47 protein-coding genes and 1 riboswitch (2 of these 48 only partly in view) are annotated in these 57,671 nt (G+C 62.4%); of the genes, 33 read left to right on the top strand and 14 right to left on the bottom strand.

Going from position 1 to position 57,671, the window contains the following annotated elements; genetic code table 11:
- Positions 1–538, bottom strand: partial view of a TetR/AcrR family transcriptional regulator gene (locus tag HBA99_RS23955; protein WP_070952392.1) — the 5' portion only. 95 nt of this gene lie to the left of the window's left edge; only the first 538 of its 633 coding nucleotides appear in the window; the start codon lies at positions 536–538; its stop codon lies beyond the left edge, outside the window.
- Between the two features lie 117 nt (positions 539–655).
- On the opposite strand from HBA99_RS23955, the gene HBA99_RS23950 reads away from it, so the two are divergent.
- Positions 656–1,951, top strand: a complete 1,296-nt coding sequence (locus HBA99_RS23950; RefSeq protein WP_070951822.1) for a flavin monoamine oxidase family protein — start codon at positions 656–658, stop codon at positions 1,949–1,951.
- Here the strand turns inward: HBA99_RS23950 and HBA99_RS23945 are convergent.
- Positions 1,948–3,210, bottom strand: coding sequence for a PucR family transcriptional regulator (locus HBA99_RS23945; protein WP_070952393.1), 1,263 nt, complete (start codon positions 3,208–3,210; stop codon positions 1,948–1,950). The genes HBA99_RS23950 and HBA99_RS23945 overlap by 4 nt on opposite strands.
- Positions 3,211–3,299: 89 nt before the next feature.
- Here HBA99_RS23945 and HBA99_RS23940 point away from each other — a divergent pair, with 89 nt between their 5' ends.
- Genes HBA99_RS23940 through HBA99_RS23920 form a run of 5 tightly spaced genes read left to right on the top strand, consistent with a single transcriptional unit; the run spans position 3,300 to position 9,073 of the window.
- The gene (locus tag HBA99_RS23940; protein ID WP_070951823.1) at positions 3,300–4,607 is read left to right on the top strand and encodes a saccharopine dehydrogenase family protein; all 1,308 of its coding nucleotides are present in this window, start codon (positions 3,300–3,302) and stop codon (positions 4,605–4,607) included.
- 16 nt (positions 4,608–4,623) lie between these two features.
- Positions 4,624–5,361 (top strand): transporter, encoded by a 738-nt coding sequence (locus HBA99_RS23935; RefSeq protein ID WP_070951824.1) that lies wholly within the window; start codon positions 4,624–4,626, stop codon positions 5,359–5,361.
- An 18-nt stretch (positions 5,362–5,379) separates the two neighbouring features.
- A complete protein-coding gene (locus HBA99_RS23930; protein WP_109494211.1) occupies positions 5,380–6,690 on the top strand; it encodes an NAD(P)/FAD-dependent oxidoreductase in 1,311 nt (436 codons plus the stop codon).
- Positions 6,690–7,946 (top strand): saccharopine dehydrogenase family protein, encoded by a 1,257-nt coding sequence (locus HBA99_RS23925; RefSeq protein ID WP_070951826.1) that lies wholly within the window; start codon positions 6,690–6,692, stop codon positions 7,944–7,946. Before HBA99_RS23930 ends, HBA99_RS23925 begins: the two co-directional genes overlap by 1 nt.
- Before the next feature lie 20 nt (positions 7,947–7,966).
- The gene (locus HBA99_RS23920; protein ID WP_070951827.1) at positions 7,967–9,073 is read left to right on the top strand and encodes an NDMA-dependent alcohol dehydrogenase; all 1,107 of its coding nucleotides are present in this window, start codon (positions 7,967–7,969) and stop codon (positions 9,071–9,073) included.
- A 25-nt stretch (positions 9,074–9,098) separates the two neighbouring features.
- On the opposite strand, the gene HBA99_RS23915 is transcribed toward HBA99_RS23920, so the two are convergent.
- A complete protein-coding gene (locus tag HBA99_RS23915) occupies positions 9,099–9,953 on the bottom strand; it encodes a LysR family transcriptional regulator (protein WP_057964622.1) in 855 nt (284 codons plus the stop codon).
- Positions 9,954–10,024: 71 nt separating this feature from the next.
- On the opposite strand from HBA99_RS23915, the gene HBA99_RS23910 reads away from it, so the two are divergent.
- The 3 genes from HBA99_RS23910 (at position 10,025) to HBA99_RS23900 (ending at position 12,637) form a co-directional block, all read left to right on the top strand.
- The gene (locus HBA99_RS23910) at positions 10,025–11,032 is read left to right on the top strand and encodes a bile acid:sodium symporter family protein (RefSeq protein WP_070951828.1); all 1,008 of its coding nucleotides are present in this window, start codon (positions 10,025–10,027) and stop codon (positions 11,030–11,032) included.
- Positions 11,033–11,111: 79 nt separating this feature from the next.
- Positions 11,112–11,876 carry an endonuclease VIII Nei2 gene (gene nei2 / locus HBA99_RS23905; protein WP_070951829.1) on the top strand — a complete coding sequence of 255 codons (765 nt, stop codon included), beginning with the start codon at positions 11,112–11,114 and terminating at the stop codon, positions 11,874–11,876.
- Positions 11,877–11,941: 65 nt separating this feature from the next.
- Positions 11,942–12,637: a restriction endonuclease gene (locus HBA99_RS23900; RefSeq protein ID WP_081347664.1), complete on the top strand. Its 696-nt coding sequence runs from the start codon at positions 11,942–11,944 to the stop codon at positions 12,635–12,637.
- Here the strand turns inward: HBA99_RS23900 and HBA99_RS23895 are convergent.
- From HBA99_RS23895 to HBA99_RS23885, 3 genes are read right to left on the bottom strand one after another with little or no spacing between them, the layout of a single operon-like run.
- The gene (locus tag HBA99_RS23895; RefSeq protein ID WP_070951831.1) at positions 12,558–13,223 is read right to left on the bottom strand and encodes a DUF3159 domain-containing protein; all 666 of its coding nucleotides are present in this window, start codon (positions 13,221–13,223) and stop codon (positions 12,558–12,560) included. The genes HBA99_RS23900 and HBA99_RS23895 overlap by 80 nt on opposite strands.
- A complete protein-coding gene (locus tag HBA99_RS23890; protein ID WP_070951832.1) occupies positions 13,220–15,094 on the bottom strand; it encodes a S9 family peptidase in 1,875 nt (624 codons plus the stop codon). Before HBA99_RS23890 ends, HBA99_RS23895 begins: the two co-directional genes overlap by 4 nt.
- Before the next feature lie 51 nt (positions 15,095–15,145).
- Positions 15,146–16,399: a sodium:proton exchanger gene (locus tag HBA99_RS23885; protein ID WP_070951833.1), complete on the bottom strand. Its 1,254-nt coding sequence runs from the start codon at positions 16,397–16,399 to the stop codon at positions 15,146–15,148.
- Between the two features lie 226 nt (positions 16,400–16,625).
- Here HBA99_RS23885 and HBA99_RS23880 point away from each other — a divergent pair, with 226 nt between their 5' ends.
- On the top strand, positions 16,626–17,384 hold the full coding sequence (locus HBA99_RS23880) for a helix-turn-helix domain-containing protein (protein ID WP_057964626.1): 759 nt from the start codon (positions 16,626–16,628) through the stop codon (positions 17,382–17,384).
- A 5-nt stretch (positions 17,385–17,389) separates the two neighbouring features.
- Here HBA99_RS23880 and HBA99_RS23875 read toward each other — a convergent pair whose 3' ends face one another.
- The 3 genes from HBA99_RS23875 to HBA99_RS23865 form a co-directional block, all read right to left on the bottom strand.
- A complete protein-coding gene (locus HBA99_RS23875; protein WP_030097550.1) occupies positions 17,390–17,590 on the bottom strand; it encodes a hypothetical protein in 201 nt (66 codons plus the stop codon).
- 20 nt (positions 17,591–17,610) lie between these two features.
- Complete coding sequence (locus HBA99_RS23870) at positions 17,611–17,766, bottom strand: DUF6131 family protein (RefSeq protein WP_044105428.1); 156 nt, start codon at positions 17,764–17,766, stop codon at positions 17,611–17,613.
- Positions 17,767–17,840: 74 nt separating this feature from the next.
- Positions 17,841–19,256: a phytoene desaturase family protein gene (locus HBA99_RS23865; protein ID WP_070951834.1), complete on the bottom strand. Its 1,416-nt coding sequence runs from the start codon at positions 19,254–19,256 to the stop codon at positions 17,841–17,843.
- Between the two features lie 239 nt (positions 19,257–19,495).
- Between HBA99_RS23865 and HBA99_RS23860 the strand changes: the two genes are divergently transcribed.
- On the top strand, positions 19,496–19,657 hold the full coding sequence (locus HBA99_RS23860) for a three-helix bundle dimerization domain-containing protein (protein ID WP_044105564.1): 162 nt from the start codon (positions 19,496–19,498) through the stop codon (positions 19,655–19,657).
- A gap of 4 nt (positions 19,658–19,661) precedes the next feature.
- Here the strand turns inward: HBA99_RS23860 and HBA99_RS23855 are convergent, their stop codons facing one another.
- Entirely contained in the window at positions 19,662–20,339 is a 678-nt protein-coding gene (locus HBA99_RS23855; RefSeq protein WP_070932459.1) for a potassium channel family protein, read from the bottom strand.
- Between the two features lie 60 nt (positions 20,340–20,399).
- Between HBA99_RS23855 and HBA99_RS23850 the strand changes: the two genes are divergently transcribed.
- The 15 genes from HBA99_RS23850 to HBA99_RS23780 all read left to right on the top strand — a co-directional run bounded on the left by HBA99_RS23850 (position 20,400) and on the right by HBA99_RS23780 (position 42,265).
- The gene (locus HBA99_RS23850) at positions 20,400–21,896 is read left to right on the top strand and encodes a potassium/proton antiporter (RefSeq protein WP_070932050.1); all 1,497 of its coding nucleotides are present in this window, start codon (positions 20,400–20,402) and stop codon (positions 21,894–21,896) included.
- An 83-nt stretch (positions 21,897–21,979) separates the two neighbouring features.
- Positions 21,980–22,149: riboswitch (M-box (ykoK) riboswitch) on the top strand.
- Between the two features lie 301 nt (positions 22,150–22,450).
- Entirely contained in the window at positions 22,451–24,187 is a 1,737-nt protein-coding gene (locus HBA99_RS23845; RefSeq protein WP_070932052.1) for an NRAMP family divalent metal transporter, read from the top strand.
- Positions 24,188–24,225: 38 nt separating this feature from the next.
- On the top strand, positions 24,226–24,465 hold the full coding sequence (locus tag HBA99_RS23840; protein ID WP_232785744.1) for a WhiB family transcriptional regulator: 240 nt from the start codon (positions 24,226–24,228) through the stop codon (positions 24,463–24,465).
- Between the two features lie 303 nt (positions 24,466–24,768).
- Complete coding sequence (locus HBA99_RS23835) at positions 24,769–25,164, top strand: pyridoxamine 5'-phosphate oxidase family protein (RefSeq protein WP_064409988.1); 396 nt, start codon at positions 24,769–24,771, stop codon at positions 25,162–25,164.
- 9 nt (positions 25,165–25,173) lie between these two features.
- Positions 25,174–25,455 (top strand): glutaredoxin domain-containing protein, encoded by a 282-nt coding sequence (locus HBA99_RS23830; protein WP_057967585.1) that lies wholly within the window; start codon positions 25,174–25,176, stop codon positions 25,453–25,455.
- A 180-nt stretch (positions 25,456–25,635) separates the two neighbouring features.
- Entirely contained in the window at positions 25,636–29,193 is a 3,558-nt protein-coding gene (gene car, locus HBA99_RS23825) for a carboxylic acid reductase (RefSeq protein WP_070932056.1), read from the top strand.
- Positions 29,194–29,210: 17 nt separating this feature from the next.
- Positions 29,211–29,651 (top strand): helix-turn-helix transcriptional regulator, encoded by a 441-nt coding sequence (locus HBA99_RS23820; RefSeq protein ID WP_030097541.1) that lies wholly within the window; start codon positions 29,211–29,213, stop codon positions 29,649–29,651.
- A 10-nt stretch (positions 29,652–29,661) separates the two neighbouring features.
- Positions 29,662–30,072: a VOC family protein gene (locus HBA99_RS23815; RefSeq protein ID WP_030097540.1), complete on the top strand. Its 411-nt coding sequence runs from the start codon at positions 29,662–29,664 to the stop codon at positions 30,070–30,072.
- On the top strand, positions 30,073–32,451 hold the full coding sequence (locus HBA99_RS23810; RefSeq protein WP_070951835.1) for an ATP-binding cassette domain-containing protein: 2,379 nt from the start codon (positions 30,073–30,075) through the stop codon (positions 32,449–32,451).
- A gap of 111 nt (positions 32,452–32,562) precedes the next feature.
- Positions 32,563–33,831, top strand: coding sequence for a lipase family protein (locus tag HBA99_RS23805; protein ID WP_070932059.1), 1,269 nt, complete (start codon positions 32,563–32,565; stop codon positions 33,829–33,831).
- 75 nt (positions 33,832–33,906) lie between these two features.
- Positions 33,907–35,244, top strand: a complete 1,338-nt coding sequence (locus HBA99_RS23800) for a hypothetical protein (protein ID WP_070951836.1) — start codon at positions 33,907–33,909, stop codon at positions 35,242–35,244.
- 427 nt (positions 35,245–35,671) lie between these two features.
- The gene (locus tag HBA99_RS23795) at positions 35,672–36,082 is read left to right on the top strand and encodes an MmpS family transport accessory protein (protein ID WP_030097537.1); all 411 of its coding nucleotides are present in this window, start codon (positions 35,672–35,674) and stop codon (positions 36,080–36,082) included.
- Positions 36,079–38,982 (top strand): MMPL/RND family transporter, encoded by a 2,904-nt coding sequence (locus HBA99_RS23790; protein WP_199252989.1) that lies wholly within the window; start codon positions 36,079–36,081, stop codon positions 38,980–38,982. The genes HBA99_RS23795 and HBA99_RS23790 overlap by 4 nt, the downstream gene beginning before the upstream one ends.
- Positions 38,983–39,022: 40 nt before the next feature.
- Positions 39,023–41,884 carry an MMPL/RND family transporter gene (locus tag HBA99_RS23785; protein ID WP_070952394.1) on the top strand — a complete coding sequence of 954 codons (2,862 nt, stop codon included), beginning with the start codon at positions 39,023–39,025 and terminating at the stop codon, positions 41,882–41,884.
- Between the two features lie 42 nt (positions 41,885–41,926).
- A complete protein-coding gene (locus HBA99_RS23780; RefSeq protein WP_057967565.1) occupies positions 41,927–42,265 on the top strand; it encodes a hemophore-related protein in 339 nt (112 codons plus the stop codon).
- 49 nt (positions 42,266–42,314) lie between these two features.
- Here the strand turns inward: HBA99_RS23780 and HBA99_RS23775 are convergent, their stop codons facing one another.
- Positions 42,315–43,730 (bottom strand): hypothetical protein, encoded by a 1,416-nt coding sequence (locus HBA99_RS23775; protein WP_070951838.1) that lies wholly within the window; start codon positions 43,728–43,730, stop codon positions 42,315–42,317.
- A gap of 332 nt (positions 43,731–44,062) precedes the next feature.
- Between HBA99_RS23775 and HBA99_RS23770 the strand changes: the two genes are divergently transcribed.
- Both HBA99_RS23770 and HBA99_RS23765 read left to right on the top strand, forming a co-directional pair.
- Positions 44,063–44,842: a methyltransferase domain-containing protein gene (locus tag HBA99_RS23770; RefSeq protein ID WP_057967634.1), complete on the top strand. Its 780-nt coding sequence runs from the start codon at positions 44,063–44,065 to the stop codon at positions 44,840–44,842.
- A 25-nt stretch (positions 44,843–44,867) separates the two neighbouring features.
- Positions 44,868–45,863 carry a sulfotransferase family protein gene (locus tag HBA99_RS23765; RefSeq protein WP_234798068.1) on the top strand — a complete coding sequence of 332 codons (996 nt, stop codon included), beginning with the start codon at positions 44,868–44,870 and terminating at the stop codon, positions 45,861–45,863.
- Between the two features lie 30 nt (positions 45,864–45,893).
- On the opposite strand, the gene HBA99_RS23760 is transcribed toward HBA99_RS23765, so the two are convergent.
- Together HBA99_RS23760 and HBA99_RS23755 are read right to left on the bottom strand one after the other, a co-directional pair.
- Complete coding sequence (locus HBA99_RS23760) at positions 45,894–46,679, bottom strand: GAP family protein (RefSeq protein WP_070950945.1); 786 nt, start codon at positions 46,677–46,679, stop codon at positions 45,894–45,896.
- 134 nt (positions 46,680–46,813) lie between these two features.
- The gene (locus HBA99_RS23755; protein WP_070932065.1) at positions 46,814–47,608 is read right to left on the bottom strand and encodes a GAP family protein; all 795 of its coding nucleotides are present in this window, start codon (positions 47,606–47,608) and stop codon (positions 46,814–46,816) included.
- A gap of 129 nt (positions 47,609–47,737) precedes the next feature.
- Here HBA99_RS23755 and HBA99_RS23750 point away from each other — a divergent pair, with 129 nt between their 5' ends.
- The 3 genes from HBA99_RS23750 to HBA99_RS23740 all read left to right on the top strand — a co-directional run bounded on the left by HBA99_RS23750 (position 47,738) and on the right by HBA99_RS23740 (position 51,586).
- Positions 47,738–48,718 (top strand): class I SAM-dependent methyltransferase, encoded by a 981-nt coding sequence (locus HBA99_RS23750; protein WP_057964637.1) that lies wholly within the window; start codon positions 47,738–47,740, stop codon positions 48,716–48,718.
- 314 nt (positions 48,719–49,032) lie between these two features.
- Positions 49,033–50,313, top strand: coding sequence for a glycosyltransferase (locus HBA99_RS23745; RefSeq protein ID WP_070932067.1), 1,281 nt, complete (start codon positions 49,033–49,035; stop codon positions 50,311–50,313).
- 7 nt (positions 50,314–50,320) lie between these two features.
- Positions 50,321–51,586 carry a glycosyltransferase gene (locus HBA99_RS23740; RefSeq protein ID WP_057967570.1) on the top strand — a complete coding sequence of 422 codons (1,266 nt, stop codon included), beginning with the start codon at positions 50,321–50,323 and terminating at the stop codon, positions 51,584–51,586.
- Between the two features lie 25 nt (positions 51,587–51,611).
- Here the strand turns inward: HBA99_RS23740 and HBA99_RS23735 are convergent, their stop codons facing one another.
- Positions 51,612–53,015: a cytochrome P450 gene (locus HBA99_RS23735; protein ID WP_070932071.1), complete on the bottom strand. Its 1,404-nt coding sequence runs from the start codon at positions 53,013–53,015 to the stop codon at positions 51,612–51,614.
- A gap of 540 nt (positions 53,016–53,555) precedes the next feature.
- Here HBA99_RS23735 and HBA99_RS23730 point away from each other — a divergent pair.
- Entirely contained in the window at positions 53,556–53,786 is a 231-nt protein-coding gene (locus HBA99_RS23730; RefSeq protein WP_030097524.1) for an MbtH family protein, read from the top strand.
- 17 nt (positions 53,787–53,803) lie between these two features.
- A protein-coding gene (locus HBA99_RS23725; protein WP_070951839.1) for a non-ribosomal peptide synthetase crosses the window boundary here: on the top strand, positions 53,804–57,671 show its 5' portion. Its footprint extends 20,528 nt past the window's final position; only the first 3,868 of its 24,396 coding nucleotides appear in the window; it begins with the start codon at positions 53,804–53,806; its stop codon lies off the right edge, out of view.

Below are 57,671 nucleotides of genomic sequence, written 5' to 3'. Positions count from 1 at the left end.
GCTGGAAGGCGACATCGAATAACCGGTCGCCGGCCTCAAAAGCCAACTGAAGGACGAGCACGGGTGTTTCTGCCCGGATCAGCTCCGCGTCGAGCAAGAGGCGCCACAGCTGTTCTGCCCATGCCGCATCGGGTGAGGGGGAGAGGCCTCGCGTCGCGTCGCGCCCCACAAACCAGAGTTGAACAAGGCTGGGATGCGCCCGGAAGTAGGCAAGCAACGGGTTGACGCTCGCTTCGACCGCCTCACGCAGGGTGCGCGGCGGGCGATCTTGAATCGCTGACCGGACGCTTTCGTTGAGCGCGGTCAGGTGACGTTCGAGAAGCGCGGCGTCGACCCGGTGTCGGTCCGCGAAGTAGTGATACAGCGATGCGGTGGGGATGCCGGCGCGCTCGCCGATTGCCTTGAGTGTGGCGGCCGAGTAGCCCTGTTCGCTGTGCAGCTCCTCGGCGGCATCCAGGATTGCCTGCACCCGCTCAATCCCGCGGCGTTGTACCGCGGTGGAGCGGGTCGTCGACGGTGCATCCCTGTTGTCGATCACGATTCGAAATCGTACGGGGTGGGTGTGATCCATCGAACTCGAATTCGAATCGAAATCGAGTTAGGGTGGTCTCATGCCGCGTGAGGCGGTCCAACAAAGTCGACGAAGGAGAAGGCGATGGCCAGCAATTACGACGTCGTGGTGATTGGGGCCGGCTTCGCCGGTGCCATCGCCGCGCGGGATCTCGGAACGCGCGGATTTTCGGTATTACTTCTGGAAGGGCGTGACCGCGTCGGCGGGCGTACCTATACGGGCGAGGCCTTTGGCCGGCCCATTGAATTCGGCGGCACGTACCTGCACTGGACCTCGCCGAACGTCTGGCGTGAGCTGCAGCACTACGGTCTCAAACTCGACCTCCCGCACCACATCGATACCGTGCATTGGCTGGCAGACGGGAGCGTGCATCACGGATCCGCCGAGGAGTTCGGACAGGCCGCAGCCTCGGTGATGGCTCGTGTCGCGGCTGATGCACGCGAGTGGTTTCCCGCTCCGTTCGAAGTGAATGCGGTGGATACCTCGCCGATCGAACAGCAGACAATGGCGCAACGGTTCGACTCGTCCGGTCTGTCCAGGTATGAGCGGGATGTGGCCGAAGGTGTGCTTGCCTCACTTTCGCACTCGTACGACGAGCAAGGCGTCGCGCAGCTGCTGCTGCTGGTCGCCGCCTACTGCGGGGACTGGGCGGGGTACTTCGAGAGCATCGGGTCCTGGCCGGTCGAGGGTGGGATCAAGCAACTCTACGACGGCCTCATCCGTGAGTCGGGTGCCGAGGTGCGCCTGAGCACGCCCGTCGCGGCGGTGCAAGACAACGGGACCTCGGTCACCGTGACCACTCGCGCCGGCGAGCGGATCGATGCTCGCATGGTGGTCGTCGCGCTGCCCCTCAACACCTTGGGCGATGTCACCTTCACCCCGGATGTCCCGCCTGCCTCACGCACCATGATCGACCAGAAGAACCCGGTGCTGGCATCGAAGATATGGGTGCGGGCCAAGGGCGAGATCGAGCCGTTCCAGGCCATTGCGCCCATCGGGCAGAACCCGATCAACGTCGCGCGCTTCGATTCCTACCATGATGGCGACACCCTCATCATGTGTCTGTGCTCGGACGCGTCGGCCATCGACGCCAGTGACCACGAGGGCGTGCAGCGCGCGCTGCGGGTCTTCGTCCCCGATATCGAGGTGGTCGACACCGCGAGCCACAGCTGGGGTGCCGATGAGTTCTCCAAGGGAGGCTGGGTCTGGCACCGGCCGGGGAATCTGACCGGCGGCGCCGCGCAGCTGCGGGCGGTGAGTGGTCGAGTTCGCTTCGCCGGCAGCGATATCGCGGGGCTGGGTGCCGGCGGCGTGGAGGGTGCGTTGGAGACCGGAGCAGCGGCCGCTCGGGAGGTCGCCACGGAACTGGCTACCGGTTAATCCGTGCGGGTAAGCACCCGGTGGCCGAGGTGATGGCCGAGTTCAAGGGCCAGCCCCAGCGCCAGCCGTCGGTCGCCGGGTGCGAAACCGAGTAGCTCTGCGGCGCGGGCAACGCGCTGCAGCACGGTGTTTCGGTGTGTGTGCAGCCGAGTCGCGGTGCGCGGCGCGTTGTCGGCCTCTTCCAGAAAGACCCGTAAGGTTTCGCGCAGACGTTCGGCGCCGGGATTGTCCTCCGCCAGCGCCCCGAGTGTCGATTGTACGAATTCTGCTGCGCGACTGATATTTTCCGTCACGAGTGCGGTCACTTCCAGGTCGCGGTAGAGCCCGACGGAGGGTCCGTCCGGGTTTTCGGCGAGCAGCCGCTGCACGGTCAGCGCCTGGTCGTGTGACCGGCGGAACCCGGCGATCCCCCGCAGCGTCGAACCCACGGCCACGCGGATACCCGGTGCGATCTTGTCTGCTGGCTCGCGTAACGCAGCGAGGTCCGGTTCGGCGTCGCTGCCCAGCCAGGCCCAGAGCGCGGACGCTCCGACCGAGAGGGTGAGCGGTGGGCGCGCACCCATCGCGCGCGCCAGCGTGGTGGCGGCTGATTCTAACGCGCCTTGTGCCTCGCTGCCTGGCCCCGACCACAGCACCAGGGCGGTGTGCCGGCGGCCGAGCTGGTATCCGAGCCGCTCGCTGGCTCGGTCACTGTGAATGGGTGCGTCGTCCAGCACGAGTCGGATCGCCTCGGCTCGACGGGCGAGCGCGCCGCCCAGCATGTCCTCGCGTTCACGCTGGGTGGCGGCGATGACCTGGGTGAGCGCGTAGTCGATGTAATCGAACAGCCGCTCCGAGGACACCTGCAGTAGCTCCATCAGCACTGGTCCGGGGGGTGCGATCCGGGTCGCATGCGCCATGAAATGGCGCCAGGCCACGTTCTGCGCGTAGCGATACGACTGGAAGATCACGTCGAGGTCCAGTCCACGGCGCGCAACGGTGTGAGCCACGTCGAGCATCTCGTGCGGGAGTTCGAACGATGCGGTTCGCACAGTCCAGTTGGTATCGCGCCGGGTGAACAGGTTGAGTAGTTGGCGCGCACCGGCGTGGTTGCTGGCCGATGTATCCGTCATCGCCGACGCGTCGACGCCCAGCACCGGAGATAGTTCCACCTCCGCCGCACTCATCTCGGCGACGAGAGCATCGAGTTCGGCGAGCATGAGCTCGGCCACTTCACCCATCAGCTCGATGACCTCGGGCGATGGTGACCGATTGCTCATGCGAAAAGTGTGCCACCGCACATATGTGCCCACAAGTTCTGGGCCGTCGACCATGTCATGGATAGAGGCGCGATTCCTACGCTCGGGCCATGGCTACAGACACCACGCGCATTGTCTTCATCGGGGCAGCAGGCGAAATGTGCCGCGTCGCGATCGAGCGGTTTGCGAGAACAGCCGAGAATTGGAAGCTGGAGCTCTACGACATCCGGCCGGAGCCACTGCGCGCGCTGGTCGCGAAACTGCCCGCGGGTTCGGCGACGATCGGCACGCTGGACCTGTTCGACGTCGAGGCGCTGCACGAGGTGATCGCGGGCGCCGCCCTCGTTCTGCTGGGCGCGGGACCGTATGTCCGCACCGCCGAGCCGGTGATGGCGGCGTGCATCGAGAAGAAGGTGCCGTATCTGGATCTCGACGACGACGAGGCCAGCACGCGGGCGGCGATGGAGCTCGACGGGCAGGCCAGGAAGGCCGGGGTGCCGATCTTCGTGGGATGCGGCGCCTCGCCCGGCCTGACGAATGTCATGGCGGCCGATGCATCGCGCGACATGGACGCCGTCGAGCGAATCGATGTGTGCTGGGTGACCGGGGACGAGGGACCTGTGGCCTTCGGACGCGCGGTGCTCGATCACGCGATCCGGGGTTTCGCCGGGCCGTGCCAGACCTGGGAGCACGGCCGGGCGGTACAGCACCAGACGTTCCTGGAGACCGACGTCTTCGACGTCGGGAACTCCTTCGGTGACCGCTACCGGTTCTACGAGTGCGCGCACCCCGAGGCGGTGACGATGCCGCGGCGCTGGCCGAACGCCGATCGGATTCGCGTGCTGGGCGCGCTCGACCCGCCGCCGGTCAACGGAATCATGCGTGGCATCGCAGTAGCGGTGCAGCAGAACAAGATCGAGATGGATGAGGCAATCGACTTCGTGAACGACGTGATGACGGACAAATCCGGTTCGCTCAACGTCTGGAGGCATGCGCTGGCGGGGCTGTGGGGCACCATTCGGCGCGGCGAGGTCAGCGTGACCGATGTGCTCAAGTACCTGGCGACCGCAGTGGCGAAGAAACATCCCGAATATCGCGGGACCAACTATGTGCGGGTGACGGGCACCCGCGACGGCAAGGAGGTCGTCTCGATTCGCCGATTGTCGGTGAGCGGACCGGGTACGGCCTGGACCAGCATGGCTGCCGGAACCGGTGCAGCGACAGCGGCATTCATGGTGCTGGCGGTCGACGAGATCAGCGGGCTCTCGGGTGTCTTGTCTCCGGAGGACTGGGCCGATCCGGAGCGGTTCTATGTCGCGTTGGCGGCCACGGGTGGCTCAAAACCGCATGAGGTGGTCGAGGCACTGGTCAGCCCGAGTTCAGCGGTGACCGCACGTCGGCTCAGCGACGTTCACTAGCACTCGGGGAGCGGAGATGGACATCAGAGGCGCAATGTTCGCACTTGCCGATCTGTTCATGGTTTTCGCGGGATTCACCTATGGATGGAAGTTCATTCGCGATGACAAAAACTATCTACTCGGCCTGGAATGGATCATCGTCGCCACATCGGGAACCAACTTCCTCATGTACGGTCTGCTCGCTCTGAGCCCGGACAGCACAAGTTTCCACGTCGCGATTTTCTTCGACGCGTTCTCCAGGTCGGGGGGCATCACCGTGATCCTCGTGCTGGGCCTGATGGCTGTCACGCATGGGTACAAGCCCTCGCGCGCAATCGATATCGGCGTCTTCGTGCTGGCCGGACTGGTCGGTCTGGGCCTGACCGAGTATGCGTTGCGGACCATGCATCCCACCACGCATCACGTCGGGCTCGCGGGCGCGCTCTTCCTCGTCGTGATGAACCTTCTCACCACGGTCTTCTTGCTGTACTTCGCCGCACGGCTGTGGAGCATCGATGAGCGGAGCCACGCGGTGCGCGTCGTGATCGTCACCCTCATGGGTTCCGCCGTCGCGGTGACATACGACTTCTACGACATACCCGGTGACGATGCGAACCGGACCCTCTTCTACATCGCGGCCCTCACGACGTGGGGACTGCAGATGATCGTCTATTACTACGCCTACCACGCGCTCCGCAACCACAACCAGCGGACAGGTCCGTTGTCGCCGTTGGCCATTGATCAAACGGTGACCCGAACACATCGCAGTACCTGAGAATGAAAGGAGCCTGAGATGGCTGGCATGGAGTATCTCTTCGACACCGGCTGGGTGCCACGGCCGGAGAACACAGCCCCCGCACTGGAGGGCGAGATCCGTTGTGATGTAGCGGTTATCGGCGGTGGGCTGGGCGGAATGGCAGCTGGGCTGCGGCTGGCCGAGCGGGGCGCCGATGTCATTGTGTTGGAAGCTGGGATCTGTGGATGGGGATCGAGCTCACGGAACGGCGGGCACCTGTCCGACGCTCTCGGCGGCGATCCACGCCTGTTGAAGTTTCTATATCCGCGTCGGCTTCCCAGCATTGTCCGCTTCGGTGAAGGAGCCTTGGAATACGTCGATGGCCTGATCGAGCGTCTGGGCATCGAGTGTGACTACCAGCGCACCGGCAACGTGGCGATGGTCAGTTCATCGGAGCGCGAGGTACGCAGTGCCAAGAAGGCCGCGGAGATCTTGCGGGCCGCTGGTTCGAAAGCCCAATACGTGGACGGCCGCGAATTCGGCCTGCCGCACGGATTCTTGGGAGGTGTGCTGGAACCGGGCGGCGGCCTGGTCAATCCCGGCAAGTACACCCTCGGGGTGCGGCAGGCGCTTTTGAATTCCGGGGCAAGGGTTTTCGAGCACACGCCGGTGCTCTCGGTGCAGTCCAGCGGAAACGGCATCGTAATCGGTGTCCCCCATGGTCGGATTCGCGCCGAGCGGGTGCTGTTGGCGACCAACGCCTATTCCCAGGACCTACCCTTTGCCCCACCCCGACTTGCCACACCCCTGTGGGTATCGGTAGCCGAGACGGAGCCCATCGATCCCGAGCGCATTACGGACACCGGCTGGACCAGCGGTGCCGGATTCACCACCAACAGCAATGTGGTGTCGAACTTCCGGCCAACCCCCCACAACACCATCGTGGTCGGCACGCGACAGGTGCAGCCCGCACAAGGACCTCTGGGAGTGCGCGCACCTGAACCGGTGATCGTGAAGGATCTGCTGCGCGGTTTCCGCGACCGGTTCCCTTCGCTACGCGATATCGCGCCGCGGCGCACCTGGGGAGGGTGGGTTGCAATGACCCCGTCGTTCCTGCCCGTCGCGGGCCAGTCCGAGCCGCGCATTCTGTACGCACTGGGCTGCAACGGTTACGGATTGACGCAGGCGCCTTACCTGGGCTCGCTGCTGGCCGATCGGCTTATCGACGGCAAGTCGCACGAGGATTTGGAAGCGGTCTGGACAAATCGGACCTGGTTTCCCCCGAATCTGCCGTACAGCCCGCTCGCGGTGCGCGCCCTCTGGGCTGTCGACAGAATGTCGGACCAGCTCAGCCGTCGGGGCTACTGATGGCCGGCGGACAACGAGTCGTCTTCATCGGCGCCGCGGGCGAAATGTGCCGTCTGGCCATCGAGCGGTTCGCGGTCGCCGACGGAGGCTGGGAGCTGGCGCTCTACGACATCCGTCCCGAGCTACTCGACGCGCTGGTCGGGAAGCTACCCGCCGGACGTGCCACGGCGGCCCGGCTCGACCTGTATGACGTCGAGGCGCTGCGCGCGGCAGTCGATGGCGCTGCCCTCGTGGTGCTCGGCGCCGGGCCGTACAACCGCACCGCAGAGCCCGTCATGGAGGCCTGTTTGGAGGCCGTTGTGCCGTACCTCGACTTCGACGACGATATCGAGAGCACCTTGCACGCACTGTCTTTGCACGACCGGGCTAGGTCGGCCGGTGTGCCTATGTACGTCGGATGCGGCGCCTCGCCCGGGATCACCAACGTCCTCGCCGCCGACGCCGCAAGCGAGCTGGACAGCGTCGAGAACATCGACGTGTATTGGGTGGTCGGGGACGAACGCGGCTCGATTGGCCGCGCGGTTCTCGACCACATGCTGCGCGTCGCGGCGGGTCCTTGTATGACATGGCAGAACGGCGGACCGGTGATGCGCCAGTCCTGGGAGGAGACCCGCTGGACAGAACTGGGGGGTGGGCTGGGTCTCACCATGGTGCACGAGACCGCGCACCCGGAGCCGGTGACCCTGCCACGAAAGTACCCTGACGCCAAGAATATTCGCTGCTTCGGCGGATTGGACCCGGCACCCTATAACGGCCTGGTCCGCGGTGTGGGGTTGGCCGTGCAAAAGGGCCAGATGTCTGTGACGGAGGCAATCGACTTCCTCGAGGCGCTACTGACCGGCAAGTTGGGCAGCGTGGCGGGATGGCGTCACGCGCTATCGGGAATGTGCGATCTGGTGCGCACCGGGGAGGCCACCCGTTCCGAGCTGATCAAATTCCTTGCCCTCTCGGCGGCCGGCCATGTGTTCCCTTACAAGTCCGGCCTCAAGGTCGAGGTGACGGGCCTGCGAAACGGGATACCCACGGTGGCTAGCCGCCGCACCTCGGTGGCCGGTACGGGCGCCTATCTGTTCACCGATATGGCCGCAGCCACCGGAACTGCCTGCGCGGCGTTCATGGTCGTGGCCCTCGACGGTGGATCGGACACTCGTGCAGGAGTTTTCGCACCAGAGGAGTGGGCCGAGCCGCGGGCGTTCTACAAGGCGCTCGAACGCGTCGGGGTGCCGAGCCAAGAATTGCCCGCCGCAGTGCATTAGCCGAGTCAAAGGAGACATTTGTGAAGACAACCGCCGCAGTGCTTTTGGAAGCCGGAAAGCCCTTCGAGCTTATGGAACTCGAGCTCGACGGCCCCGGTGAAGGTGAGGTGCTTATCAACTACACCGTCGCGGGACTGTGCCATTCAGATCTACACCTCACCGATGGCGACCTGCCACCCCGTTATCCGATCATCGGCGGACACGAGGGCGCGGGCATCATCGAGGAAGTCGGGCACGGGGTCACCAAGGTTAAAGCCGGTGATCACGTGGTCTGCAGTTTCATCCCCAGCTGCGGGCATTGCCGCTACTGTTCGACGGGGCGGCAGAGCCTGTGCGATATGGGAGCGACGATCCTAGAGGGCTGCATGCCCGATGGCACCTTTCGATTCCACGGCGCGGGAATCGATTTCGGACAGATGTGTATGTTGGGCACCTTCGCGCAGAGGGCCACGATCTCGCAATACTCAGTGGTGAAGATCGACGACTGGATTCCGTTGGAGACGGCGGTGCTGGTTGGGTGCGGTGTCCCTACCGGATGGGGCAGTGCGACCTATGCTGGTGACGTGCGACCCGGAGACATCACAGTGGTGTACGGAATCGGCGGGATCGGTATCAACGCAGTGCAAGGCGCGGCGCAGTCCGGTGCCAAGTACATCGTGGCCGTCGACCCGGTTCCGTTCAAACGGGACATGGCCTCCAAATTCGGTGCTACGCATGTCTTTGCCACCGCAGCAGAAGCCGCCGAGAAGCTCAATGAGCTCTCCTGGGGGCAGGGTGCGGACCAGGCGATCATCACCGTCGGGGTGGTGAACGAGGAGGTTGTCACGGCCGCATTTAGTGCCGTCGGTAAGGGTGGCACGGTCGTGGTGACGGGGCTGGCGGACCCGGCGACACTGAACGTGCATGTGTCGGGGATGGAAATGGTGCTCTTCGGCAAGACCATCAAAGGGACTCTTTTTGGTTCCGCCAACCCGCAATACGACATTGTGCGGTTGCTTCGACTTTACGATGCCGGCCAGCTGCAGCTCGATGAGTTGGTGACCGCCACGTATCGTCTGGAGGACATCAATCGGGGGTATCAGGATCTGAGGGATGGCAAGAACATTCGGGGAGTGATCATCCACTGACGCGGCTGTGTCCCTCGCCGGTGTATCACCGATGTAGCCGGTGCGTGCTGGCGATGATCGCGTCACACAACGCCTGTTCGGGTTCGGACAGCACGCTGCGTCGACGCACCAGTACGAACTCCAGCTCGCCAAGGTCGGGCAGGCTGTCATCGCGAACCGTGACAAGGCCTTCGGGCAGAAGGGATTCGGCGTGTGAGATGACGCCCATACCTGCCAAGGCCGCTGCCCGAAGCCCCAGCTGACTGTCGCTCACACAGGTGATGCGCCAGGTGCGGCCTTCCCGCTCGAGTGCGCGCAGTGCCGCGTGCCGCGTCAGGCTCGGCGGGGGATAGGTGACGATGGGCACCGGGTCGCGCACGTCATGCGTATTGGGCCGGCCAGCCCACACCAGCCTGTCGCGCCAAAGCAATTCGCCATGCTTTTCACCCGGCAGGCGCTTGGCCACCATCAGATCCAGCTCGCCCGCGGTCATGCGTGTCTTGAGGTACTCGCTGAGCCCCACGACCAGCTCCAGATCCACACCGGGGTGGGAGTCCTGAAACTCGACGAGGACATCGGGCAGCTCGCGGGCCACTAGGTCATCGGAGGCGCCGAGCCGGATGAGTCCGGTCAGCTCTGAACTCGCGAAGTAGCGATCGGCCTGGCTCTGGGCGTCCAGGATGGATCGGGCGAAGCCGACCATCGCGGCACCGTCGGCGGTCAACGACAGATTGCGGGTATCGCGGCGAAACAGCTCCCGGCCGACGGACTGCTCCAGCCGCGCGATATGTCCGCTCACGGTGGACTGGCGCAGCCCGAGAATACGTCCGGCAGCGGTGAATCCCCCGGCTCTTTCGACGGTCAGGAAGGTCCGCAGCAGTTCAGGATCCAGCACATCCATCACGGTACGCGTTCATAGATATCGCTTCTATCGGCTTTCATAATTAGTTCCTGCGCTCGTACTGTGGCGTAGTGACGTGGCTGGCCAAACTCCGCATTGACGGATTCCTACTCGGACTGTTCGCTGCCATGGGGATTGGGCTGCTGCTCCCCGCGCGCGGCGACGCGGCCGATGTCCTGGACTGGGCAACCAAGATCGCCATCGCGGTGCTGTTCTTCCTCTACGGAACCCGATTGGAACCGCGCGAGGCGATCGAGGGCCTCAAGCACTGGAAACTGCACACCACGGTGTTGGCGGCGACCTATGTCCTGTTCCCCCTGCTGGGCCTGGCGATGCGGCTGTTGGTGCCCTCGGTGCTGACCAACGACCTCTACACCGGTGTGCTGTACCTGTGTCTGTTGCCCTCGACGGTGCAATCCTCGATCGCCTTCACATCCATCGCCCGCGGCAACGTGGCGGCCGCGGTGGTGAGCGCTTCGTTGTCGAATATGTTGGGCGTCTTCATGACTCCGGTCTTGGTGATGCTGCTGATGCAGACCACCGGGGAGGCGACGGTCTCGCCCACCGCGATCCTGCAGATCGTGGTGCAACTGCTGTTGCCTTTCGTCGCGGGCCAGTTGTTGCGCCCCAAGCTGTATCGAATCCTGTCCCACACCACGCTCACCAAGGTCGTCGATCGTGGATCTGTCTACTTGGTGGTCTACGCGGCCTTCAGCGCCGGGATGGTCGAGCATGTGTGGCAGGGTCTGCAGATCTCCCGCTTGTTGGCCGTGTTCGCGGTCAGCATCGTGCTGCTGGCGGTGGTGCTGGGTGTCACAGCGGGGGCCGCACGGCTACTACGGTTCGATCGGGCAGACCGCATTGTCGTGATCTTCTGCGGCTCCAAGAAGAGCTTGGCGACCGGATTACCCATGGCGACCGTGTTGTTCGCAGGTCACCCGGTGGGCTTGATCGTGCTGCCACTGATGATCTTCCACCAGATTCAACTGATCACCTGCGCGGCCCTAGCGGGACGGTGGGGACGGGCCCAGAGTTCCGATGCGGCAACCGCCGGAGACGAGACCGTCTCTGCTGCCTGATCTTTGCGTATAGCGGCTTCGCCATCACGCCGGTGCGGAGTTGGGTAGCCTGTGACGGCTAGCGCAAGGAGGCCTCGGAATGCCAGAAGGCGACACGGTTTTCCGAACGGCGCGGCGCCTGGGCGATGCGCTGACCGGCCGGGTGCTCACGGGCTGCGATATCCGTGTTCCACGTTTCGCGACCGTCGATTTGAGTGGAGAACGCGTGGACGGCGTGGTTGCGCGCGGAAAGCACCTGTTCATTCGCGCCGGCTGGGCCAGCATTCACTCGCATCTGAAGATGGATGGCAGCTGGCGAATCGTGTCCGCTCGGGAGTCCGTACCCACGTGGGACCATCGAATCAGAGCGGTACTGAGGACGGACGATTCGGTGGCCCTCGGAGTCAGCCTGGGTGTTCTGGATGTGGTCAAGCGGGGACGGGAAAGCGACATCGTGGGTCATCTGGGCCCGGATCTTCTTGGGGCAGATTGGGATCCGTCCGTCGCCTTGGAGCGATTGATGGCGCGAGCAGATGACGAGCTGAGTTCGACGCTTCTCGATCAGAGAGTCATGGCGGGTATTGGCAACGTGTATTCCAACGAACTGTGTTTTCTGGCCGGGATGCTGCCCACCTCACCGGTGCGGGACCTCACCGACCCCGAGCGATTCATCGAGCGTGCCCATGCGTTGTTGCATGCGAACAAGGACAGCTATCGCAGGACTACGACCGGTGATCCGCGCCCCGGCCGTGAACTGTGGGTTTACGGCCGGCATGGAAGGCCGTGCCGCCGTTGCGGAACCCGGATCACGCGCGATCAGGCCTTGCCGCGCGTGACATATTGGTGCCCCCATTGCCAGCGGTGACGTGACGCCGCGTACCCGGGCGCCAGTTCCCCGGGGTGTCGGAGGGCTGGCTTAAAGTCCATCCAATGAGGCTGCGGCGTTTCAGACGGAGGGCTGCTCGTAGGTGGCACCGTCTTTCGCGTGCACTGGTCGTGCTGATCATCGTGGTGCTTGCCGGGCCGATCATCGCGCTGGCTGTCTGGCCCGGTGTCCTGGTGTACCGGAACACGGCAGACCCCGCGCTTGCCGCGCTGGCACAGGTCGGTTATCTGGCTTCGCCGTATGCGGTGTATCTGATTCTGCGTGGAGCGGGATGGTGCCTGCGTGGGCTCGGCGATGTCATGGCGCAGCGTCATTACGAAGCCCGGCTGCGCAGGTATATGACAATGTCAGGACTTTCCGAGATCGATGAGATGTCTGGCGTCGATTTCGAGACCTTCGTGGCGGCTCGTATGCACGGAGCCGGATGGCATATCGAGACAACGTCGGCATCCAGTGATTACGGCGTAGATCTGATAGCCACCAATCGGCGTGACGTCGTCGCCGTCCAATGCAAGCGGTACTCGAAGACAGTGGGTGTCAGAGCCGTTCAAGAGGTCGTTGCGGGGGCGCGGCATTACGACTGCACCCGCACCATGGTGGTCAGCAATCAGGATTTCACCCGCCAGGCGCAGGCTCTGGCCGCGACCAGCAAGTGTGAACTCATTGGTCGTGATCGGTTGCCGCGCTGGCTGAATCAAACTGAGATGCACGGCTCTTCGAACGCCGTACTGCCCAGATGACCACCAGAAGCGCTATTCCGGCGAGCGGATAGCCCATCGCGATGCGTGCGATGGCCAGCCCGCCAACCGAATCAGCGGCGTACAGCCATTCCTGCACAACAAATCTGGAGGCGAAAACGGCCGCCATGGTCAGTGTCGCCAGTGTGAAAGCGAACCGCGAGGGTTTGTCTTTGCGCCAGCGGTGCCCGGTGCCGGTGAAGCCGTGCCAGATCACTCCGGCTAGCGGCCAACCCACCAAGACCGAGACCAGGAACACGACTGCGCCGATCAGGTTGGTCCAGATACCCATCAGGAAGAAGCCCTTGGCCGAACCGGTTTGGTAGGCGATGACCACCGAGATGGCCACCCCCAACAACCCGGAGATTGCCGGCTGCAGTGGTTGGTTGCGTAACCACCGCCACGCGGCGATGGCGCCCGCCGTAGCCATGGATATCCAGATGGCACCGGCCAAGCCAAAAGCACTGTTGCCCAGTGCAAAAGTCACACTCGGTAGGCCGGCGTAGATGAGTCCGGATAGTCCGCCGACCTGTTCGAGAAGTGTGGGCTTGTTGTGGGGTTTGTCTGAGAACTCAACGACCTCGGTCACGACACCTGCCGTCCGCCCAGGTACTGAGCCAGGAATCGCTCCGTCGCAAGAAACAGGTCGACCTGGTTTTCAGGGTTCAAGAACCCGTGCCCCTCGTCCTTTTTCACCATGTATTCGACCTCGACGCCACGGGCCCTCAATGCGGCTACGATGTTGTCGGACTCCGCTTGGACTACACGAACATCGTTGGCGCCCTGCACAACCAGCAACGGGGTGCGGATCTGATCCACCCGGCTGATGGGCGAGCGGGCGAGCATATCGGCTTCCTGCTCCGGCACCGCGGGATCGCCGACGTAGCGATACCAGTTGTTGGTCAGGTTCGGACGGACGAACGCGGGAAGGGTGCGCATGAAGTTGGCCAGGTTGGAGATGCCCACGTAATCGATGGCGGCCGCGAAGACATCAGGAGTGAAGGTGACTCCGACCAGTGCGGAGTAACCTCCGTACGAGCCACCGAAGATCGCGACCCGGCTCGGATCGGCGTAGCCCTGCTTGACCGCCCAGTCAACGGCGTCGATCAGATCGTCGTGCATCTTGCCCGCGAACTCGCCGATGGCCGCCTTCGTGAATGCCTTTCCATAGCCGGTGGATCCGCGGAAGTTGACCTGCAGCACTGCATATCCACGGTTGGCCAGGAGCTGCACCGACGGATCGAATCCCCAGCTGTCACGGTGCCACGGACCGCCGTGGACCACCAGCACCAGGGGTAGTCCTGCGGGTTCCACACCCACGGGCAGCGTCAGGTAGGAGTGCAGACTCAAGCCGTCGCGCGAGGCGATCGTCACGGGCGTCATGGGCGCCAGCGTCGCCGGATCCAGATGCGGGTACGGACGGAACAGCTGTCTGCTTTCGCCCTTCTCATGGTCGTAGAAGTAGGTGACACCGGGATCCCGGTCGTGGGTGAAGCTGACCACCCAACGGTTGCCGTTCTCGTCGCACGAGATCTCCGCGAGGTCGCCGTCGGAGAGCTCCTGAAGCTTTTCCAGCACCGGCGCGAAGTCCGGATCCAGAACCCGGATATCCTGCCGCTCACCGAGATAGCGAACGGCCAGTAACTCCCCGGTCTTGCGATGCCGGATCAGCGCCGGTGCCAGACCTAGGGCAGCGGAGAGGTCGAACGAAGGGTGGCTGTCGATCACCGACTCCTCGCCGGTGGCCAGGTCGAGCCGGACCAGACGCGTGCGATCGGTATCGCGGCTTGAGCCCATCCACAACCCGGTGCCGTCCGGGGTTATCTGTGTCGGGTGCATGCCGACCGGGTAGTCCGCGCCGTTGTATATGACGAGAGACTCGAGCGCCCCGGACTCGTATCGGGAGAACTCGATATCGCCTTCAGGTGTCAGCGATTGGGTGAACACCTCATGATGAGGGCCGCAGAACCAGGACATGACGTTGCCGGGGTTTTCAGCGAGCATGGTCAGTTCGCCGGATGCGACATCGAGCTCGTACAGGTCGATTTGGTCGATCCTGCGGTGGTTCAGCTGAACGAATAGTTTTCCGGGACGGCCGTGGGGCTGCTCCAGGCCCAGTAGACGCACGCCGGGGTACGGAGTGAGATCGAGAGCCGGGGTGTCGGGACTGTCCAGGTCAACCCGGTATAGATGCCAGTTCTCGTCACCACCGGAGTCCTGCACGTATAGCAGCCAGCGCGGGTCATCGACCCAGAGAAATCCTGTGACGCTGCGTGTTTCGTCGTAGGTAACACAGCGTGCGGCGGCGTTGTTGTCGTCATCGAGGGTTTGGACCCATACGTTGAGCCGGTTCTTCCTCGGTGCCAGGTACGCGATCTTGGTGCCGTCGGGTGAGATCGATGCGGATGCGCGAACCGGCGGATCGAAGAATTCCTCGACGGTGATGAGCTTGGGCAGCACGGTGGGTGTTCCTCTCGGTGTGGCGGAGTAACACCAGGAGAAACTATGCCGCTACGGCACAGTCAACTGTGGGGTCGCGGACCTGCTGAATGGCGCGCGAAGTGTCGCGATGACGTGCCTGCGGTTGACGATCAAGCCGGCGACCGCCAAGACGGCGTACACGCCGCAGAGGATCAGCCGGCCATGGGTCGAGGTGATAGGGAACTGGATCACGAACAATGCCAGTAGCGCCCACGCGGTGCCCCGGTGGAATCGCAGCGCGAGGATCAGGGCCACACCCATCATGGTTTGTGTGGCGGTCAGCAGGGTTTCTTCGACCTGACGGGCATCGAGCACCAGGGAGTAGCCGCCACCGCCCGCCAGATGGGCGATCGGGAGCGAACCGATCAGGAGCGTCCACTGATTGACCTTGGACGAGATCAAGGTGGCGATGGCGGCGGTTCCCTTGCCCCGCGCGGCGAAAATCGCGGCGATGATGAACTCGGGCGCTTCGGATGCCAGCGGCGCCAACCACTGCACCAGCAGGAACTGGTCGATGCCCAGTTGCGTTCCGGCGCTTACCAGGCTGTTGGCGAAGGGTTCTGCGCACAACAGGATGATCGACGCGGCAAGAATGAACATCGTGATCACGGTGCTGCGGCGCATGTGCTTGGGCAGCATGCCGATGGCTGCGGCGGTGCCCACCAACTGCGGTTCCTCGGCTTCGCCGCGGCTGATCGTGAACAGGTAGAACCCGAACCAGGCCAGTAGTGCGATGCCCAGCACGAGGTGAATCTGGCCGCTTGCCGGTATCACGAACGCCACGACCCCGGCCACGAGCAGGAATCCAAGCTCGATGCGGTTAGAAGGCTCCAGCGACAGCAGGTTGGTGGGGCGACCGGATGTCTTGCGCGCCACCGCGAGTGCGATGAGAACGACAACGGGCCAGCCCAGTCCCATCAACAACCTGTTCGAGCCGGTCATGTTCGCCGCGGCGTATTGGCCGTACTCGGGGACCTGGCCGGAGATGTAGGCGTAGTAGAGATCGACGGCGTATTCGGGCAGTACTGCGATCAGGGCCAGCACCGCGATGGCCAGGCCGCCGGAGACGTCGATCTGCGCGGCCTCCGCGGCCCAGGCCAACACGAAGCTGGCGGCTACCACCGCAGCGCCGTAGATCACGAGAGCTACTACCGGATTCGGATGCAACCCACCGATCCGAGTGATCAGTGCGGGCGCCATGAACAACGCCGTGATGAACACCGACCGCAGGAGCTGACGGCGCAGCGCACCGGGCACGGTGGTCACGTTGGCGGTGGTCTGCACGGGACCAAGTTAGCACCGCCACGTGCGCTCAGCAACAGATTGATACCCCTGCGTGATGCACTTGAAATGGGAAAATTAGCAGCTAGTAGGCACCGTTATGAATTCTTCGGGTACCCTAATATCAGAATGTGGCAAACCAGATCGTGAGCGTTGGCCCGGGAGTTGCTGGTAGCCGAGGGTTTCGAATGTTGACCATGCCGCAGCGGCATAGTGTCCAGTGGGCGGTATGTCGGCAGATGCAGAAGGAGTAACGGTGGGCTGGAGTACGCGGGAGCTTGCCGAGCTCGCCGGCACCAGCCTGCGTGCTGTGCGCCATTACCACGACATCGGCCTGCTCGATGAGCCGAAACGTCGGTCGAACGGCTACAAGAGCTACGGAGTCGCACACCTGGTCAGGGTGCTGCAAATCAAACGTCTTACGGGGCTGGGTCTCTCCTTGAAGCAGATCGCGGAGATGGATGAGGCCGACGAGGATCCGCAAGAGGCATTACGGGCACTGGACGCAGAACTCGCCGCGACCATCGAACGGCTGCAACGCATCCGCGACGAGCTTGGTCAAATACTGTCCAGCAAGGTGCCGGCCGACATGCCGCCCGAATTCGGCTCCGCGGCAGTCGCTATGGAACTCACCGATACCGACCGCTCGCTGGCATTCGTCATGTCCCGGGTGCTCGGTCCGCAAGGGCTGCAGGCTTTCATCGGGATGTTCTTGGACCAGCAAGACCGCGATCTCGACCGCGAGCTGGAAAATCTGGCGTCGGACGCCGACGAGCAGACGCGCGCCGATCTCGCGGCCAGGATGTCCTCACATGCCCGGAAGCTCTACGCCGATCACCCGGGGATGCTGAACTCGACCGCGGACGCTCCGCGCGGGCAGCAATTCGCCGAACGCACGGTGGCGCGGGCACTGTTGGACCTGTTCAACCCGGCGCAGCTCGACGTGCTGGTTCGGGTGGGTGCGGCGATCAGATCAGAGCCGGGCTGAGTGGGTCACGGGCTTGGCTGCGGGATGTTGCACTGACTGACCGTCGGATTGAGTCCCGCGTAGTTGAGCGGACCGGCGAGCACAGTCAGCGCGATGGTTCCCGCGCTGGCACAGGTTTGCGGGCTGTTGGTGAAGTATCCGCGTTGAGCGACGGCGATGGCCCCTACGATCAGCCAGACGGCGAGCAACAATCCTGCGTACCGCATGATGTACTCCTTTGCGGCTCTTAGTAGTAGTGGCGACGGCCACCGATGGCGTGCCCCATGCGGCCCGCCACCATCAGGATCAATCCGATGACGATGAGCACAACCCCGCCGGTCCACAACCATCCAATGTCGAGAAAGAAACCGGCAGCCAACAGGATGGCCCCGAGGACGATCATGGCCCTCACCTCGTTCCGTGCGGGTTCCCACGCACTACATTTTGTTTACGGTGTCAACCATACGCCGTCGCCCCTCATCGGGGGAGATGTTTGAGCGCGGTCTTCGCGGCATGTACACCGCACATGCCGTGAGCGCCTGGGCCGGGCGGTGTGGCCGCCGAGCAGAGGTACATGCCCGGTGTGCCAAGGCTGTATGGGGCGAGCCCGACGCGGGGGCCGAATACCAGCTGCCGAATGTCCTTGGCGCCGGTCATGATGTCCCCGCCCACGTAGTTGGCGTTGTACACCGACATCTCCGTGGTGGAGCGCACCGCCAGACCTACGACCCGTTCGCGAAACCCGGGCGCGAATCGTTCGATCTGCCCGATGATCGCCTCGGTGGCGTCTCCGGTGTAACCGAATGGCACGTGCGCGTAGGTCCACAACGGGTGGATATTGCCGGAGGAGCGCTGCGGGTCGGCCAGATACTGTTGGCCGACAAGGACGAAGGGACGCTCGGGCATGGCGCCTGCGTGGATCTGCCGCTCGGTTGAGGCCACCTCGGCGTAGTTCCCGCCGAGGTGCACAGTGCCTGCCCGTCGGGCGGCGAGTGCGGTCCACGGCACGCCGCCCTCGATCGCGAAATCGACCTTGAAGGCGCCGGGCCCGTGCCGGAAACGCGTGAACGCTCGGGCGGCTCGCCGGGGCAGCCGATCACCGAGAATCTTTGCTACAGAGCGTGGTTCAAGGTCGAAGAGCGTGAGATCGGCGGCGGGTAGTTGCGCGGCGTCATCGATGCGAACGCCCGTGTGCACCTGTGCGCCCAGGTCTCTGAGCGTTGTGAGCATGACGTCGACGAGAGAACCGGTGCCGCCCGAGACGACGGGCCAGCCGTAGTGGTGGCCGGCCGTCATGATTCCGAGACCCACCGCGGCAGTCACGGGGTAGTGCAATGGCCGGAAGGCATGCGCGGCGACGCCGCCGTACAGTGCGCGAGCCGGTTCAGTGCGGAGCAGTTGTGCAATGGCTGAGGCAGGCAGGGCGGCGGGTATTCCGAATCGCGCCATCTGCACCGGGTGGCTGGGCATCCGCAGCAATGGCGCGGTGATGTCTTCCACGAGGGTGTCGAAATGCCGCGAGGGAGAGCCGAACAACGCACGCCAACGGTTGCCGTCCCGCCCCATCTGTGCGGCGGTGTCCTCGACTGACCGGAGCAGCACGCCTGCCGAGCCGTCATCGAGGGGGTGAACACAGTCGATCTCGGGCAGCAGCCAATGCACACCATGGCGAGCCAGATCCAGGCTGGTTAAGAACGGGGACCCGATGGCCATCGGGTGCACGGCCGCACAGTGGTCATGGATGAGCCCAGGGTGGAGCATCTCCGAGGAGCGGCACCCGCCCCCGGGTTCATCAGTGGCTTCCAACACAGTGACAGAGATCCCCGCGCGGGCGAGGGTAATTGCTGCGGCTAGCCCATTGGGTCCGCTGCCGACTACGGTCGCGGTGCTCATCGAGCTACCAGGAGGTCGATCCAAACACTGCGAGATACGCAGGTGATCAACGAATTACAGACGACCTGCACCGTGACATCCACCTCCGTAGGGTTCGTCATCCGAGTCTACAAACTCGGTTGCGGAGCCCTTGGCTGGCCGTCGTCGACGTCAATTTCGGCAGTTGACGAAACTGTAAACGTAGTGCAAATTTTGTCCCTGTGGCGGTACTCGGTAGGCAGGTAGGGATCGGCGAGCTCGTGGAACAGCTTCATGGGCGGCATCCGAATCTGACTCGCGACATCGTCGAGGCGGTGGTTAGGGCCGAGCACTCCCGCTTCGATGACAGCCCGCTGCGTGACTACGTTCCACTGCTGGTGGAGCGGCGGGCGCGCGAGGAACTGGCCCTGCTCAGCGTGTAGCCACCTATCTGTCGGGTGACACCGCAGCTCCATGGATTGCTGCGCGAACCGCGGCCTCGACCGCACTGTTGGCGATAAAGAGCAGCTCGTCCCCGGCCTCCAAGATGTCCTCTGGTTTGGGTACAACAACGGTTCCATTCCGAATCACGGTGACCAGTGCAGTGTTTGGCGGCAAGTCCAGGTTGGCTACGCGCTGTCCCACCAACGGATTGTCTTCCGGCAGGGTGAGTTTTGTCAGTTCCGCGCTGCCCTCACGCAACCCCATGAGGCGGACCAGATGGCCGATGTCGATCGCGCCCTCGATACTCGCCACCATGGCGCCGGGCGTGGAGACTGCCACATCGATGCCCCAGTTCGGGCCGAACAGCGACTGATTGCGGATGTCGTTGATGCGGGCCACGACCCTGGGCACACCGAACTCGGTCTTGGCCAGCAGGCCCACGACCAGATTTGCCTTGTCGTCACCGGTGGCGGCGACAACCACGTCACAGGTCTCGATCCCTGCTTCTTCGAGAGTCTCCAGCTCGCAGGCATCGGCGTTGAGCCAGTCGGCCCCGGGCACCGCGTGCGGATCGAAGTTGCTGCGCTCGCGTTCGATCAGCAGGATCTTGTGGCCGTAGTCGAGCAGCTCGCGGGCAACGGAACGGCCGACCTTGCCGGCGCCGGCAACAGCGACTCGCATCTTCCGTTCCACCATCCCGCTATCGTGCCCTATTAATCAGAGTCGACCGACGGGAATGACGTGAGCCTGCACGAGCTGTACCTGGCCTTGCTTATCGGTGGGCTTGTGCTGCTCGCCAGCATTGTCGGCACTCGGGTGGCTACGCGTATCGGGTTCCCCAGCCTTTTGTTCTTTCTTTTGGTGGGTGTGGTGCTCGGCGAAGACGGGCTCGGGCTTGACTTCGACAACGTGGAACTGGCCCGGAATGTGTGCACCGCAGCACTGGCGGTCATTCTCGTCGAGGGTGGTTTGACCACGCGGTTTTCCGACATTCGTAAGGTGCTCGCACCCGCCGGTGCGCTGGCCACCGTCGGGGTGGTGATCAGCACGGTGGTAACCGCCGTCGGTGCGCACGTGTTGTTGCGTATGGATTGGCAGTTGGCATTGCTGTTGGGCGCCATCGTGTCCTCCACCGATGCCGCGGCCGTGTTCTCCGTTCTGAGGGTGCTGCCGCTGCCGCGCCGGCTCGCGGGTCTGCTGGAGGCGGAGTCCGGATTCAACGACGCTCCCGCCGTGATTCTGGTCTTGATGTTCAGCATCGTGCCCTTCGTATTCGAGCCGAAGAGTGCCGTTGTTCAGATCGTGTATGAACTCCTGGCCGGTTCTGCGATCGGTTTGGTGTGTGGGTTTGTTGGGGCGATCGCACTGCGCCGCGTTGCGCTGCCCGCGTCGGGTTTGTACCCGATCGCGACATTCGGTATCGGTCTGGTCGCGTTCGCGGCCTCTGGCAGCGTGCACGCCAGCGGATTCATCGCCGCCTATCTGGCCGCCGTGGTGCTGGCCAATTCCGGTCTACCGCACCGGTCTGCTACCCGATCGTTCGCAGAGGGGCTCGGTTGGCTGGCGCAGATAGGTCTTTTCGTGCTGCTGGGCTTGCTGGTCAATCCCAGTGAGTTGTGGAGCGACCTGGTTCCGGCAATCGTCGTCGGGCTCGTGCTGCTGCTGGTGGCCCGGCCGCTGTCTGTGGTGGGATCACTTGTCGGTTTCGGAATCCCCTGGCGCGAGCAGGCCTTTCTGTCCTGGGCAGGTTTGCGCGGTGCGGTGCCCGTCGTTCTTGCCACCTTCCCGATCGTGGAGGGCGTGCCGAACAGTTACCGTCTGCTGAATATCGTGTTCGTTCTGGTGGTGGTTTTCACCCTGGTGCAGGGGCCAAGCTTGCGGCCCGTCGCGCGTCTGCTCGGCCTGATCACTCGGGAAGCCACCCGTGAAATCCAAGTCGAGGCAGCACCTTTGGATGTGCTGGATGCCGAGCTGCTCACCATGAAGGTGCAGTCGGATTCCCGGTTACGCAATGTCACCATCCTCGAATTGCGATTACCCGATCCGGCTGTCGTCACCCTGATCATCAGGCAGGGCAACACCTTCGTTCCGCTACCGGACACCAGGATCGAATCGGACGATGAATTGATGATCGTCACTACCAGCAAGGCGCGGGCGTTGACCGAGTCGCGACTGCGTGCGGTGAGTCGGCGCGGCAAGCTCGCGTACTGGTTCGACGAGTACGGGGACCTCGGCTGATTGCGGCGCATAGCGTCAAGAAATTGTAGGGTATTAGGGTTTGCGTTGACGCACAGCAGCACTCGGGCATACAGTAACGCGCGTCAGCACCTCGCTAGGCGAGGCTCCTGCACGAACACAGGCCACTGATCCGACGACGTCGAGAGACGCCCAGGGTTAGGACAGATCTCCCCGGCCTAAGGGGTGATCCGAGGTGGCTTCCCGTTGGGGATTACGTCGTGCAGTGCCGAAGCTCTGACGAGAGAGGTGGTCGGCCCGCTCATTGGCGGGCGCTCTCTCCTGTCTGGGCGCCTTTGACGTGCGTTGATATGAAGATGTTGCGGCACAGCCGCTCTGGCAGCGAGGAGGTGAGGGACGACATGCAGTCCGGCGATAGTCCGTATCCCAGTCCGGGTCGGCAACCTGGCCTAGACCAGCACGTACACGTGTTTCCAGCCTTCCGCTGCGGTACCGCTCACGTCTGACCTGTCGCGAAAAACATTGCGCCAGGCTTAATTTGCTGTGCGCGGAAATCGTCCGCAGTGGACCGAACCCTGAGAAGGGCGGCATCTGCTATGGCATTTTTCAACGGCGTTTCCCGCCGATACGACGACGGCACCCAAGCCCCTACCAGCGCCGTCATGGATAGCGCGCATGTCGGCGACATCGTCGGCGCCCTGGGCACCATCGGCCAGCATCAGAGCACCGAGGGCCGCAGTAAGCGACAGCGATTCCGGATGTTGTTGGCAGTCTTGGGCCCCGGCCTCATCGTGATGGTCGGCGACAACGACGCGGGCGGCGTCGCCACGTACGCCCAGGCCGGACAGAACTACGGCATGGCATTGATATGGACGTTGGCCCTCCTGATTCCCGTTCTCTACGTGAATCAGGAGATGGTGGTCCGGCTCGGTGCGGTCGCGGGGGTGGGGCACGCGCGGCTTATCTTCACCAGGTTCGGACGGTTCTGGGGTGCGTTCAGCGTCGGCGACCTGTTTGTGGTGAACGCGCTGACGATCGTGACCGAATTCATCGGGGTGGCGATGGCGTTGAGCTACTTCGGACTTCCCCGGTGGATCTCGGTGCCGCTGGCTGCCGTGTTGTTGTTCGCGGTGATCGCCGGAGGATCGTTCCGGCGCTGGGAGCGATTCCTGTTCGCGCTCATCGCGCTCAACGTGGTGATGATTCCGATGGTGGTCTTGGTTCGGCCCACGCTGGCCGAAACGGCCTCCGGATTCGTTCCGTCATTTCCGGGCGGGTTGAACGCCGAACTGCTGATGTTGATCGTCGCGATCGTGGGTACCACGGTGGCACCGTGGCAGCTGTTCTTCCAGCAGTCCAACATTGTGGACAAGCGTTTGACACCGCGCTGGATCCGTTACGAGCGAATCGATCTGGCGATCGGAATCGTCGTGGTGATGGTCGGCGCCATGTGCATCATGGGAGCTGCCGCATTCGGCCTGGCGGGTACCGACGCTGTCGGGAACTTCACCGACGCGGGTGCCGTCGCGCGGCTGCTGCACGAGCATGTGAGCCCTACGGTGGGTGCGCTCTTCGCCCTCTTGCTGCTGGATGCCTCGCTCATCGGCGCCAACGCGGTGGGTTTGGCCACCACCTATGCGCTGGGCGATACCTTCGGCAAGCGCCACTCGCTGCACTGGAAGCTCAGTGAGGCACCCACTTTCTACCTGGGCTATGGCGCGTTGCTCGCGGTAGCCGCGGCGGTGTCGTTCAGCCCGGATCCGGTGCTGGGTGTCCTCACTCAGGGGGTGCAGGCACTGGCCGGCGTGCTGCTTCCCTCGGCGACGGTGTTCTTGGTGCTGCTGTGCAACGACAGGGCGGTCCTGGGGCCGTGGGTCAACAACGTGCGCCAGAACATCGTTGCGGGAGTGATCGTTTGGTCATTGGTACTGCTGTCGTTGTCGCTGACCGCGGTGACATTCTTCCCGGACCTGACGACCCAACAGCTCACGATGTTCTTTGGGGCCGGAGTCGTTGCCGGAGTCGTTGGTGGACTGGTGATTTACGCGATGCAGAAGCGGGGCGAGCGTGCTGGCGCTCGTGTCACGGCCAGCGATCTCGGGGGACTGGATCCCGCGGAGATCTGGGACCTCGAGTCCGCGCCGCGTGATCGGGTACTGCGGCGGGAAGTCCTGCGGCAGGAGCGTGAAACCTGGCGCACCCCAGCGCTGGACACGCTGGAACGCCCAACGTGGTCGCCGCTGCGTACCGCGGGAATGGTGGCTCTCCGTGGCTACCTCGTGCTGGCCGTGGTGCTGGTCGGTGTCAAAGTCGCGCAGACAATCGTGGGGTAGCGGAAATGAAGTGGCTTGAGTGGGCGCGCTGCCGTGGCATGTCGACCGATCTGTTCTTCTCGCCGGATAACGAACGGGGAAGGGCCCGAAATCTGCGGGAGGCACGCGCCAAACAGATCTGCCGGAATTGCCCGGTGCGGGACCCTTGCGGTAGGTACGCCATCGCGGCGGGCGAATCTTTCGGGGTGTGGGGAGCGACCACCCCACGGGAACGGCGCGACCGGAGCGGGGTGCCGCCGCGGAAGCGAGCACTAGACGTAGTTAGTCATTCCGAATAATATAGTTAGGTGACCCGAAACCATGAGATGGATCTGGGGCCCCGACACGCGTCCTGGTGTGAGACGGTTGCGATAGCTCAAGCAATCGCTCAGGGAGACAAGGTTTCCGCGGCGGGTATATTACGGACCAGCCAGCGCCCGCTCGTGGTGTCCGAGGGTCTGCTGCACCTGCTCTCGGTGCTGATGCGCACGGCTCCGGTCGGTGATACGAGGCGACTACTCGACACCGCCCGGACCTGCACACCACCGCCGCCTATTCCGAATCTCGTTCCAGTACAACCACTCCAGGAGGTCACGCCCACTATGCCCACGCTCACCGATGAGATGAAGCGGATGCTCGGTTCCCAGCTGGCGATTCTTGCGACCGTGACCGACGGCACGACCCCTAACATCGGACCCAAACGCTCCCTGCGGGTCCGGGACGAGCATTCGCTGATTTTCAACGAGAACACCGGTGGGCAGACTTTGGCCAATATTCATGCGGGATCGAAGGTCTCGGTCGCGGTGATCGATCGCGAAGCGTTGGACGGCTACCGGTTTGTCGGTTCGGCCCACATTCACGAGTCGGGGCCCGCGTTCGACGATGCCGTCGCGTTCGCGCAGGAGCGCGGTCTGAAGTACCCGCGCTGTGCCGTCGTCATCGCGATCGACGACATCTACACGCTCAAGCCAGGTGTCACTGCGGGGAAGCGCGTGTAGACATGGATCATGACGAAGCCCATCTCAGCGTCTGACGAGGTTGTCCTGTACTGGCGACCGGGCTGTCCCTACTGCATCAAACTCCGGGCGGAACTGCGCTTCAGCGGACTTCGCTACACGCAGGTCAACATCTGGGAGTCCGCGGAGGCGGCGGCCTACGTGCGTTCCGTCGCCAACGGCAACGAGACGGTGCCGACTGTCGACGTCGCGGGGCATGCCGTGGTGAACCCCTCACGGCGGCAGCTGCTGGCCTTGGTTAGAGAGCATGCACCACAGGCGTTGCGAGAGTGACGCTCCTCACCCCGCGGTGACATCCGTGCTGGACCACTCGCCCTGGACCAGCATGAATGCCCGCTCGTTGGGAGGGGAGAGCCGTACGCTCACAGGGAATAGTTAGCGTAGGTATGTACTTTTCTTCTGTAGGCGTAACCGCCCCCCACGTACTTACATCGACTACTGAGGTGTCTAGGCATGACTGAAACGATTTCCACACCCGCCGCAACTACGACGCCCGACCTTGCCGACCAGCAAGAGCTCGAACGACGTGTCGCGCAGGTCGTGTCCAACGACCCGCAGCTACAGGCCCTCCTGCCCGATGACACGGTGTCCGACGCGGTCAACGAACCCGGCCTGACGCTCATCGAGCTGATCCGGCGGCTGCTGGAGGGCTATGGGGATCGCCCGGCTCTCGGTCAGCGCGCCGTCGAATTGGTGACCGACGAGCACGGTGTGACCACCGTGGCGCTGAAGACCGAGTTCGTCACGACCTCCTACCGTGAGCTGTGGAATCGTGCCGAGGCCATCGCCGCCGCCTGGTACGCACAGGGAATTCGTGACGGGGACTTCGTCGCACAGCTCGGATTTACCAGCACGGACTTCGCCTCATTGGATGTCGCGGGGCTACGTCTGGGCACCGTCTCGGTGCCGTTGCAGACCGGCGCATCCGTCCAGCAGCGCAACGCGATCCTCGAAGAGACGCAGCCCACGGTGTTCGCCGCCAGCGTCGAGTACCTCGAGGCCGCAGTGGAATCCGTGCTCGCGACGCCGTCCGTGCAACTGTTGTCGGTGTTCGACTACCACCCGGAGGCGGATGCCCATCGTGCGGCACTGAGCGCCGTGCGTGACCGGCTGGAGACGGCGGGGCGGACGATCACCATCGATTCGTTGGGCGATGCCATCGCCCGTGGCCGCGAGCTTCCCGCAGCGCCACAGCCCAGCGAAGATCCCGACGCGCTGCGCCTGCTTATCTACACCTCCGGTAGCACCGGCACCCCGAAGGGAGCGATGTACCCGCAGTGGCTGGTGGCCAACCTGTGGCAGAAGAAGTGGCTCACCACAACGGTGATCCCATCCGTGGGCGTCAACTTCATGCCGATGAGCCACCTCGCGGGCCGCCTTACTCTGATGGGCACCCTCTCCGGCGGCGGTACGGCCTACTACATCGCGTCCAGCGACCTGTCGACGTTCTTCGAGGACATCGCGCTCATCCGTCCCACCGAGGTGCTGTTTGTGCCGCGGGTGGTGGAGATGGTCTTCCAGCGGTACCAGGCCGAGCTGGATCGCTCACTCGCACCCGGCGAAAGCAATGCCGAAATCGCCGAACAGATCAAGGTGCGCATCCGCGAGGAAGATTTCGGTGGGCGTGTGCTCAACGCCGGATCTGGTTCTGCGCCACTGTCTCCCGAGATGAATGACTTCATGGAGTCGTTGCTGCAGGTAGCGATGCTCGACGGCTACGGTTCCACCGAGGCTGGCGCAGTGTGGCGTGACGGTGTCTTGCAGCGCCCTCCGGTCACCGAGTACAAGCTTGTTGATGTTCCCGAACTTGGTTACTTCACAACGGATTCCCCGCATCCGCGGGGTGAGCTGCGCATCAAGTCGGAGACCATGTTCCCCGGCTACTACAAGCGCCCCGAAACCACAGCGGATGTCTTCGACGAAGACGGCTTCTACATGACCGGCGACGTGGTCGCCGAGTTGGGACCGGACCACCTCAAGTACCTCGACCGCGTCAAGAACGTGCTCAAGCTCGCCCAGGGTGAGTTTGTCGCGGTGTCCAAGCTGGAGGCCGCCTACACCGGTAGCCCGCTGGTTCGGCAGATCTTCGTGTACGGCAACAGCGAGCGTTCGTACCTGCTGGCAGTCGTCGTGCCCACTCCGGAAGCCCTTGAACGATATGCGGATTCGCCGGATGCGCTCAAGCCGCTAATCCAGGATTCACTGCAGCAGGTCGCCAAGAGTGCGGAGCTACAGTCCTACGAAATCCCCCGGGACTTCATCGTTGAGACCGTGCCGTTCACGGTCGAGTCCGGATTGCTATCGGATGCCCGCAAGCTGTTGCGCCCCAAGCTGAAGGAGCACTACGGCGAACGACTGGAGGCGCTGTACGCCGACCTGGCCGAAAGTCAGAACGAGCGTCTGCGCGAGCTGGCGCGGGAGGCGGCGGGCCGTCCGGTGCTCGATACCGTGACCGATGCCGCTGCGGCCCTGTTGGGGGCGTCAGCGGCAGACCTGGGCCCAGATGTCCGGTTCATTGACCTCGGCGGTGACTCGCTTTCGGCGCTGTCGTACTCCGAATTGCTGCGCGACATCTTCGAGGTGGACGTTCCGGTCGGTGTCATCAACAGCGTCGCCAATGATCTCGCTGCCATCGCCCGGCACATTGAGGCACAGCGCACTGGCGCCGCGACGCAGCCGACGTTCGCATCGGTCCACGGCAGAGATGCCACGGTTATCAACGCAGCCGAACTCACCCTCGAAAAGTTCATCGACGAGTCGGTGTTGAAGGCGGCCAAGGAAATTCAACCACCTACCGCGGACGTGAAGACCGTATTGGTGACGGGCGGCAATGGCTGGCTAGGACGCTGGCTGGTACTGGACTGGCTCGAACGGCTGGTTCCCGCCGGAGGAAAGGTATACGCACTCATCCGCGGTACCGACGCCGCGGCCGCCCGTGCGCGCCTCGATGCCGTCTATGAGTCGGGAGACCCGAAGCTGTCGGCGCACTACCGTCAGCTCGCCGAGCAGGGCCTCGAAGTGATCGCCGGTGACTTCGGTGACCAGAACCTGGGTCTATCCCAGGATATTTGGCAGAAGCTGGCCGGAGATGTCGATCTGATTGTCCATTCCGGTGCATTGGTCAACCATGTGCTGCCGTACAGCCAGCTGTTCGGCCCCAATGTGGCGGGCACCGCCGAGATCATCAAGTTGGCGATCTCCGAACGGCTCAAGCCGGTCACTTATCTGTCGACGGTCGGCATCGCCGATCAGATCCCGGTGACGCAGTTCGAGGAAGACTCCGATGTCAGGGAGATGTCGGCGCAGCGACAGATCAACGATGGCTACGCCAACGGGTACGGCAACTCGAAATGGGCCGGCGAGGTGCTGCTACGTGAGGCCCATGACCTGGCGGGGCTGCCGGTGCGGGTGTTCCGGTCCGACATGATCCTGGCCCACAGCGAGTACCACGGTCAGCTCAATGTCACCGACGTGTTCACGCGAACCATCCAGAGTTTGTTGCTCACCGGCGTCGCACCGGGCAGCTTCTACGAATTGGATGCCGAAGGCAATCGTCAGCGCGCCCATTATGACGGCGTCCCAGGTGATTTCACGGCCGCTTCGATCACCGCGATCGGCGGTGTGAATGTGACGGACGGTTACCACAGCTTCGACGTGTTCAACCCCCACCACGACGGCGTCTCGATGGATACCTTCGTGGATTGGCTCATCGAGGCCGGGTACAAGATCGCCCGCATTGACGACTACGGCCAGTGGCTGGCGCGGTTCGAGACGGCCCTCAAGGGGTTGCCCGAGCAACAGCGCCAGCAGTCCGTGCTACCGCTGCTCAAGATGTACCAGAATCCGCAGTCGGCGATCGACGGAAGTGCGCTGCCGACAGCCGAATTCAGCGGAGCGGTGCGAGAGGCGAAGGTCGGCGGCCTGGACCAGACACCAGGTGAGATTCCGCATGTCACCAAGGAGCTGATCCTCAAGTACGCCGACGATATCAGTCTGCTGGGTCTGATCTAGCCGATAGAATCCCGCCTGTGACCCATGCAGGCGAGGAGCAGCGCCTGCGCGACCTCGCGCGTCTTCGCCGGGTACGCGACCGGATCGACCGCGAGTACGCGCAGCCGCTGAACGTCGAAGAACTGGCTCGCGATGCTCATATGTCCGCAGGGCACCTGAGCCGCCAGTTCAAGAGCGCTTACGGGGAGTCGCCGTACTCCTACCTCATGACCCGACGGATCGAGCGGGCCATGATGCTGCTGCGGCGGGGAGACATGAGTGTCACCGACGTCTGCTTCGCGGTCGGTGGCTCATCGCTCGGCACTTTCAGCACGCGTTTTGCCGAACTGGTCGGGGTTCCGCCCAGTGTGTACCGAGAGCGCTCTGCAGAGCACGTCGCAGGAATCCCGGCGTGCGTCGCCAAGCACGTCACCAGACCGATCAGGAATCAAGAAGCCACCACGGCGCGGCGCAGCTAGCGTGACCGGCATGGACATCACGATCAATGCGAGCTTCCTGCCACACACCGACCCGGAGGCCTCGCTGGCCTTCTATCGTGACGCGCTCGGGTTCGAGGTCCGCAAGGACGTCGGATATGAAGGCATGCGGTGGATCACCGTCGGTCCGGTGGGGCGTCCCGATATGAACATCGTGTTGACACCCCCTGCTGCAGACCCGGGAATCACTGAGGAAGAGCGGCGGACCGTCTCCGAGATGATGGCCAAGGGCACGTACGCGAGCATCATGCTGGCCACCGATGACCTGGCCGGGCTTTTCGAGCGTGTGCAGGCGACCGGCGCCGAAGTCATGCAGGAGCCCATCGATCAGCCCTGGGGTTCCCGAGACTGTGCCTTCCGTGATCCCGCAGGCTGCACCGTCCGCATCCAGGAGCTGCCCTGAATGGCCCAGAGCGCCAATACGACCGACCACCATCCGGCCGATAGTCACGATCTGATCCGCGTGCACGGCGCACGGGTCAACAACCTGAAAGACATCAGCGTCGAGCTACCCAAGCGCCGGCTCACGGTGTTCACCGGTGTCTCCGGCTCAGGGAAGAGTTCGTTGGTGTTCGGCACCGTGGCCGCCGAATCGCAACGCCTGATCAACGAGACCTATAGCGCGTTCGTGCAGGGATTCATGCCATCCCTCGCGCGACCAGATGTCGATGTGCTCGACGGGCTGACGACGGCGATCATCGTCGATCAGGAACGCATGGGCTCGGACCCGCGATCCACGGTGGGTACCGCAACCGATGCCAACGCGATGCTACGTATCCTCTTCAGCCGGCTCGGCAAGCCGCATATCGGTTCGGCACAGGCATTCTCGTTCAACGTTGCCTCGATAAGCGGTGCGGGAGCGGTAACCGTTCAACGTGGCTCACAGCCCACCAAGGAGCGTCGAGAGTTCAGCATCACAGGAGGTATGTGCCCACGATGCGAAGGGCGGGGTTCGATCAACGATATCGATCTCACCGCACTCTATGACGACAGCAAGTCGCTCAACGAGGGCGCACTGACCATTCCCGGTTACAGCATGGACGGGTGGTACGGGCGCATCTATCGCGGTTGCGGGTTCCTGGACCCCGACAAGCCGATTCGCAAGTACACCAAAAAGGAACTGCACGATCTGCTGCACAAGGAGGCGACCAAGCTCAAGGTTGATGGTGTCAACCTGACATATCTCGGATTGATTCCGCAGATCCAGAAGTCATACTTGTCCAAGGACATTGAGTCCATGCAGCCGCACGTACGCACGTTTGTGGAGCGGATTGCCACCTTCACCACCTGTCCGGACTGCGACGGAACCCGGCTTTCCGCGCTCGCCCGCTCGTCGAAGATCAAAGGCAAGAACATCGCCGAGGTGTGCGCGATGCAGATCAGCGACCTGGCCGAGTGGGTGAGTGCGCTGGAGGAATCTTCGGCAGCCCCGCTGCTGGAAAAACTAAGGCATTCATTGGACTCGTTCGTGCAGATCGGTCTCGGCTACTTGTCCCTGGATCGGCCGGCCGGAACGTTATCCGGTGGAGAAGCTCAACGCACCAAGATGATTCGCCACCTCGGCTCCTCGCTTACCGACATCACCTATGTGTTCGACGAGCCGACCATAGGCCTGCATCCGCATGACATCCAGCGGATGAACAGTCTGCTGCTGCAGTTGCGCGACAAGGGCAACACCGTGCTGGTGGTGGAGCATAAACCTGAGACCATCCGCATCGCGGACCATGTCGTCGATTTGGGACCCGGTGCGGGTGCCCGCGGTGGGACTGTGTGCTTCGAGGGCACGGTGGCGCAGCTGCGAACCAGCGGCACCATTACCGGGAGACACCTCGATGACCGTGCCACGCTGAAGGACTCCGTGCGGAGGCCGAAATCCTGCTTGGAAATTCGAGGCGCCAGCACCCATAACCTGCAGAAGATAGACCTCGATATCCCTCTCGGTGTGCTGGTGGTCATCACCGGCGTCGCGGGCTCGGGCAAGAGCTCGCTGATCGACGGATCGGTGGCCAAGCTCGATGAAGTGATCACTGTGGACCAGACACCGATCCGGGGCTCACGGCGCAGCAACCCGGCGACCTACACCGGCTTGCTGGAGCCGATCCGTAAGGCATTCGCCAAAGCCAACGGGGTGAAGCCGGCCCTGTTCAGTGCGAACTCGGAAGGGGCATGCCCCCATTGCAACGGCGCGGGTGTCATCTACACCGATCTGGGTGTAATGGCGACTGTGGAGACCACATGCGATGTGTGCGAAGGCAAGCGGTTCGACACCGCGGTGCTGAACTATCACTTCGGTGGCCGCGATATCAGTCAGGTGCTGGCACTGTCGGTCGCGGACGCACAGACGTTCTTCGGGGAAGGCGACGCCAAACTTCCAGCAGCCCACAAGATTTTGACCAGCCTGAATGAGGTCGGCCTGGGCTATCTCAGCCTTGGTCAGCCGCTCACCACGCTCTCCGGTGGAGAGCGGCAGCGCCTCAAGCTGGCCACACACATGGGCGCGGCAGGGGGTGTCTATGTCCTGGACGAGCCGACCACGGGCCTACATCTTGCCGACGTCGAGCAGCTCCTCGGCTTGTTGGACGGGCTGGTGGATTCCGGGAAGTCCGTGATTGTCATCGAGCACCATCAGGCGGTGATGGCACATGCCGACTGGATCATCGACCTGGGCCCGGGTGCCGGTCACGACGGAGGCCGCGTGGTCTTCGAAGGTACTCCCGAAGATCTTGTTGGTGCACGGTCGACGCTGACAGGAAAGCACCTCGCCGACTATGTGGGCGCCTAGCGATACCGGGCGCGCCTGAATCGTCGACCTTCCACTACGTCTGTCGTGAAAGCCACTACGTCCGTTGTGAAAACGCGTTGTCTACGCTGTCCTGGACACAGGAGGTCGCCCATGGCAACGAAGCCCAAAGCTGTTCTCGGTGGCACCGCATGGGCCGGGGCGGCAGCGGCGGTGGCAGGGATAGCAGGCACCGCGACCGCATTGCGCAGTCCCTCGGTGGTGCGCCGGCTCAACAACTGGGCGGCACGCAAGCTGACCGACGCGCAACGGGCCGATCGGCACGCCGCCATCTTGCCGTCGCCGATACCGGGGCCCAGCTTCTATTCCGAACCAGGTGATCTGACCAGCCGTGCCAACGGAGAAATCGTTCGTACCCATCGAGTCTTTCCGCGGATTCCGCTGCCGGGATTGACCATTCAACGATTTATGGTGCGCTCCACCGATACGGCGGGCAATGCGGTACCCGTGACGGCGACCCTGATCGAGCCGAACCGCCCGTGGCGGGGCCCGGGTGCGCGGCCCGTGGTGGTCCGCAACCAGCCGATCAATTCGCTCGGGCTCAAGGCGGCGCCCTCGTACCGGATCGAGCGCGGCATGTACGTGGACGTGCCGCCGTTCGCGCCGCTGCTGCTGGCACGAAACTACGCGGTGCTCGTACCCGATCATGAGGGCCCGCGGATGGCCTACTCTGCGGGCGTCATGGCGGCTCACGCCGTATTGGATTCGGTACGCGGAATGCGCGGACTACGCCCTGATCTCGTCGAGTCCCCCATGGTGATGGACGGGTACAGCGGTGGTGCCATCGCAACGGTGTGGGCCGCCCAGGAGCAGCCGGTCTACGCGCCGGAGCTGAGTTTCAAAGGGGCCGTCGCGGGTGGGACACCGACGGATTACGCGCTGTTGTATCGCAGCATGAACAGCGCCTTGGGATCTGGGCTTTTCGCCGCGGCCACGATCGGGCAGGCGCGTGAGTATCCGGACATGCTGGAGCTGTTCGGTGACTTTGCTCTCTATATGACGACCTTGATCAAGGACTTACCCCAGCCGCCCCTGGCTGTGGCCGGGCTGGCACGTATTGATCTGGACGTATTAGCGGCAATTCCAGAGCCTTTCGAGTCCACGATCGCACAGAATGTGATCGCCGCGAACAAGCCCGGCGCCGCGGCGCCGGTGATGCCGATCCTGCTCTACCACGGATCACGCGATCGGTTCATCGGTGATCAGTTCGTCCCGGAGCAAGGCGCGAAGGCGCTCATCGAGAGTTGGCGGTCCAAGGGAGCGACGGTGGACTACCTGCCCGTGCCTGGCGAACATCTGATCGCAGCGGGGTGGGCGATGCCCAGCGTATTGCGTTGGATGCGCGGCGCCCTGGGGGATTAGGCGTCCTCGAATCAGGATGTGACTCAGGGTTTTCCCGGAGGCGGGGAGCACTATCGGACGGCTACGCTCGCTGGCATGACGACCGTTGCGCCCGAGCAATCTGGCACCGCCGAAGATGAGGGAGCCGGTACCGCGCCGCGGTGGACCCCGTTGCAGAAGCTCGGATTCCGTCTGCTGTTCACCATCGGTGGCGGGATTCTCCTGCTTTCGGTGTACGACAACCTGGGTCTTTACAGCTTGTTTGAGCCGGTTCTGTGGCTGACGGCCCAGATTGGAAGCTTCCTCATTCGCGGTGGCGGTATCGAACTCACCGTCTCCTCCGGCGGCGACCTGCTGTGGCTGTGGTGCTACCACCTGGGGTGGATTGTCCTCGCCGTGGCGATCACCGCGATATGGACGGTGTTGGACCGCCGCCGCTCGAACTATCGGGGCCTGGCAGCCTCGCTGTGGGTGTTCGCTCGGTTCGGTCTCGCGATGTCGATGATCACGTATGGAATCGCGAAAGCGATTCCCACGCAGATGGGGTTCATGGCGCTTCCCGATCGACAGCTGCAATTGGTCGGCGACACAAGCTTGTTCAACACGCTCTGGGGTTTCATGGGTGCCTCGGAGCCCTACTCCATCGCCACGGGGCTCGTGGAACTGGTGTCGGGACTGCTGCTGCTGTGGAACCGCACGTGGGTGCTGGGCGCCCTGGGGTCAGTCTTCGCCATGGCACAGGTGTTCCTTCTCAACATGACCTACGACGTTCCGGTGAAGCAGGTATCCGGAGAGTTGTTCCTGGTAGCCGTCGCCGTCACCGCGCCCCTGTGGCCAAACCTCGTCCGGGTGGTCTTCAATCGCGTGAGCACGCAACCGGTGCGGCTTTGGCGAGCCCTCGGCTCCAGTCGGAAGTGGGTGCTCACCACCGGTGTCGTGCTGAAGTTCGGGGTGGCATCGGTTCTCACCGCGCTCATCGTCCTGCAGTCGATCGCGGTGTACTCGACGTACAAGACACCGACCTCGAGTCTTGACGGCGTTTGGCATGCAACGTCATTCACCATTGACGGGCACGGGGCAACGCTAAACCAGATTCAGCCGGCGCCCTGGCCCAACGTCGCGATCTCTCACCGCGACACGGTGGCGGAGTTCAGCGTGATGAAGTTCGTTTCCCAGTCGCCGGACGGACGTACCTCAGCGTGGCTGCTACAGGTCAAGGATGATCGGCTCGAGTTGCGCAAGCGTGAGTCCGATCCACCTCAGCTGGTTCTTCAGGCGCATCAACCCAGCCGGGACCGGCTGCTGCTCAACGGTGTCGTGGAGGGCAAGAGGATCGAGGGCACCTACGAGCGCCGGTTCATGGAACGCAGCAAGTCCGGATTCCGTTGGATTCAACCGGAAATGGACCCGGATTCTGTCGACGCTGACGGATAGCCGTGCTGCACAACATTCAGTAGGACCCTTCTATGCGATTCTCTCCCAGCAGATCTCAAGCTTTCATCTACGTGTGATGTGATTACGGATAGGCCTCACATTCGGACGTTCGGCGATTTCTGCACGAGCATTTCATTCCCAAATAGGCTTGGTATCAAGGTATTAGACGTTTCCAGACCGAGATCGCGGATTGTGTCCTTTGTGGCGAGTCAACGTGGTTTACTCGTCGGAATCGGGTCGCGCGCGACGAGGCGTGCCGTACGTTGGCGGTGCTTCGCACATGACCGAGCCTGGGTGCCGCCGCATTCGAAGTTCGGTTATCCGTTGTGTTCACATCCGATCTGGAGATACATGTTTGTGCAGCTGACATGCTGCCGAGCGCGGAAGACAGTCGGAGGGACTCGAGATTTTCACGATCTTGAAGCGTGTGTGGATTCCGTTGGTGCTCGTGGTGGTGGGAGTTGCGGGCGGATTCACCGTGTCGCGGCTGCACGGTGTCTTCGGTAATGAGCGTCGTCCCGCGTACGCCAACACCGAGCGGGAAGAGAAGCGGCCACACGACCCTAAGTACCTGATCTACGAAGTGTTCGGCCCTCCCGGCGCGGTGGCAACCATCAGCTATTTCGATGCCGACGCGGAGCCGCAGGTCATCAGGGAGGCCCCGCTGCCCTGGTCGGTGGAATTCCCGATCACCGAGGCGACGGCCATGGGTAACCTCACCGCGCAGGGCGACGCAGACAGCATCGGGTGCCGCATTCTCGTGGGTGACAAGGTCAAGGACGAGAAGATCCGATACGGCGTCAGCGCATTGACCTTCTGCATGTTGAAGGCCGCATGAGCACCCTCAATGACCCGCCAACTGAGCTGTTGCCGCTAAGCAACCGCCCGCCGTTCCTGGCGCGGATGATTCGTCGCCTCTCGATTCCCATCATCCTCGGCTGGCTGGCGATAGCTGTCATCTTGAGCATCAGTGTCCCCTCACTCGAGCAGGTCGAGAAGGAGCACGCGGTGGCGATGAATCCGGATGTGGCGCCATCATTTCAGGCAACGCAACGGATGGGCCAGCTGTTCGGTGAGTCCAATTCCAGCGTGGTGGCGATGATCGTCGTGGAGGGGCAGCAACCTCTGGGCGACGATACGCATCACTACTACGACGAACTGATTCGTCAATTGAAATCCGACACGGCGCATGTGCAGCACGTCCAGGATTTCTGGGGCGACCAAATGACGCAGGCCGCTGCGCAAAGCCTTGATGGCAAGGCCACATATGTGCAAGTAGCCCTTACTGATCCCCGGGAGGGGGCGTCGGCGAATCAATCCGTCGAGGCGGTACGGGCCATTGTGGACCGGACACCTGCGCCGTTGGGAGTGAAGGCCTATGTGACCGGCCCGGCAGCGTTCGCCGCGGACTTGGGTCCTGCCGGCAACAGGACTGTTCTCCTGGTCACGGGTCTGAGCCTTGCGGTGATTTTCACGATGCTGCTCTTGGTCTATCGATCGGTCGTTTCTGTCATTCTCATGCTCGTTGTCGTCGGAATAGAGTTGACGGTGGCACGAGGATTCGTGGCGCTACTCGGCAACCTCGGTCTTATCGGTATCACCACGTTTGTCGTCAATCTTTTGGTGGCACTTGCCATCGCGGCAGGTACGGACTACGGCATATTCTTCACCGGGCGATATCAGGAGGCGCGCCAAGCCGGCGAGGATCGGGAGAGCGCGTTCTACACCACCTTCCGCAGTGTTGCCAAGGTGGTCCTGGGCTCGGGATTGACGATTGCCGGTGCGGTCCTCTGTCTGCACTTCACGCGGTTACCCGTCTATCAGACGTTGGGTGTAGCCACTGCCGTGGGCATGGTCGTCGCAGTGGCGGTGGCGATCACACTCGTTCCGGCAGTTATCGCGGTAGGCAGCCGATATGGGCTGTTTGAGCCCAAGAGAAAGGTCACGGTCCGTCGATGGCGGCAGATCGGCACGGCGATCGTGCGCTGGCCGGCGCCGATCCTGGTAGCGACGTGCGCGGTGGCGCTCATCGGGCTGTTGACACTGCCCGTTTACCAGCCGAGCTACAACGACCAGAAGTACATCCCACAAGACATTCCGGCCAATGTGGGCTACGCGGCAGCCTCACGTCATTTCCCGCAATCGTTGATGATGGCACCCGATGTTCTGTTGATCGAAGCCGATCACGATATGCGCAATCCTGTCGATTTTCTGGTGCTGAACAAGCTTGCCCGCGGAGTCCAGGCTGTGCCCGGTGTGTCCAGGGTGCAGGCGGTGACCCGTCCCGGAGGTGAACCGCTCAAACACACCACCATCCCGTTCATGCTCAGCATGAGTAGCGCGAGCCAATCCCATTTGATGCCGTTTCAGAGAAATCGCATGGACGATCTGCTGGTCCAGGCGGACGACATGCTGAAGACGATCGCCATCATGAAGCGGATGCAGTCGTTGACCGAACAGATGGTGGGCACCACCCACGACATGGTCGGAACCACGCACGAACTCGAAGTGATCATGAACGAGTTGCGGGACCACGTCATGGATTTCGATGACTTCATCAGGCCGATCCGTAACTACCTCTACTGGGAAAAGCACTGCTACGACATTCCCGTTTGTCAGGCCATCCGTTCAGTCTTCGACACTCTCGACGGAGTCGACGAGGTATCCGACAAATTGGGTGACCTCGTTGCCAATCTTGATCGGTTGGACGAACTCCTTCCGCAGATGGCGGAGCAGTTTCCCGTGATGATCGAGACCATGGAATCCACACGGAAAATGATGCTTTCCATGCACAGCACCATGTCGGGGATCTTCGATCAGATGGAGCAGTCGACCAGTAACTCGACTGCGATGGGTAAGGCCTTCGATGCCGCCCAGAACGATGACTCCTTCTATCTGCCTCCCGAAGTGTTCGACAACGAGGACTTCAAACGTGTGATGAACATCTTCCTGTCATCGGACGGAAAGGCCGCGCGGATGCTCATTTCGCAGCGGGGTGATCCCGCGACGCGCGAGGGCATGTCATTGGTGGATCCGATTGAGACGGCGGCGGCAGAGGCACTCAAGGGCACGCCGCTGCGAAACGCCAAGATCTATATGACGGGTACAGCCGCATCGGTCAAAGACATCGTCGACGGTTCGAAGTACGATCTGCTGATCGCGGCAACCGCGGCGCTTTGTCTGATCTTCGGGATCATGCTGATCATGACGCGAAGCTTTGTCGCGGCACTGGTCATCGTTGGCACAGTGGCACTTTCGTTGGGTGCCGCATTCGGGCTCTCCGTGCTCATCTGGCAGAGCATCCTCGGCATTCCGTTGAACTGGGTGGTGCTGGCGATGTCCGTGATCATCTTGCTGGCGGTGGGTTCTGACTACAACCTGTTGTTGGTCTCGCGAATGAAGGAGGAACTGGGCGCGGGAATCAACACGGGGATTATTCGGGCCATGGGCGGTACCGGCAAGGTGGTGACCTCTGCGGGTTTGGTGTTCGCGTTCACCATGTTATCGATGGTGGTCAGCGACCTTGTCACCATCGGCCAACTGGGATCGACGATCGCGATCGGTCTGCTGTTCGACACCTTGGTGGTGCGTGCGTTCATGACGCCGGCGATCGCCGCACTGTTGGGCAGGTGGTTCTGGTGGCCGCAGCGAGTGCTCCGCCGCCCAACCAGAGCACAACGGCACTCGACCGGTCCACGCCCTTTGGTGAGCTTCTTGTGGCAGAAGCAAGAGCGCTAACCGCGATGAATTCTTTTGTGTACCAATGGGCAAAGAGCGCATGAGTATTCACCGGATGCCCAACCGGCCACCCTTCGTGGCGGGGCTGATCCGTCGTCTGTCGGTGCCGATTGTCCTTGGCTGGTTGGCGGTCATCGCCGTGGTGACCTTTGGGGTTCCGTCACTGGAACAGGTGGGGCGGGAAAGCTCGGTATCCCTGGTTCCCCAAGCCGCGCCGTCGTTCCAGGCGATGCAGCGGATGGGTCAGGTATTCGGAGAATCGAATTCCGACAGCGTGGCGATGGTGGTGCTGGAGGGACAACAACCCCTCGGTGATGACGCACACGGCTACTACGACAACTTGATTCGCCAGTTGAGAGCCGACACCGCCCACGTGCAACACGTCCAGGACTATTGGGGCGACCCACTCACCGCGACGGGTGTAGAGAGTGCCGATGGTAAGAGCGTCTACGTCCAGGTGAACCTTGCAGGCAACCAAGGCCAGGCCCTGGCGAACCAATCGGTGGAAGCTGTCCGGGGCATCGTGGCACGGTCGACTCCGCCGATAGGGGTCCAGGTCTATGTCACGGGGCCGGCACCGCTGGTGACCGATATGAACCATGCGGGTAACACGTCGATCGTCAAGATCACCGTTGTCACGCTCATGGTGATCCTGACGATGCTGCTCTTTGTATACCGCTCGCTGATCACCGTCACTCTCCTGCTGATCATGGTGGGAATACAGGTACAGGCCGCCCGAGGAATCGTTGCATTTCTGGGAGACCATGGCGTCATTGGGCTTTCGACATTCTCCGTGAATCTCTTGGTGTCTCTCGGTATCGCCGTGGGAACGGACTACGGCATATTCTTCACCGGGCGATACCAGGAGGCCCGACAGTCCGGCGAGGACCGGGAGACCGCGTTCTACACCACCTATAGCAGCGTCGCCAAGGTGGTCGTGGCCTCTGGACTGACGATCGCCGGTGCGATCTTCTGTCTCAGCTTCACGCGGCTGCCCTATTTCCAGACGATGGGCATTCCCGCCGCAGTGGGTATGGCCGTCGCGGTGGCGGTGGCTGTCACGTTGGTGCCGGCCGTCATAGCCCTCGGCAGTCGTTTTGGACTATTCGAGCCCAAGAGGAAGATCATGGTCCGCCGCTGGCGGTGGGTTGGTACGGCGATCGTTAGGTGGCCCGGACCCATCCTCGCCACGGCCTGCGCGGTTGGACTCATTGGCCTGCTGGCACTTCCGGGATATCAGACGAGCTATGACGACAGGCTCTATGTGCCCCGGGGCATCCCCGCCAACCTGGGGTACGCCGCCGCCGAACGTCATTTTCCCGAGTCGCGGATGACGCCCGACGTCCTGGTGCTTGAGGCAGACCACGATATGCGCAACCCGGCGGACTTCGTGGTTCTGCACAAACTGGCCAAAGGCCTGTACGCCGTTCCAGGTATCTCCATGGTGCAGAGCATTACCCGGCCAGAGGGAAGCCCCATCGAGCACACGTCGATACCGTTTCAGATCAGCCTGCAAAGTGCCGGCATGCTGCAGATCCTGCCGTTTGGAAAAGAACGCGTGGACGACATGCTGAGGCAGGCCGAAGACACGACGAAGATGATCAACCAGATGCAGCACACCTACGAGCTGATGCGCAGCATCTCCGACATCACCAACGAGACGGTCGTCATGAACCGGGAGCTGACGGCGACCGTTGATCGGCTACGTGATTACATCGCCAATTTCGACGATTTCTTCAAACCTCTACGCAACTATCTGTACTGGGAGAAACACTGCGAGACCATCCCGATCTGCTTCGCCATCAGATCGGTGTTTCAGGCCCTCGACGGCACTGACCAGCTCAGCCTTCGGACACACCAGATCCTGGAACGCGTGGAGCAGATGAACGGGTACCAGCGCGACCTGATCGCCCTTTTCCCGCCGATGATCACGACCATGAAGGCAATGCGCGCCATGATGCTGACGATGCACAGCACCATGTCGGGGATCTTTTCTCTCATCGACAAGACGGCTGCGAATGCGACCGCGATGGGAAAGATCTATGACGGCGCCCAGAACGATGACTCCTTCTATCTGCCTCCGGAGGTGTTCGAGAACGAAGACTTCAAACATGCTATGTCCCTGTTCTTTTCACCAGATGGGAAGGCGGTACGTCTGATCCTGACGTATCGGAGTGACCCGGGGACGCCGGAAGGACTGTCGCGGGTAGATGCGGTGCGGACGGCCGCCGAGGAGGCGCTCAAGGTAACTCCGTTGGAGAATGCGCAGATTCAACTCGCTGGGACCGCCGCGACGTTCAAAGACCTACGTGACGGGTCCGCATACGATCTGCTGATCGCGGGGGTCGCGGCGCTTTGTCTGATCTTCGGGATCATGCTGATCATGACGCGAAGCTTTGTCGCGGCACTGGTCATCGTTGGCACAGTGGCACTTTCGTTGGGTGCCGCATTCGGGCTCTCCGTGCTCATCTGGCAGAACATCCTCGGCATCGAACTGCATTGGCTGGTGCTGGCGATGTCCGTGATCATCTTGCTGGCGGTGGGTTCTGACTACAACCTGTTGTTGGTCTCGCGAATGAAGGAGGAACTGGGCGCGGGAATCAACACGGGGATTATTCGGGCCATGGGCGGTACCGGCAAGGTGGTGACCTCTGCGGGTTTGGTGTTCGCGTTCACCATGTTGTCGATGGTGGTCAGCGACCTCCGTGTGATTGGGCAGGTTGGTTCCACGATCGGGATCGGTCTGTTGTTCGACACCTTGGTGGTGCGCGCGTTCATGACGCCGGCGATCGCCGCGCTGTTGGGCAGGTGGTTCTGGTGGCCGCAGCGGGTACTTCGCCGCCCCTCCAGAGTGCAGCGAGACGTGGAAAGACCCCGCCCCCTGGTGATGCAAGATGCCTGACTTTGGATTACGAAAAATATTGGTAAGAAAGGAAGTACGTATATGTTCTCTGTGTCGCTTGCTCGAGTGTCCGTAGGGTTGGGAGCACTGGCGTTGTCGCTGACCGCGGCGGCCGGGATCGCATCCGCGGATCCTGACCTGGATTTGGCCATCAACACCACGTGTAGCTATCCGCAAGTGGTGGCGGCCCTCAATGCGCAGGATCCGCAATTCGGAAAGGCGTTGTCCCAATCGCCGATACTGCAACGCGGATTACGCGAATTCCTTGCGGCCGGGCCAGAAAAGCGGGCACAGACGGCTCAAGACGTGGCGAATGCACCGGCCTTTCAGCCATATCTGGGAGCGATGGAACAGGCCTACCGCACCTGCCACAACTTCTGACCCGCAAGGATCGCCCGTTCGGCGCGACCGCACGTGGCGCAGAAATCCGTCAGTGGATCTCGCCGATCAAACCGAAATCGGCCAGGGTGAGCTCGGCCAGTTCACGCAGGGACTCTTTGGTGTTCGTGGCGCCCGGCTGGTAGGCGCCGACACTGATGAAGATCTTGCCGTTGAGGCGCCCGGAGAGTATGAACATGCGACCACCTGTGCGCTCGAGTAGCTGTCGTCTCTCGCGTTGCCCGGTGGCTCGTGCGTTCTGGAAATCGGCGAGTGTTCCGGCGGGATAGCCGATCATTGAGCTGAGATCGCCGAGATACGAACAGAACACCGACTGATCGGGATCAGCGGGCATCCTGGCGACCATCCGTTGGAGCGTCCGTTTCGGTGCGAACGAGGGCAACCACAGGAGCTGTTTGGACTCGTCGGGCGTCTCCCTCAGGACGGTCAGCGTCTTTTTGATGGCAGACCGGACATCGCGTAGATCCGTTGTGAGCGAGGTTGGGTCAATGCTGACGCGGGCATAGGAAAGTGCCATGGCACGGGTGTCGTCCTCAGTGCGCTCGCTGATCGGGATCTGCAGGGTCACTGTGCCGCCGTCTGCGCGTCGCCGCCCGATTCGCTCCCCGAACCGCGCGGCAAAGGCGGCGGCAAGCGTATGGCTCGCCCCGGCGAGGGCGTTCGCGCGGGCATCCCAGGCATCCAAGCTCACGTAGATCGTGAGGGCCGGTACGAGAACAACTTCATCGGCCTTGTCCGGCTCGACAGCGACGGGTCGAGGTGCCGGCACACGGTCCGATTGACTCCTATCGCGCGCCTGCTTTCGGCCGAGCTTCACCGCCGCCACCAGAGCTTTCGCGACCTGAGGTACGTCACGCGCGGTCTGTCGCGCATCCTGACCCAATGCTCGTAGCCGGGTGCGCGATTGTGGCAGCGGATAGCCCAGATCGCGGGTCTTGCCCAGGGCCGCTTCAACTATCACAAGCGCCAGCCCGAGTCCATCGATCAGATTGTGTGAGAGCACCAGGCTGATCGCGGTCGTTCCGTCGTCGAGAGGCTGGACACCGATATGCCAGCCGGGGCCTGCCTCGGGGTCGATGCGCATCTGCGAACGTGCATCGACCCAGTCGCTGAACTCGCTGCGGGGCCGTGCGTGTTGAACGACATCGATATCGGACGCCCCCCGGTCCTCCACCCAGCGATGCCGGGCGATCGACAGTGCGGGGCGTTCGATGCGTCGGCCCAACAGGCCCCGACCGAGATTGTGATGAAAGCGCCGTAACGCCTCGAGGTCGACGGCGTGGCTGTAGAGCCAGGTCACCTGAATGATCACATTCATGCCCGCGGCGTGATGCTCAGCCAATAGGGCCTCGTCTGCCAGGGCCAGCCGATTATCCAGCCGTACAGTATCTTTGGCCTTCTTCCGGTCGTCGAGAGACTTTCGCACCCGATGTAACTGCCCAGGCACCAGTCCGACTCCTTCGTTCCTAGCTATGCGTTTGCGGTTTCGCGTGGTGGGCGACAATGGGTTTGACGACGCGCGTACTCCAGATTGCGGTGCACGCTGCGAGTTGCCCAGCCGAGCTTGATCGACCGAATTGATCGGGAGCCTAGCTGTTCGGTGGACATGTTGTGGTGAAATCTTTTTCGCCGCGGGCGCCGGAATATCTGACGGACGCATGGACCCAGATCTAGGACCTGGTACACAGACAAGTAACTGTGTCGTCATTGCATTTTTCATGCCCTGCAGCGCATTTGATTTCACGACTGTCCTGCCGTACACCGCCGCTGTGATCCATGATGTTCTACGTGGAGAACAGAGCCCGCGATATCTCGTGCATGCCTCGGGGCGGCCCGGATGCTTCCTGGCTGGACAGGCGGTTACAGACCGGACGTCTGGAGTATCTGGACCGCGATGACGTCGATGATCTCAAGAGCAAGGTCATGTGCTCGCTCGATCGTGCGGGGCGGCGACGGTGGATAGGTATCCACGAGAAGTGTGCCCGCATGGCGCTACGCGAGGTCGCCGATGTGAACTCTCCGAAGATCCTTGAACTTGGTGCGGGTCTTGGTGGATTGTCACGCAAGTTGTTGGACATGCACCCAGCGGCCCTGGTGACGATTACCGACATCGACCCCAGCTTCGTGGCTGCGGCGGCCGCCAGTGATCTCGGCAGCCACCCCCGCGCCACGGTGCGGGAGATGGATGCCACCGCGATCGACTCCCCGAACGGCCATTACGACCTTGCGATATTCGCGTTGTCGCTGCATCATCTTTCGCCCGATCTCGCTGCTCGAGTGTTCGCATCGGGAACCCGTGCGGCGAGGAAGCTCTTGATCGTGGACCTGCCCAGGCCGCCGGTCCCCCTTCATATCGCGTTGTTGGCAGTGGTGCTACCCCTTGTCAGGCTCTCGCCACTGCAGCACGACGGCTTCATCAGCTCCCTACGCGCCTACAGCCCGTCCGCGCTGCGCGCGCTGGCCCATCACGCAGATCCGGACATCGCCGTCGAGTTTCGGACTAGACGGGGGCTGGGCCCGACGGTGATGGTTGCCAGTCGCGCTGGGCAAAACGATTGAGAAGCAGGGAAGAATTCATGATTCGATGTGCGGCAGTCAATTACGTCTTGAGACGGGCGGTCTCGTGACCTCGGCTGGTCAGTCCCGCCCCGTGATTTTGTTTGTCATGGGTATGGCCCGATCCGGGACATCGGCGATAACCCGTGCTTTGTCCCTGTGCGGCGGCGCGCTCCCGTCAGCCCTGGCGGGTGCGAACCCGGCCAATCCACGAGGATATTGGGAACCACGCAAAGTCATCATCCTCAACGAGAGGATTCTGCATCGCAACGCCAGCTCGAGATTCGACACGACGTTGCGTCTGCAAGAAGAGGGCGCGTTCGATGCCGGTGAAAGGGCAACCTGTATCGCCGAGATCCGGACATACCTGGGGACGTTGCCGTCGGCGCCAGTGATTATCGTCAAGGACCCGAGGATAAATCTGCTGTCGGATATGTGGTTCGAAGCAGCAGATCTGGCCGGTTTCGATGTCGCGACGGTGATAGCGGTGCGCCACCCAACGGAGGTCATTGCCTCGGTTGCCGCCCAGGCCGCCGCCTCGCCGGAGTTCTCGAGCGCGCTATGGCTCAAGTTCAATCTGTTGGCCGAGGCATGTACACGCGATGTGCCGCGGGTGTTCGTGGGGTACACGAACCTCCTCGAGGACTGGCGCCGGGAGATGAAACGTACTTCGTTAGCGCTCGGGCTCGACTTAGACGCCAGGGACGAGGCCGCGATAGAGGATTTCCTGGAAACCGACCTTCGGCGCCAGAAGTACAGCGGGCCCGTCACAGAGCCCTTCGGCACGGACTGGATGTCGGTGGTGTACGAAACGCTCTGCGCGGCCGCTGCCGACGAGCCCTGGGAGCCGTCGGTATTGGACCAGGTCTTGGACGCGTATCGGACGAGCGAACGAGGTTTCCGGGCGATGCTCGAGGATTTCCAGCGATTCCACAAGCTCAGCCGGCGCACTCGCCCGTCGATGATGAAGTTGATCTACGAAGTCATGGCGACGGCCAACGGGCGCAGTGGGACATGGGCCTGACACGAGCGAATCTCGTATCGAGCCGTCTATTCAGGCAATACCGTTGACTACCTGAATCATTCCAGCGACTGAGAAAATAGCAATCAGCATCTGGCGCCGGTGTGCGAGTGCCCAGTCGTGCAATGGCCTCAGTACCGCAAGAGTTTTGGTAGGTGCAACGAGATAGCTGACGAGCGTGATCTCGACAACCGTGAACATTCCGAAGACGAACAGGATGACGGCGATGACCTGGGTACCGATCGGGGTACCGGAGGCCACTATGGGAGTGAGTACGAAGATCACCAACATGGGCGGCGGTAGCCCGGCGAGGCCAAAAACGAACGCAACCCACAGGGCCCCGTCTTCCCAGGCCTTTTGAAGGCGGTAGAGAAGTCTGCGGAACACCGAACCACCCGCCGCGGCCTCACTCTGGGGCGTGCCGAACGGCGATGTGATGTGGTGGGCCATATCCGAGTCGTGTGGCTGAGCGGAGGTGTCGCCTGTCATTGCGCCCACGCGTGACCGCTCACGAAGTGACCGTACGACCATCAGTGCGGCTATCGACAGCATGAGGACACCCATGCTGAGGTTGATGAGCCGCGTGGTGATGCTGTTGCCCGGTGTGGCCATATTCTCCACAAAGGTGCGAAACGACGGCGCTATGTGCAGCACCATCAGCGGAATCAGTAGGCCGGCAAGACTGACGATGGTGCTGCCGATCCAGTAGGCCGCCAGATTCTGTACCGGCTGAGGGCGCGAGATCATCAAGACGATGATGGCAAGAAGTACCGGATTGACCGCGAACATGATCGCCATCGCGAGCAGTAGACCCCACACGGCCCGGAACACTACCCAGGTGGGCGCAATTTCTCGGCAGAATTGGGAACCGAGTGGGCCGGCAACCCCGCTGGAGAATTTGGCGAACCGTTGTGCCCGAATGAATTTCGCGCAAGTATCGGGCTTTTGGTTCCTCAGATACCGCCCAGGCCGTGAATCAGAAGTGATATCCCAGCCACTATGCACATGGCTACCAGAATCTTTCGACGATGAGCCAACGCCCAGTCATGCAGCAGTTGCACAACCACTTGGGTTTTCGCGGGCGCGACAAGATAGCTGACCAGGGTGAGCTCCACGATCGCCAGCACCCCGACGATGAAAACGGCAGCCACGGTGATCTGTGTCCCGAGTGCGGCACCGGAGGTCACCAGAATGGCGATAAGGAACAGGCCCGCGTCGGGTTCGATACCGCCGAGGAGCAGGCCGATCAGGAAGGCGACCCATAACGAACCGCCCTCCCAGGCGTTGGTGGCCCGGCGCACCAATCGTTGGAGCAGCGAGCCGCCGTCAGTCGGCGCGTCTCCCGCACGCCCCAGGATCCGCGAGATCGGGTTCTGGGTAGGAAGATTCGTCTGGGGTGCTGCCGCGGTTGCACTCGTTGCTCCCTGAAGCTGGAGCTGGCGGCCACGCAGCAGTGGCCGCGATGCGATGAGTGCGGCGACCGACAGTGCCAGCACTCCCATGCCGAGTTGGACGTGCCGAATGGTGGGGCTTCCGGCCACACCTTGTGCAAATGATCTGAACATCGGTGTGACATGCAGAAGTGTCAACGGAACCACTACGGCGGGGATGCAGCCGATGAGACAGCCCGCCCAGTAAATCAGCAGATTCTGCACAGGCTGCGGCCGCGAGATCACGAGGAGGGTGATGCCCAGTCGTATCGGATTCAGGGCGACCAATACCACGAGCGCTAGCACCGATCCCCACACGTACAAAGACACTACGCGGTAGGTTCGTCGTCTGGGGTTCCTTTGAAAGCTGTTCTGTGGCGCCCGGTCACAAGCCCATGGCAAGCAGTGCACGTTCTCCGGACCCAGAGTCTCGTAGGGGAGATGTGAATGACGGCGGTTACCAGTACATGCCGACTGTGCGGCTCGACGGGTCCTCATCGAACCCTTGAGATACGCGAAATGATGTTTGGCACCCGTGAGGTGTTCGAGTACTTCAGTTGCGCCGCGTGTGACACGTTGCAGATGGTCGACGTGCTGCAGGGCGAAGAGCTCATGCGGCATTACCCGCAGACCTATTACTCGCACAACGGATCGGCCCAGCCGAAGGTATTTCAATGGTTGGTCACGCAGCGCGACAGATTCAAATTACGCAGTGGTGGAAGAGTATTCGGTTCTGTTATGACCTCCCCCATACCGGAGGGCATCTTCCGAGTGCTGCTGGGCGGGGATGCTGTCAAGATGCTCGCCGGGCTCGGAATTGAACGTGATGCGCGGATCCTGGATGTTGGATGTGGAAGCGGCGCGCTGCTCGACAGGCTGGCACGGGTCGGCTTCGTCAGCCTGCTCGGCGCGGATCCGTTCATCGCCGAAGATGGTGAGTCACGTGAACGGATACCGCTCCTGAAACGCTATTTATGTGACGTACCAGGTGAATTCGACCTCATCATGTTCAACCATTCGCTCGAACACATGCCCGATCCGGTGGCCACACTCGAGGTAGCGTCCAAGAAGCTGGCCGTCGGCGGCACATGCCTGGCCAGGGTGCCCACAACGTCATCGGAGGCGTGGTCCATATACGGGGCTGACTGGGTGCAGGCCGATGCGCCTCGGCACATGGTCATACCGTCGCGTCAGGGAATGGCGCTCGCTGCCGAGCGTGCCGGTCTGCGAGTGGATCAGACATTTGACGATTCAACTTTCGGTCAGTTCACCGGGAGCGAGGCCTATCGGGATGATGTTCCGGTCACCGACCCCAAGATCCTTCGTATGTTCCGTCCCAAACAGATCTGGGAATGGGAGAAGCGGGCCACGCAGCTCAATCAGCAGAACCGTGGTGACCAGACCGGCTTTGTGCTGCGGCTCAAATGATCTGAATCTGTACGTCTTGTCTAGAGATGCGATCGTATTCCTTTGCTACTCAAACGATTCAGGTCAATTGAAGGCGACCCGACGAGCGCCGATGATTCCGGCCAGACATCTTTGGATTGTCGCTGGAGTTGGCCTGCAGCGGCCGAGGATCATCCACAAGGTCCGCCCCGGCACGGGAGGCTGTTGAGGTACTGCCCAAATCTCTTGAATTGAAAGACGATAACGGAGGCACCGGGATATGCTGCCGGGCGGTTGAGCTGTGGCGAGGCTCCCGCTCTCATTCCGCAGGAACACTGGATGTGAAGGGCTCTGCGATGAAATTCGTACTGTCATTCTATGGCACGCGCGGCGATGTGGAGCCGGGCGTGGCCGTCGGCCGCGAGCTCCTACGCCGTGGGCATGAGGTACGCATGGTCGTTCCGCCCGACCTAGTCGGCTTTGCGGAGGCGGCCGGACTCTCGGCGGTCGCCTGTGGACCAGATGTTCGGGTATGGCAGGACGTGAATCGCGACTTCTGGGCGCGCTTCTTGCGGAATTTCTGGAAGAACTTCTGGCGCATCCGGGATCTCCGGGAGCTGCTCCGTGAAGACTGGCGATTCTTGGTTCAGTGTTGGGAAGACGTCAGTACAACACTGAGATCGCAGGCGGCGGACGCTGACCTGCTTTTCACGGGTGTCCTCGGTGAGGAGTCGGCCGGTAACGTCGCGGAGTACTACTCCCTTCCGTTCGCCACGCTGCACGTGTTTCCGATTCGCGCGAACGGCCAGCTCGTCCCGGGACTACCTGCGCGGCTTGGCCGGTCGATTATGCGGCTGTCTGAGTGGCTGGGCTGGCCAATGTTCAAGAGGCTCGAGGACCCACAGCGTCGCTCGCTGGGCCTCCCCAAGGCCACCGGACCTTCGCCGTGGCGGATCGCGGAGCGTGGTTCTTTGGAGATCCAGGCCTACGACGAGGTCTGTATGCCTGGTCTGGCCGACGAATGGGCCCAATACGATGGTCGACGGCCCTTCGTCGGTGCACTGACACTCGATCTACCAACAGATTCCGATACCGAAGTGGCCTCGTGGATAGAGGCGGGAAGACCGCCTATCTGCTTCGGCTTCGGCAGCATGCCCGTCGAATCTGCCGCCGAGACACTGGCCATGATTAGCGCGGTATGTGATCAGTTGGGAGAGCGGGCGCTGGTGTGTGCCGGCGGAAGTGATTTCAGCGGTGTCTCACTTTTCGGGAACGTCAAAGTGGTTGCCGCGATGAACTACACCGCGGTCTTTCCGGCATGCCGCGCGGTGGTGCATCACGGCGGCGCCGGCACCACCGCCGCGAGTCTGCGGGCGGGAGTCCCCACGTTGGTTCTTTCGACGGATCTCGATCAGACGCTGTGGGGAGCGCGGGTAAAGCGGCTGAGAGTGGGTACCGCCCGCCGCTTCTCGGCCACCACCGAGAAGACTCTGCTCGCCGACCTGCGGACCATCCTCGACTCGCAGTACGCCACGCGGGCGCGCGAGGTCGCTACCCGAATGACCGGAGTCGCCGAAAGCCCGGTGACCGCCGCCGATCTGCTGGAAGATTTCGTCCGCCTCAAGCGGGCCGGCTGATGCCCCGATGAAGTTTGTACTGGCGAGCTACGGGACACGCGGCGATATCGAGCCGTGCGTCGCGGTCGGCCGTGAGTTGTTGCGTCGGGGCCATGACGTGCAGATGGCCGTCCCACCCGATCTCATCGCCTTTGTGGAAGCAGCCGGACCTACCGCGGTCGCCTACGGCCCGGATCTGCAGGCAGTTCTGGACGCACATCGCGATTTCTGGACGCACTTCTTTCGTAATTTCTGGAAGGTCCGAGATCTGATCAGGATGCGCCGTGAGGTCGTGGAGCCCTTCCTGCAATGTTGGAAGGACATCGTCGCGACGCTGACATCGTTGGCGCAGGGAGCTGACGTGCTCTTTACCGGCGTCAATTTCGAAGACGCAGCGGGGAATGTGGCGGAGTACTACGACATTCCGCTGGCCACGCTGCATTTCTTTCCGTTGCGGGCCAACGGGCGGTTCCTACCTTTACTGCCCGCGCCGTTGGGCCGATTGACGATGAGGCTCGGCGAGTGGCTGGCATGGCAGAACGCGAAGAAGGTCGAGGGGGTACAGCGCGGTGAGCTGGCGCTGCCGCGAGCCACGGCGCCCTCACCGTGGCGAATCACCGCACGTGGATCGCTGGAGATCCAGGCCTATGACCGGGTCTGTTTTCCTGGCCTCGCCGAGGAATGGGCGGAGCATGAGGGCCGGAGGCCCTTCGTCGGTGCGCTGACACTGGATTTACCAACAGATTTCGATGATGAGGTGGCTTCGTGGGTCGCTGCCGGGACGCCACCGATCTTCTTCGGCTTCGGCAGCCTGCCGGTGGAATCTGCCGCCCAGACGCTTGCGATGATCAGTTCGGCGTGTGAGGAGTTGGGCGAGCGGGCGTTGGTGTGTTCTGCCGGGTCTGATTTCAGTCGGGTGCTGTCCGCAGAGAACATCAAGGTGGTGGACGCGATGAACTACTCAGCGGTCTTTCCGGTCTGCCGCGCAGTGGTGCACCACGGCGGTACCGGGACAACCGCTGCGGGCCTGCGGGCAGGAGTTCCCACGTTGATCCTCTCCACAGACCTCGATCAGACGTTGTGGGGTACACGTGTCAAACGATTGAAAGTGGGTACCGCCCGGCGTTTCTCGACCACGACTGCGAAGACGTTGGTGACCGACCTACGCACAATTCTCGAACCGCACTGTGTGGATCGTGCCAGGGAGGTCGCCACCCGCATGACCAGGCCTGCTGAAAGTGTCATGGCCGCAGCAGATTTCGTTGAAGGCCTGGCCAGGAGTAGTCGGCGGTGACCAAGTCCGACCCACGAGGGCAGGTTCACCGCCGAGGGTCGGCCGACTGCGCCGTGCCATGAAAGCCAGCAGGACACCGTGGTGGAGCTGCGGGCGCGCAGTCCCTGATCGCCTGAACCTCGATGTAGCCGCCACGGTGTGGCACAAATGTGACGTGTTTTGCCTGCTGCTTCTCATCGGGCGCGGTGGTGGTGCTCAAGTCGACCCGGCGCAGGATCTCACGGAGCACTACTCGCATTTCGACCATCGCGAAGGTGGCCCCGAGGCAGCGGCGATTACCGCCGCCGAACGGCAACCAGGTGGTTGGACTCTGCGTGGTGCCGAGCATTCGGTCCGGGTCGAAGCGGTCTGGATCCGGATACACCGCGGCACTCGCGTGCACGAGTCCGATGGCCGGATCGACCATGATTCCGGCCGGTAGCCGATAGCCGCCAATCTCCACGGGCTCTTTGAGCACCCTGCCCGAGCTGAAGATCACCGGGCGGATTCGTAGCGTCTCCTTGGCGACTGCGTCGAGGTACTCATCGCCGGCCGGATCCCCCGCTGCGCTGGCATCGGCGGCGTGTACAGCCTTGGCCAGCGCGGCAGGATGCCGTGTCAGCCGCTCCAGCGCCCAGGCCAGTGCGGTCGCGGTGGTCTCATGTCCGGCCGCGATGGACGTCAAAAGGTGATCACGCAGTTCTTGGTCGGACATCGTGCGGCCGTCATCGTCGGTGGCGCTGACAAGCATGGCCAGCACATCGGTGCGCTCGTCCAGGTTGGGGTCAGCACGACGCTCGGCGATCTCCGCGTAGAGCAGGGCATCGGTCTCTGCCATCCGTCTGCCGACCCCCCGCCATGGGAAATACCGCCGCAGGCGAGGATTGGTAATCGCCGGGGTTTCCCACGGCTTCATGTAGAGCAGACGCGGTACCACCTTGCGCAGTGCGGCTAGCCGTACCGGGTCGGTGGCGCCGATAACTGTTCGCAGGATCACCTCGAGTGTGATCTCTGTGGTGAACGGGGCAACGGGGAAGCTCTGACCAACCGGCCATTTGGTTATGTTTGCGGCAGCGATCTCTGTCATCTGAGTCGTCTGGCGCGCGACGGCATCACGATGAAAGGCGGGCATGAGAAGGCGACGCTGATCGTGGTGTTCGTCCTCGTCGAGCACGAACAACGAGCTGTCGCCGAGCAGCCCACGGAAAAACCAGTGTGCCTCTCCGGAATGAAAGACCCGTGGGTCGCCAGCGTAGACCTTCTTGATATCGGCCGGATCCGCCAGATATACGACCTTGCCCGACAAGGGAATACGCAGTGTGAATACATTGCCATAGCGGCGCTGACAGCCGGCGAGAAAGCGCAGACCATAGGCCGCCATCAATATGGATTGCGCCACCAATGGGAGTGGAGGTCCTGGCGGTAGTACCGGTTTCGCAGTTTTGCTCACTGTGCGTGATCCTAAGCAATAGTGGGTATGACAGCTCACATGCCGATGGTCCCGGTCGTCACTGGCGCGAGTTTGCCTGTCGTGGAGAGTGACTCAGTTCGAGACGCTACGGTGCCATCCAACGGTACGAGTGTTGCGGCGGGTACGCACCTACTTTCGGAAGTCGAGTACTTCGTTGGAGTGGAGGCGTACTCAGGTTTGTCGAGTGCGATCTTTACACCACATATTTGGTCACGTACGGTACCTCGTCGGACATCAATCGATGCGTGCCAGGGGCTGTACAGCAAACTATGAGACAACCGGCCTCATCTGTGCCGTGGCCCTGGCGTCGAGCTGTTCACGCCCGGTTTGGTCACGGCTAGCAGCCAATTCACTTCTCCGGGCGCTCACATGTTCGGCAATGTCGGGCGGTACATTCAGGCCTGAACTGGCCAGTAGCAAGTATCGGTGATTTCTCTGAAAACACGCACTCGTCGCGATCTCTCGGTTAGTTTTAGAACAGGTTCCACTTATCGTGCGTGGATGGTGTCGGGAGAATCGTTGAGTATCAATCCATTTGATGACGACAATGGCAGCTTTTTCGTTTTGGTCAACGACGAGGAGCAACACAGCTTGTGGCCGGCCTTTGTCGAGGTGCCGGCCGGATGGCGGGTGGTTTTCGGTGCAGCGGACCGCGCCGCCTGCCTTGACAACATAGAGCAGAACTGGCCGGATATCCGGCCAAAAAGCCTGCGCGAGAGGGTGGCACAGGGTCGGACTGTTGATCATTAAGCAGTGGGTGGGGACCAATGGAATGTGATCATGGGGTGCTCCCGCTTACGCGGGGGCAGTTGGACATTTGGCTTGCCGAGGAAACTGGTCACGCTGGTGTCAAATGGCAGCTGGGCATGCTCGGCCGCATCGAAGGCGTCATCGACCATGGCCTGCTGGAGCGGGCCGTGCGCCATGTGGTCTGTGAGGCAGAACCACTCCGCGCCGTATTTTCTGAACGAGATGGCCAGGTTTTCCAGACGGTAGTCGACTATCCGGAGGTCGAGCTCGCTCACCATGACCTAACCGGCTCTTCGGATCCCATGGGTGATGCCTATCGGATAGCTGCGTCGATCCGGCGTAAGCCGATGCCCCTCAACGGCCCGCTGTTCAAGTTTGCACTGATGCAGGCACGGGCTGACGACTTCTACTTCTTCGTGTGCTGCCACCACATCGCGACAGACGGAATCGGCATGGGACTTCTGTGTCACCGCATCGCCACGGTCTACTCTGCGATCGCTACGGATGCACCGATACCTGCGCCCATCTTTGGATCGTTGAAAAGTCTCATCGACTGTGAGTCCGAGTATGAGGCGTCTGACGACTACGTCGCCGACGAGGCCTATTGGGCCAATTGCGGACCGTTGGAGAGTGAACCGCAGCGAGGTCCGACACATGTTGTCGTGACTCCAACCAGAGAGTATGAGCCGTCGGCACCGATTCAGTTGGACCCGCCGGTTGTCGCCAAGACCCGTGAGTTGTCCCATGTGTTGGGGGTGCGCCGTGCCGCCGTGATCACCGCGGCGTGCGCACTGTTGGTGCATGGCGAGGTCGGGGGTTCGGAGATCGTCCTCGACTTCCCGGTGAGTCGACGGGTACGCCCGGAGTCGTTGTTGGTGCCCGGAATGAGTTCTGGTGTTGTGCCCTTGCGTTTGACGACATCGCCGACTACCACGGTGGCCGACTTTTGCCGACACGTCGATGGGCGTATCCAAGAAGCGTTGCGCCATCAGCGCTTCCCGTTGCGGGCTATTGAGAACAAGACAGGTTTCCAGCGCGGCGGCCAGGTGGAGAATCGCGCGGCCATCAACTTCATTCCGACAACACGGTTGGCGGACTTCGCCGGTGCGGCGGGGTCGGGGACCGTAACCCACACGGGGCTCGTAGATCAGTTCGGACTCGTCTTCATCAAGAACGATGAGGAGCTTTTCCTCAGTACATCGGGTGTCGGGACGTTGTTCTCCGACTGTGATGCGCGAGCCCTCGCTGACCGCTTCGAGCGAGTGCTGTTGGCAATGACCGCAGATCCGGGCCGTCCGCTTTCGGCGATTGATGTCCGCGACGAGGCCGAATGCCCCCAGCTGGATGTATGGAGTAATCGCGGGGCGCTGATCTCGCCGATGCGTCAACCGGTTTCGATCCCGGAGGTCTTTGCCGCTCAGGTGGCACGCGATCCGGGCGCGGTAGCGGTGAAATTCGGCGACAGTGCAATGACCTATCGCGGGCTGGATGCTGCCTCGAATCGGTTGGCACACTTGTTGGTTACGCACGGAGTGGGTCCCGGGCAGCGGGTGGCGTTGCTGTTCTCGAGATCTGTCGAGGCGGTCGTGGCGATCATGGGTGTGCTGAAAACCGGTGCGGCTTACGTGCCGATTGATCCGGTGGTGCCCGATACGCGGCTGGAGTTCGTGCTATCCGATGCTGGGACAGCTGTCGTTGTGACTTCCGCGGACCTGGTGAATCGCCTGGATGGGCGCGCGGTGACTGTGATCGATGTTGACGACCGCACGGTGTATGGCCAGCCGAGTGCAGCATTAGAGGTGACACCGGAGCCCGATGACATCGCGTATCTGATCTACACCTCGGGCACTACCGGTGTGCCGAAAGGCGTAGCCATCCCGCATGACAACGTCATACGGTTGTTAGAAGCGATCGATGCCGACTTTGAACTGCCGCCTGGACAGGTATGGGCGCAGAGCCATTCGCTGGCCTTCGACTTCTCGGTGTGGGAGATTTTCGGTGCGCTGCTCCATGGCGGGCAGCTGGTGGTGGTTCCCGAGGCAGTCACACGCTCGCCGGAAGACCTTCACGCCCTGCTGGTTCGCGAGCGCGTCGGTGTGTTGAGTCAGACGCCGTCAGCCTTCTACGCCCTGCAATCTGTCGATACGCTGCTGCCCGAACATCAGCAGCTCGGGCTCGGGGTGGTGGTGTTCGGCGGGGAAGCCTTGATGCCAGAGCGTCTCGGGACCTGGATGGCCGACCATCCGGGGCTGCCGCGATTAGTCAACATGTACGGGATCACCGAGACGACTGTGCATGCCTCGTATCGGGAGATCACCGCTGCCGATGTGGGCACTGCCGCCAGCCCGATCGGTGTCCCGTTGGCCGACTTGGCCTTCTTTGTGCTCGATGAGTGGCTACGCCCGGTGCCGGCCGGTGCGGTGGGAGAGTTGTATGTCGCCGGTGCGGGCGTGGGCTATGGCTATGTCGGTCGAAATCCTTTGACAGCAACTCGATTTGTGGCGTGCCCGTTCGGTGGCCGCGGCGCGCGGATGTATCGCACCGGTGATCTGGTGTGCTGGGGTCTCGATGGGCAGTTGCAGTATCTGGGACGTGCGGACGAGCAGGTCAAGGTCCGGGGTTATCGCATCGAACTCGGTGAAATCCAGTCGACGTTGATGGCATTCGACGATGTCGAGCAGGCGGTCGTGATCGTCCGGGAGGATCGTTCGGGAGACAAGCGCCTGGTCGGCTACATTATCGGGGCTGCCGACACTGGTGCCTTGCGCACCGCGATGGCGGAGCGGTTGCCGTCCTACATGGTGCCGGTGGCGATCGTGGTCTTGGAAAAATTCCCGTTGACGGTCAACGGAAAACTCGACAAGAATGCGCTTCCTGCGCCGGAGTATCGATTCGTCGATCGGTACAGGGCACCCAGCACCACCACCGAGGAGGTCCTGGCCGACATCTACGCCCAGGTCCTTGGCCTGGACCACGTTGGCGTCGACGACTCATTCTTCGAACTCGGCGGGGACAGCATCCTGGCAATGCAGGTGTCCTCGCGAGCGCGCGTCGCGGGGCTCGAGTGCCGTCCGCGCGACGTCTTTGTCCAGCAGACTGTGGCGCGACTGGCCCAGGTAGCCGCCGAGACCAGCGGTATCCAAGAACCGAGCGATGAGGGCCTTGGGCCGGTGCCGGCAACACCAATCATGCTCTGGTTGAAGAGCCTTGAGAATACTGGCGGGCCGGTCAGTGAATTCAACCAGACGGCGCTGATCCAGGCGCCCGCGGGTGTCACAGAGAACGACGCCGTGGTTATGTTGCAGGCCCTGCTCGATCGTCATGCCATGTTGCGGCTGCGTGTGGACGATGACGGCGCAGGCGGATGGTCGTTAGCCGTGCCGGAGGAAGGCGCGGTCGATGCGCGCGCGTGCTTGCGCTCGGTGGATGTGCTGTCCGATGGGGCGCTGACGACAGCGCGGTCGCGATTGAATCCGGCCACCGGAGTGATGCTCAGTGCGCTCTGGGTGACCTCCGCGAGCCAGCTGGTGTTGATCGTCCACCATCTGGCCGTCGACGGAGTCTCGTGGCGAATCATGTTGGAAGATATGAATATCGCGTGGCGCCAACACCGCGGCGGATCGCCGGTCGTGCTGCCATCGACGGGCACATCATTCGCACGGTGGGCCGAGCTGCTGGTCCATGCTGCCCAGAACCCGAGTGCCGTGGAACAAGCACAGGCGTGGCGACAGATGATGTCGGTGCCGGCGACATTGGCGGCACCGTGTGCCGAGACGGATACCTACCAGAATGCTGGACAGCTCTCGGTATCGTTGGACGCCGAGACTACGCGCGCACTGCTCGCCCAGGTGCCGGCGGCCTTCCACACCGGAGTGCACGAGATCC

The organism is Mycobacteroides chelonae (assembly GCF_016767715.1).
Lineage (GTDB): Bacteria > Actinomycetota > Actinomycetes > Mycobacteriales > Mycobacteriaceae > Mycobacterium > Mycobacterium gwanakae.
Note: the sequence above shows the minus strand (reverse complement) of the source record. Positions and strands in the feature narration are given on the sequence as shown.

Coding starts and splice junctions, on each gene's coding strand:
- HBA99_RS23880 (WP_057964626.1), top strand. CDS start 16,626: ATGTCGGCAGATGCAGAAGGAGTAACGGTGGGCTGGAGTACGCGGGAG.
- HBA99_RS23745 (WP_070932067.1), top strand. CDS start 49,033: ATGAAATTCGTACTGTCATTCTATGGCACGCGCGGCGATGTGGAGCCG.
- HBA99_RS23925 (WP_070951826.1), top strand. CDS start 6,690: ATGGCCGGCGGACAACGAGTCGTCTTCATCGGCGCCGCGGGCGAAATG.
- HBA99_RS23865 (WP_070951834.1), bottom strand. CDS start 19,256: ATGAGCACCGCGACCGTAGTCGGCAGCGGACCCAATGGGCTAGCCGCA.
- nei2 (WP_070951829.1), top strand. CDS start 11,112: ATGCCAGAAGGCGACACGGTTTTCCGAACGGCGCGGCGCCTGGGCGAT.
- HBA99_RS23835 (WP_064409988.1), top strand. CDS start 24,769: ATGCCCACGCTCACCGATGAGATGAAGCGGATGCTCGGTTCCCAGCTG.
- HBA99_RS23810 (WP_070951835.1), top strand. CDS start 30,073: ATGGCCCAGAGCGCCAATACGACCGACCACCATCCGGCCGATAGTCAC.
- HBA99_RS23765 (WP_234798068.1), top strand. CDS start 44,868: ATGTGCGGCAGTCAATTACGTCTTGAGACGGGCGGTCTCGTGACCTCG.
- HBA99_RS23790 (WP_199252989.1), top strand. CDS start 36,079: ATGAGCACCCTCAATGACCCGCCAACTGAGCTGTTGCCGCTAAGCAAC.
- HBA99_RS23740 (WP_057967570.1), top strand. CDS start 50,321: ATGAAGTTTGTACTGGCGAGCTACGGGACACGCGGCGATATCGAGCCG.
- HBA99_RS23875 (WP_030097550.1), bottom strand. CDS start 17,590: ATGCGGTACGCAGGATTGTTGCTCGCCGTCTGGCTGATCGTAGGGGCC.
- HBA99_RS23930 (WP_109494211.1), top strand. CDS start 5,380: ATGGCTGGCATGGAGTATCTCTTCGACACCGGCTGGGTGCCACGGCCG.
- HBA99_RS23900 (WP_081347664.1), top strand. CDS start 11,942: ATGAGGCTGCGGCGTTTCAGACGGAGGGCTGCTCGTAGGTGGCACCGT.
- HBA99_RS23870 (WP_044105428.1), bottom strand. CDS start 17,766: ATGATCGTCCTCGGGGCCATCCTGTTGGCTGCCGGTTTCTTTCTCGAC.
- HBA99_RS23780 (WP_057967565.1), top strand. CDS start 41,927: ATGTTCTCTGTGTCGCTTGCTCGAGTGTCCGTAGGGTTGGGAGCACTG.
- HBA99_RS23830 (WP_057967585.1), top strand. CDS start 25,174: ATGACGAAGCCCATCTCAGCGTCTGACGAGGTTGTCCTGTACTGGCGA.
- HBA99_RS23785 (WP_070952394.1), top strand. CDS start 39,023: ATGAGTATTCACCGGATGCCCAACCGGCCACCCTTCGTGGCGGGGCTG.
- HBA99_RS23845 (WP_070932052.1), top strand. CDS start 22,451: ATGGCATTTTTCAACGGCGTTTCCCGCCGATACGACGACGGCACCCAA.
- HBA99_RS23940 (WP_070951823.1), top strand. CDS start 3,300: ATGGCTACAGACACCACGCGCATTGTCTTCATCGGGGCAGCAGGCGAA.
- HBA99_RS23855 (WP_070932459.1), bottom strand. CDS start 20,339: ATGCGAGTCGCTGTTGCCGGCGCCGGCAAGGTCGGCCGTTCCGTTGCC.
- HBA99_RS23815 (WP_030097540.1), top strand. CDS start 29,662: ATGGACATCACGATCAATGCGAGCTTCCTGCCACACACCGACCCGGAG.
- car (WP_070932056.1), top strand. CDS start 25,636: ATGACTGAAACGATTTCCACACCCGCCGCAACTACGACGCCCGACCTT.
- HBA99_RS23805 (WP_070932059.1), top strand. CDS start 32,563: ATGGCAACGAAGCCCAAAGCTGTTCTCGGTGGCACCGCATGGGCCGGG.
- HBA99_RS23915 (WP_057964622.1), bottom strand. CDS start 9,953: ATGGATGTGCTGGATCCTGAACTGCTGCGGACCTTCCTGACCGTCGAA.
- HBA99_RS23840 (WP_232785744.1), top strand. CDS start 24,226: ATGTCGACCGATCTGTTCTTCTCGCCGGATAACGAACGGGGAAGGGCC.
- HBA99_RS23750 (WP_057964637.1), top strand. CDS start 47,738: ATGACGGCGGTTACCAGTACATGCCGACTGTGCGGCTCGACGGGTCCT.
- HBA99_RS23945 (WP_070952393.1), bottom strand. CDS start 3,210: ATGAGCAATCGGTCACCATCGCCCGAGGTCATCGAGCTGATGGGTGAA.
- HBA99_RS23770 (WP_057967634.1), top strand. CDS start 44,063: ATGTTCTACGTGGAGAACAGAGCCCGCGATATCTCGTGCATGCCTCGG.
- HBA99_RS23950 (WP_070951822.1), top strand. CDS start 656: ATGGCCAGCAATTACGACGTCGTGGTGATTGGGGCCGGCTTCGCCGGT.
- HBA99_RS23800 (WP_070951836.1), top strand. CDS start 33,907: ATGACGACCGTTGCGCCCGAGCAATCTGGCACCGCCGAAGATGAGGGA.
- HBA99_RS23935 (WP_070951824.1), top strand. CDS start 4,624: ATGGACATCAGAGGCGCAATGTTCGCACTTGCCGATCTGTTCATGGTT.